Annotated in this window: 57 protein-coding genes, 3 tRNA genes, 1 other RNA gene and 2 pseudogenes (1 of these 63 running past the window's edge); 30 read left to right on the forward strand and 33 right to left on the reverse strand. The window is 68.2% G+C overall.

Annotated elements, in window-relative coordinates; all coding sequences use genetic code 11:
- Together KBY67_RS09195 and KBY67_RS09200 are read left to right on the forward strand one after the other, a co-directional pair.
- A pseudogene (locus KBY67_RS09195) lies at positions 1–302 on the forward strand (cysteine lyase); the annotation flags it as partial.
- Positions 303–382: 80 nt separating this feature from the next.
- A complete protein-coding gene (locus KBY67_RS09200) occupies positions 383–688 on the forward strand; it encodes a hypothetical protein (protein ID WP_255110735.1) in 306 nt (101 codons plus the stop codon).
- A gap of 4 nt (positions 689–692) precedes the next feature.
- Here KBY67_RS09200 and aqpZ read toward each other — a convergent pair whose 3' ends face one another.
- The 4 genes from aqpZ to yidD all read right to left on the reverse strand — a co-directional run bounded on the left by aqpZ (position 693) and on the right by yidD (position 3,706).
- A complete protein-coding gene (gene aqpZ / locus KBY67_RS09205) occupies positions 693–1,433 on the reverse strand; it encodes an aquaporin Z (RefSeq protein WP_255110736.1) in 741 nt (246 codons plus the stop codon).
- A gap of 95 nt (positions 1,434–1,528) precedes the next feature.
- Positions 1,529–3,055, reverse strand: coding sequence for a UDP-N-acetylmuramoyl-L-alanyl-D-glutamate--2,6-diaminopimelate ligase (locus KBY67_RS09210; RefSeq protein ID WP_255110737.1), 1,527 nt, complete (start codon positions 3,053–3,055; stop codon positions 1,529–1,531).
- Positions 3,056–3,107: 52 nt separating this feature from the next.
- Positions 3,108–3,431 (reverse strand): glutaredoxin family protein, encoded by a 324-nt coding sequence (locus tag KBY67_RS09215; RefSeq protein ID WP_255110738.1) that lies wholly within the window; start codon positions 3,429–3,431, stop codon positions 3,108–3,110.
- Positions 3,410–3,706 (reverse strand): membrane protein insertion efficiency factor YidD, encoded by a 297-nt coding sequence (gene yidD, locus KBY67_RS09220; RefSeq protein WP_255110739.1) that lies wholly within the window; start codon positions 3,704–3,706, stop codon positions 3,410–3,412. Before yidD ends, KBY67_RS09215 begins: the two co-directional genes overlap by 22 nt.
- 71 nt (positions 3,707–3,777) lie before the next feature.
- On the opposite strand from yidD, the gene rpsD reads away from it, so the two are divergent.
- Positions 3,778–4,386 (forward strand): 30S ribosomal protein S4, encoded by a 609-nt coding sequence (gene rpsD, locus KBY67_RS09225; RefSeq protein WP_255110740.1) that lies wholly within the window; start codon positions 3,778–3,780, stop codon positions 4,384–4,386.
- 152 nt (positions 4,387–4,538) lie between these two features.
- Here rpsD and trpC read toward each other — a convergent pair whose 3' ends face one another.
- The 5 genes from trpC to KBY67_RS09250 all read right to left on the reverse strand — a co-directional run bounded on the left by trpC (position 4,539) and on the right by KBY67_RS09250 (position 8,183).
- On the reverse strand, positions 4,539–5,423 hold the full coding sequence (gene trpC / locus KBY67_RS09230) for an indole-3-glycerol phosphate synthase TrpC (protein WP_255110741.1): 885 nt from the start codon (positions 5,421–5,423) through the stop codon (positions 4,539–4,541).
- 49 nt (positions 5,424–5,472) lie between these two features.
- Positions 5,473–6,921, reverse strand: a complete 1,449-nt coding sequence (locus KBY67_RS09235) for a dihydrolipoyl dehydrogenase (RefSeq protein ID WP_255110742.1) — start codon at positions 6,919–6,921, stop codon at positions 5,473–5,475.
- Positions 6,918–7,805, reverse strand: a complete 888-nt coding sequence (locus KBY67_RS09240) for an RNA methyltransferase (RefSeq protein ID WP_255110743.1) — start codon at positions 7,803–7,805, stop codon at positions 6,918–6,920. The genes KBY67_RS09235 and KBY67_RS09240 overlap by 4 nt, the downstream gene beginning before the upstream one ends.
- Complete coding sequence (locus tag KBY67_RS09245; RefSeq protein WP_255110744.1) at positions 7,780–8,028, reverse strand: hypothetical protein; 249 nt, start codon at positions 8,026–8,028, stop codon at positions 7,780–7,782. Before KBY67_RS09245 ends, KBY67_RS09240 begins: the two co-directional genes overlap by 26 nt.
- A gap of 71 nt (positions 8,029–8,099) precedes the next feature.
- A tRNA-Leu gene (locus KBY67_RS09250) sits at positions 8,100–8,183 on the reverse strand.
- Between the two features lie 184 nt (positions 8,184–8,367).
- Between KBY67_RS09250 and murA the strand changes: the two genes are divergently transcribed.
- From murA to KBY67_RS09275, 5 genes are all read left to right on the forward strand, one after another.
- The gene (murA, locus tag KBY67_RS09255) at positions 8,368–9,669 is read left to right on the forward strand and encodes a UDP-N-acetylglucosamine 1-carboxyvinyltransferase (protein WP_255110745.1); all 1,302 of its coding nucleotides are present in this window, start codon (positions 8,368–8,370) and stop codon (positions 9,667–9,669) included.
- Positions 9,670–9,700: 31 nt separating this feature from the next.
- Positions 9,701–9,782: transfer RNA gene (locus KBY67_RS09260), tRNA-Leu, on the forward strand.
- Between the two features lie 80 nt (positions 9,783–9,862).
- Entirely contained in the window at positions 9,863–11,050 is a 1,188-nt protein-coding gene (locus KBY67_RS09265; RefSeq protein ID WP_255110790.1) for an aspartate aminotransferase family protein, read from the forward strand.
- Positions 11,051–11,094: 44 nt separating this feature from the next.
- Positions 11,095–12,273, forward strand: a complete 1,179-nt coding sequence (locus KBY67_RS09270; protein ID WP_255110746.1) for a folylpolyglutamate synthase/dihydrofolate synthase family protein — start codon at positions 11,095–11,097, stop codon at positions 12,271–12,273.
- A 50-nt stretch (positions 12,274–12,323) separates the two neighbouring features.
- Positions 12,324–12,929: a pentapeptide repeat-containing protein gene (locus tag KBY67_RS09275; protein ID WP_255110747.1), complete on the forward strand. Its 606-nt coding sequence runs from the start codon at positions 12,324–12,326 to the stop codon at positions 12,927–12,929.
- On the opposite strand, the gene KBY67_RS09280 is transcribed toward KBY67_RS09275, so the two are convergent.
- From KBY67_RS09280 to KBY67_RS09290, 3 genes are read right to left on the reverse strand one after another with little or no spacing between them, the layout of a single operon-like run.
- Positions 12,926–14,404 (reverse strand): FAD-binding oxidoreductase, encoded by a 1,479-nt coding sequence (locus KBY67_RS09280; RefSeq protein ID WP_255110748.1) that lies wholly within the window; start codon positions 14,402–14,404, stop codon positions 12,926–12,928. The two genes, KBY67_RS09275 and KBY67_RS09280, sit on opposite strands and share 4 nt — an antisense overlap.
- A 52-nt stretch (positions 14,405–14,456) precedes the next feature.
- A complete protein-coding gene (locus tag KBY67_RS09285; protein ID WP_255110749.1) occupies positions 14,457–15,791 on the reverse strand; it encodes an amidohydrolase family protein in 1,335 nt (444 codons plus the stop codon).
- Between the two features lie 26 nt (positions 15,792–15,817).
- Positions 15,818–16,267, reverse strand: a complete 450-nt coding sequence (locus KBY67_RS09290; RefSeq protein ID WP_255110750.1) for a DUF4359 domain-containing protein — start codon at positions 16,265–16,267, stop codon at positions 15,818–15,820.
- A gap of 42 nt (positions 16,268–16,309) precedes the next feature.
- Between KBY67_RS09290 and KBY67_RS09295 the strand changes: the two genes are divergently transcribed.
- A tRNA-His gene (locus tag KBY67_RS09295) sits at positions 16,310–16,382 on the forward strand.
- Between the two features lie 92 nt (positions 16,383–16,474).
- Here the strand turns inward: KBY67_RS09295 and KBY67_RS09300 are convergent.
- Both KBY67_RS09300 and KBY67_RS09305 read right to left on the reverse strand, forming a co-directional pair.
- Positions 16,475–17,365: pseudogene (locus KBY67_RS09300) on the reverse strand (DUF1611 domain-containing protein); the annotation flags it as partial.
- Between the two features lie 71 nt (positions 17,366–17,436).
- Positions 17,437–18,573 (reverse strand): dipeptide epimerase, encoded by a 1,137-nt coding sequence (locus tag KBY67_RS09305; RefSeq protein ID WP_255110751.1) that lies wholly within the window; start codon positions 18,571–18,573, stop codon positions 17,437–17,439.
- A gap of 40 nt (positions 18,574–18,613) precedes the next feature.
- On the opposite strand from KBY67_RS09305, the gene miaB reads away from it, so the two are divergent.
- From miaB to ftsZ, 5 genes are all read left to right on the forward strand, one after another.
- Positions 18,614–19,993 carry a tRNA (N6-isopentenyl adenosine(37)-C2)-methylthiotransferase MiaB gene (gene miaB / locus KBY67_RS09310; RefSeq protein WP_255110752.1) on the forward strand — a complete coding sequence of 460 codons (1,380 nt, stop codon included), beginning with the start codon at positions 18,614–18,616 and terminating at the stop codon, positions 19,991–19,993.
- A 50-nt stretch (positions 19,994–20,043) separates the two neighbouring features.
- Entirely contained in the window at positions 20,044–21,165 is a 1,122-nt protein-coding gene (locus KBY67_RS09315; RefSeq protein WP_255110753.1) for a D-alanine--D-alanine ligase family protein, read from the forward strand.
- A complete protein-coding gene (locus tag KBY67_RS09320) occupies positions 21,162–21,572 on the forward strand; it encodes a hypothetical protein (RefSeq protein ID WP_255110754.1) in 411 nt (136 codons plus the stop codon). The genes KBY67_RS09315 and KBY67_RS09320 overlap by 4 nt, the downstream gene beginning before the upstream one ends.
- Positions 21,569–22,408, forward strand: coding sequence for an FtsQ-type POTRA domain-containing protein (locus KBY67_RS09325; RefSeq protein ID WP_255110755.1), 840 nt, complete (start codon positions 21,569–21,571; stop codon positions 22,406–22,408). Before KBY67_RS09320 ends, KBY67_RS09325 begins: the two co-directional genes overlap by 4 nt.
- Positions 22,409–22,620: 212 nt before the next feature.
- Entirely contained in the window at positions 22,621–23,727 is a 1,107-nt protein-coding gene (gene ftsZ / locus KBY67_RS09330) for a cell division protein FtsZ (protein WP_255110756.1), read from the forward strand.
- A 22-nt stretch (positions 23,728–23,749) separates the two neighbouring features.
- On the opposite strand, the gene ffs is transcribed toward ftsZ, so the two are convergent.
- An RNA gene (gene ffs / locus KBY67_RS09335) (signal recognition particle sRNA small type) lies at positions 23,750–23,846 on the reverse strand.
- Positions 23,847–23,892: 46 nt separating this feature from the next.
- On the opposite strand from ffs, the gene panB reads away from it, so the two are divergent.
- The gene (gene panB / locus KBY67_RS09340) at positions 23,893–24,735 is read left to right on the forward strand and encodes a 3-methyl-2-oxobutanoate hydroxymethyltransferase (protein WP_255110791.1); all 843 of its coding nucleotides are present in this window, start codon (positions 23,893–23,895) and stop codon (positions 24,733–24,735) included.
- On the opposite strand, the gene hemW is transcribed toward panB, so the two are convergent.
- A complete protein-coding gene (hemW, locus tag KBY67_RS09345) occupies positions 24,632–25,861 on the reverse strand; it encodes a radical SAM family heme chaperone HemW (protein ID WP_255110757.1) in 1,230 nt (409 codons plus the stop codon). The genes panB and hemW overlap by 104 nt on opposite strands.
- A 141-nt stretch (positions 25,862–26,002) precedes the next feature.
- Here hemW and KBY67_RS09350 point away from each other — a divergent pair, with 141 nt between their 5' ends.
- The 6 genes from KBY67_RS09350 to KBY67_RS09375 all read left to right on the forward strand — a co-directional run bounded on the left by KBY67_RS09350 (position 26,003) and on the right by KBY67_RS09375 (position 31,829).
- Complete coding sequence (locus KBY67_RS09350; RefSeq protein WP_255110758.1) at positions 26,003–27,115, forward strand: PIN/TRAM domain-containing protein; 1,113 nt, start codon at positions 26,003–26,005, stop codon at positions 27,113–27,115.
- 32 nt (positions 27,116–27,147) lie between these two features.
- Complete coding sequence (locus KBY67_RS09355) at positions 27,148–27,822, forward strand: ATP-dependent Clp protease proteolytic subunit (protein ID WP_255110759.1); 675 nt, start codon at positions 27,148–27,150, stop codon at positions 27,820–27,822.
- Positions 27,823–27,877: 55 nt separating this feature from the next.
- Positions 27,878–28,480 carry an ATP-dependent Clp protease proteolytic subunit gene (locus KBY67_RS09360; RefSeq protein WP_255110760.1) on the forward strand — a complete coding sequence of 201 codons (603 nt, stop codon included), beginning with the start codon at positions 27,878–27,880 and terminating at the stop codon, positions 28,478–28,480.
- Between the two features lie 72 nt (positions 28,481–28,552).
- On the forward strand, positions 28,553–29,548 hold the full coding sequence (gene ilvC / locus KBY67_RS09365) for a ketol-acid reductoisomerase (protein ID WP_255110761.1): 996 nt from the start codon (positions 28,553–28,555) through the stop codon (positions 29,546–29,548).
- Positions 29,549–29,574: 26 nt separating this feature from the next.
- Positions 29,575–30,723, forward strand: a complete 1,149-nt coding sequence (locus KBY67_RS09370; RefSeq protein WP_255110762.1) for a hypothetical protein — start codon at positions 29,575–29,577, stop codon at positions 30,721–30,723.
- A complete protein-coding gene (locus KBY67_RS09375) occupies positions 30,720–31,829 on the forward strand; it encodes a CobD/CbiB family cobalamin biosynthesis protein (protein WP_255110763.1) in 1,110 nt (369 codons plus the stop codon). The genes KBY67_RS09370 and KBY67_RS09375 overlap by 4 nt, the downstream gene beginning before the upstream one ends.
- Here the strand turns inward: KBY67_RS09375 and KBY67_RS09380 are convergent.
- Positions 31,823–32,491, reverse strand: coding sequence for a sugar transferase (locus KBY67_RS09380; protein WP_255110792.1), 669 nt, complete (start codon positions 32,489–32,491; stop codon positions 31,823–31,825). The two genes, KBY67_RS09375 and KBY67_RS09380, sit on opposite strands and share 7 nt — an antisense overlap.
- 134 nt (positions 32,492–32,625) lie before the next feature.
- Complete coding sequence (locus tag KBY67_RS09385) at positions 32,626–33,837, reverse strand: glycosyltransferase (RefSeq protein ID WP_255110764.1); 1,212 nt, start codon at positions 33,835–33,837, stop codon at positions 32,626–32,628.
- Positions 33,838–33,940: 103 nt separating this feature from the next.
- On the opposite strand from KBY67_RS09385, the gene KBY67_RS09390 reads away from it, so the two are divergent.
- The 3 genes from KBY67_RS09390 to KBY67_RS09400 all read left to right on the forward strand — a co-directional run bounded on the left by KBY67_RS09390 (position 33,941) and on the right by KBY67_RS09400 (position 34,780).
- On the forward strand, positions 33,941–34,183 hold the full coding sequence (locus KBY67_RS09390; protein ID WP_255110765.1) for a hypothetical protein: 243 nt from the start codon (positions 33,941–33,943) through the stop codon (positions 34,181–34,183).
- Positions 34,184–34,196: 13 nt separating this feature from the next.
- The gene (locus KBY67_RS09395; protein WP_255110766.1) at positions 34,197–34,448 is read left to right on the forward strand and encodes a DUF6737 family protein; all 252 of its coding nucleotides are present in this window, start codon (positions 34,197–34,199) and stop codon (positions 34,446–34,448) included.
- A 122-nt stretch (positions 34,449–34,570) separates the two neighbouring features.
- The gene (locus tag KBY67_RS09400; RefSeq protein WP_255110767.1) at positions 34,571–34,780 is read left to right on the forward strand and encodes a hypothetical protein; all 210 of its coding nucleotides are present in this window, start codon (positions 34,571–34,573) and stop codon (positions 34,778–34,780) included.
- Here the strand turns inward: KBY67_RS09400 and KBY67_RS09405 are convergent.
- Positions 34,728–35,132 carry a hypothetical protein gene (locus tag KBY67_RS09405; RefSeq protein WP_255110768.1) on the reverse strand — a complete coding sequence of 135 codons (405 nt, stop codon included), beginning with the start codon at positions 35,130–35,132 and terminating at the stop codon, positions 34,728–34,730. The genes KBY67_RS09400 and KBY67_RS09405 overlap by 53 nt on opposite strands.
- Between KBY67_RS09405 and KBY67_RS09410 the strand changes: the two genes are divergently transcribed.
- The gene (locus tag KBY67_RS09410) at positions 35,131–35,640 is read left to right on the forward strand and encodes a hypothetical protein (RefSeq protein ID WP_255110769.1); all 510 of its coding nucleotides are present in this window, start codon (positions 35,131–35,133) and stop codon (positions 35,638–35,640) included. The two genes, KBY67_RS09405 and KBY67_RS09410, sit on opposite strands and share 2 nt — an antisense overlap.
- Positions 35,641–35,832: 192 nt before the next feature.
- On the opposite strand, the gene KBY67_RS09415 is transcribed toward KBY67_RS09410, so the two are convergent.
- The 4 genes from KBY67_RS09415 to KBY67_RS09430 all read right to left on the reverse strand — a co-directional run bounded on the left by KBY67_RS09415 (position 35,833) and on the right by KBY67_RS09430 (position 39,379).
- The gene (locus KBY67_RS09415) at positions 35,833–36,159 is read right to left on the reverse strand and encodes a hypothetical protein (protein ID WP_255110770.1); all 327 of its coding nucleotides are present in this window, start codon (positions 36,157–36,159) and stop codon (positions 35,833–35,835) included.
- Positions 36,160–36,215: 56 nt separating this feature from the next.
- Positions 36,216–37,220, reverse strand: coding sequence for a polyphosphate kinase 2 (ppk2, locus tag KBY67_RS09420; protein ID WP_255110771.1), 1,005 nt, complete (start codon positions 37,218–37,220; stop codon positions 36,216–36,218).
- A gap of 65 nt (positions 37,221–37,285) precedes the next feature.
- Positions 37,286–38,650: an ATP-binding protein gene (locus KBY67_RS09425; RefSeq protein WP_255110772.1), complete on the reverse strand. Its 1,365-nt coding sequence runs from the start codon at positions 38,648–38,650 to the stop codon at positions 37,286–37,288.
- A 3-nt stretch (positions 38,651–38,653) separates the two neighbouring features.
- The gene (locus tag KBY67_RS09430; RefSeq protein ID WP_255110773.1) at positions 38,654–39,379 is read right to left on the reverse strand and encodes a response regulator; all 726 of its coding nucleotides are present in this window, start codon (positions 39,377–39,379) and stop codon (positions 38,654–38,656) included.
- Between the two features lie 182 nt (positions 39,380–39,561).
- Between KBY67_RS09430 and KBY67_RS09435 the strand changes: the two genes are divergently transcribed.
- On the forward strand, positions 39,562–40,071 hold the full coding sequence (locus tag KBY67_RS09435) for an EF-hand domain-containing protein (RefSeq protein WP_255110774.1): 510 nt from the start codon (positions 39,562–39,564) through the stop codon (positions 40,069–40,071).
- 37 nt (positions 40,072–40,108) lie between these two features.
- On the opposite strand, the gene KBY67_RS09440 is transcribed toward KBY67_RS09435, so the two are convergent.
- From KBY67_RS09440 to KBY67_RS09455, 4 genes are read right to left on the reverse strand one after another with little or no spacing between them, the layout of a single operon-like run.
- Positions 40,109–40,561 (reverse strand): hypothetical protein, encoded by a 453-nt coding sequence (locus tag KBY67_RS09440; protein WP_255110775.1) that lies wholly within the window; start codon positions 40,559–40,561, stop codon positions 40,109–40,111.
- A gap of 11 nt (positions 40,562–40,572) precedes the next feature.
- On the reverse strand, positions 40,573–40,815 hold the full coding sequence (locus tag KBY67_RS09445) for a hypothetical protein (protein WP_006170183.1): 243 nt from the start codon (positions 40,813–40,815) through the stop codon (positions 40,573–40,575).
- Between the two features lie 26 nt (positions 40,816–40,841).
- Positions 40,842–41,480, reverse strand: a complete 639-nt coding sequence (locus tag KBY67_RS09450) for a DUF4335 domain-containing protein (RefSeq protein WP_255110776.1) — start codon at positions 41,478–41,480, stop codon at positions 40,842–40,844.
- On the reverse strand, positions 41,477–42,058 hold the full coding sequence (locus KBY67_RS09455; RefSeq protein WP_255110777.1) for a DUF3038 domain-containing protein: 582 nt from the start codon (positions 42,056–42,058) through the stop codon (positions 41,477–41,479). Before KBY67_RS09455 ends, KBY67_RS09450 begins: the two co-directional genes overlap by 4 nt.
- 51 nt (positions 42,059–42,109) lie before the next feature.
- Here KBY67_RS09455 and KBY67_RS09460 point away from each other — a divergent pair, with 51 nt between their 5' ends.
- The gene (locus tag KBY67_RS09460; RefSeq protein WP_255110778.1) at positions 42,110–42,667 is read left to right on the forward strand and encodes an adenine phosphoribosyltransferase; all 558 of its coding nucleotides are present in this window, start codon (positions 42,110–42,112) and stop codon (positions 42,665–42,667) included.
- A gap of 27 nt (positions 42,668–42,694) precedes the next feature.
- On the opposite strand, the gene KBY67_RS09465 is transcribed toward KBY67_RS09460, so the two are convergent.
- From KBY67_RS09465 to dapB, 5 genes are all read right to left on the reverse strand, one after another.
- On the reverse strand, positions 42,695–42,907 hold the full coding sequence (locus KBY67_RS09465) for a DUF2949 domain-containing protein (protein ID WP_255110779.1): 213 nt from the start codon (positions 42,905–42,907) through the stop codon (positions 42,695–42,697).
- A 16-nt stretch (positions 42,908–42,923) separates the two neighbouring features.
- Positions 42,924–44,102: an FAD-dependent monooxygenase gene (locus KBY67_RS09470; protein WP_255110780.1), complete on the reverse strand. Its 1,179-nt coding sequence runs from the start codon at positions 44,100–44,102 to the stop codon at positions 42,924–42,926.
- A gap of 89 nt (positions 44,103–44,191) precedes the next feature.
- Positions 44,192–44,479 carry a high light inducible protein gene (locus KBY67_RS09475; RefSeq protein ID WP_255110781.1) on the reverse strand — a complete coding sequence of 96 codons (288 nt, stop codon included), beginning with the start codon at positions 44,477–44,479 and terminating at the stop codon, positions 44,192–44,194.
- A gap of 67 nt (positions 44,480–44,546) precedes the next feature.
- Positions 44,547–45,191, reverse strand: a complete 645-nt coding sequence (locus KBY67_RS09480) for a hypothetical protein (RefSeq protein ID WP_255110782.1) — start codon at positions 45,189–45,191, stop codon at positions 44,547–44,549.
- 4 nt (positions 45,192–45,195) lie between these two features.
- Positions 45,196–46,053 carry a 4-hydroxy-tetrahydrodipicolinate reductase gene (dapB, locus tag KBY67_RS09485; protein ID WP_255110783.1) on the reverse strand — a complete coding sequence of 286 codons (858 nt, stop codon included), beginning with the start codon at positions 46,051–46,053 and terminating at the stop codon, positions 45,196–45,198.
- 142 nt (positions 46,054–46,195) lie between these two features.
- Here dapB and KBY67_RS09490 point away from each other — a divergent pair, with 142 nt between their 5' ends.
- Positions 46,196–50,218: a magnesium chelatase subunit H gene (locus KBY67_RS09490; protein WP_255110784.1), complete on the forward strand. Its 4,023-nt coding sequence runs from the start codon at positions 46,196–46,198 to the stop codon at positions 50,216–50,218.
- Positions 50,219–50,222: 4 nt separating this feature from the next.
- On the opposite strand, the gene KBY67_RS09495 is transcribed toward KBY67_RS09490, so the two are convergent.
- A complete protein-coding gene (locus tag KBY67_RS09495) occupies positions 50,223–51,176 on the reverse strand; it encodes a glutathione S-transferase family protein (protein ID WP_255110785.1) in 954 nt (317 codons plus the stop codon).
- Positions 51,177–51,178: 2 nt separating this feature from the next.
- Here KBY67_RS09495 and KBY67_RS09500 point away from each other — a divergent pair, with 2 nt between their 5' ends.
- Together KBY67_RS09500 and katG are read left to right on the forward strand one after the other, a co-directional pair.
- Positions 51,179–51,580: an SDR family NAD(P)-dependent oxidoreductase gene (locus KBY67_RS09500; protein WP_255110793.1), complete on the forward strand. Its 402-nt coding sequence runs from the start codon at positions 51,179–51,181 to the stop codon at positions 51,578–51,580.
- Positions 51,581–51,716: 136 nt separating this feature from the next.
- On the forward strand, positions 51,717–53,924 hold the 5' portion of the coding sequence (gene katG / locus KBY67_RS09505) for a catalase/peroxidase HPI (protein ID WP_255110786.1). Its footprint extends 9 nt past the window's final position; only the first 2,208 of its 2,217 coding nucleotides appear in the window; the start codon lies at positions 51,717–51,719; the stop codon falls past the right edge of the window.

Here is a 53,924-nt window from a genome sequence, read left to right on the forward strand (position 1 = left end):
CGGCGCAGCAACGGCTGGAGCTGATCCAGGAGCGCAGCCACCAGCTCTGGCATGGGCTTACCCAGCTGCCGGGCGTGCATCCCCTTCTGGAGGTGCCGCCACCGGCAGGCCTGGTGAGCTTCGTGGTGGAGGGAGTGGCTCCAGGGGATCTGGTGCATCAGCTGGGGCAGCGGGCCATCTGGCTACGCACCCTCGACGATCCCCACTGCCTCAGGGCCTGCACCCACATCACCACCACAGGCGAAGAGGTGGAGCTGCTGCTCGATGCCCTGGCCGAACTCAGCAGCCTGGGCCGGCCCTGACCCGGAGCACCAGTTGCTCAACCTTGGCTGTCAGGCCGGAGGAAGGCGATCAGACTGATCCAGTCGTCGTGTCTCCTGCCATGCGTCCCCTTCCCCTGACGATCCACCCGGGCTTGTCACTGCTGGGTGCGGCATTCCTCGGTGCCTCCTGTCTCGTGGCATCGACCACACCGGCCTGGGGCAGTCCGGCCAGTCTCACTCCGCCCCTCGAAGGAACCCAGGCGCCAGGGAGCGAAAAGGAATCACCCTATGCCGCTCCCAAGGAGACCATCGCCTCTGCCCCCTTGGTCAACACCGGCAAGCTCTGGGCCCTGCTGGTGCCGATCACGCTGGCCACAGGCAGCTACCTGGTGCTGCGCAGCCGTGAAGACAAGGAAGAGGCCTGAGCACTCAGTCGCTGCGACCATCCAGCAGGTAACGCTGCACCCAGCCGGCCAGCAGGGCGCCGGCAATGGGCGCTAGCCAGAACAGCCACAGCTGGCCAACGGCATCGCCGCCCACCCAGAAGGCCACGCCGGTGCTGCGGGCCGGGTTCACTGAGGTGTTGGTGACCGGAATGCTGATCAGGTGAATCAGCGTCAGCGACAAACCGATCGGAACGCCGGCCAGGTCCTTGATCGCATCCCGGTGGGTGGTGCCAAGAATCACCAGCAGGAAGATGAAGGTGAGGACCACTTCGATCACCAGAGCCGGCAGCAATCCGTAGCCACCGGGTGAGTGGGCCCCGAACCCGTTGGTCGCCAGGGGGTTGCTGCCGGTCAGCGCGAAGCCGGGTCGACCACTGGCGATGCCGAAGAGCAGTCCGCCGGCGATCAGGCCCCCCAGCACCTGAGCGACGATGTAGGGAAGCAGCTGTGAGCCTGGATGGCGGCCGCTCGCCCAGAGGCCGAAGGTGACGGCGGGGTTGATGTGGCAGCCAGAGATGTGGCCGATGGTGTAAGCCATCGTGAGCAGGGTGAGGCCGAAGGCCAGCGATACCCCAAGGAAACCAAGACCCAGAGGATTGGCCTCGGCCTGGGCGTAGGGGAAGACGGCGGCCAGCACAGCACTGCCACAGCCGCCGAACACCAGCCAGAAGGTGCCGATCAGTTCAGCGAGGAACTTCCTCGACAAGGGCACGGGCGAAGCCATAGGAAGGCGGAGTGAAGATCTGGAGCCTGGTCAAGGTACGGGGCAGGACGCCTGGCGGACTACCGCATCGGCCACTTCCAGGCGCTGCCCTGCCTTCAGCCAAGCCTGGAGCGCAGTGCCTGCTCCGCCTGCTCCCGGTCGTCGAAGTGAATCTTGGTGGTGCCCAGGATCTGGTAATCCTCGTGGCCCTTGCCGGCGATCAGGAGCAGATCGCCTGGGCTTGCCGCGGCGACGGCCGCCGCGATCGCCGCGGCCCGATCTGGCTCCACCACCAAGTCGGTGCCGGCCGGAATGCCCGCCACCACATCGCTGAGGATGCGCTGGGGATCCTCGGTGCGGGGGTTGTCGGAGGTCACCACCACCCGGTCGGCCAGCCGCGCGGCGATCGCGGCCATCTGGGGGCGCTTGCCCCGGTCGCGGTCGCCGCCGCAGCCGAACACACAGATCAGCTGGCCCTGGGTGAAAGGCCGGCAGGCCGCCAGGGCATTCTCCAGGCCATCGGGGGTATGGGCGTAGTCGACCAGCACCGCCGGCAGCTCAGCGGCCTCGGGCAGCACCACCCGCTCCATCCGGCCGGGCACGCCCCGGAAGCTTGGGATCGCCTTCAGCAGCTTGTCCAGGGGCAATCCCTGCTGCTGCAGCACCCCCACAGCCTGCAGCAGATTCATCAGATTGAAGCGGCCCACCAGGGGGGAGCGGAACTCCCCACGCCCCAGGGGGGTGATCAGGGTGCCGCTCACCCCATCGGCGGCGAAGACCAGGTCGTCGAGCCGCAGCTCGGCCAGCTCATCGGGGCGCGCTTCAGCCGTCGCCGCAGCCAGGGAACTGCGCCAGAGCCTCTCCCCAAGCGTCCCCGAGAGCCGCTCGGCCAGTCGGGCGCCCCAGGGGTCGTCGATGTTCACCACCGCCGTGCCATCCAGCCGCTCGGGTGAGAACAGACGGGCCTTCGCCTCGAAGTAGGCCTCCATCGAGGGGTGGTAGTCGAGGTGGTCCTGGGTGAGGTTGGTGAACACGGCGCCTGCGAAATGGCAGCCGGCCACCCGGCGCTGGTCGAGGGCGTGGGAGCTCACCTCCATGGCCGCCAGCTGGGCTCCGGCGTCCACTGCTTGGGCTAGCTGGCCTTGCAGCACATCGGCAAAGGCCGTGGTGTGCGCCGCCGTGACGCTGTGCCCCGGCCAGCGGTTGATCAAGGTGCCGAACAGGGCTGTCGACTGGCCGCAGCCGGCACTGAGGTGCTCGATCAGATACGTGGTGGTGGTCTTACCGTTGGTGCCGGTGACACCGATCACAGCCAGGCGGCGGCTGGGGTCGTTCCAGAACGAGGCCGCCAGCCTGCCAGCCCATTCCGCCACCGGGTCCTGCAGCACCAGCACAGGATCGGCTGGCCCCGGGGGGCGCTGGGCTGCCGCCGCTGGTCCGATCAGCGCCGCCACCGCTCCCCGCTCCAGGGCGGTTGGCCAGAAGCTTCCCCCATCCACCTGCCCCCCGGGAAGACCGATGAACAGGGTGCCGGCGGCGACCCTGCGGGAATCACAGCTGAGGCCGGTGACAACGGCATCGGGCAGATGGGCAGGAATCGCCATAGCGCAGTCCTGCAGGAGGGAGTGGAGCAGCTGGGGCATCAGGAGGTCGTCCCCAGGGGCTGGGGCCGGCGCGGTTGGAGTTCGGGCTGTTTTAGGCGCTCAAAGGCGGACCAGGCAGCTCCGCCAGACACTTCCGCAGCCAACGCTGCAGGCCATCGCCCCCCAGCCGCGGCCCGACCCTCGGCAAGAACTGCGGCCGCCCCTGCCGGACCACCGCCAGCAGGGGCACCTCAAGGCCATAGCGGGCCTGAAGTTGGGGATCGTGATCCACATTGACCACCTGCAGCGGTGGAGGCGGCACCAAGGCCCGCAGCCGCTCTTCCAGGCCCTGGCACAGGCAGCAGCCATCACGGCTGTAGAGCAGCAGCTCCGGCAGGGGGGTAGCGGGCAGGTTCACTCGGGCACCGGATCGCATCCGCAGGGGGTGAAGGGGTGGCAACGCAGCAGGCGCCTCAGGGTGAGCCAGCCACCTCGCCAGGGGCCGTGACGCTGGATCGCCTCAAGGCCATAGGCGCTGCAGCTGGGGATGAAGCGGCAGCGGGGACCGAGCAGGGGCGAGAGCCAGCGGCGGTAGCCGCTGATCAGGGTGAGCAGGAGCTGCTGCAGCGCCCGGCTGAGACCTGAGAAGCCAACGGATAGGATCGACAACTGGCGTTGCACGACCGGGTGCTTGGAGGATGCCTCCAGCATGCTCCCCGGACGGCCTGGCCCACGGCCAGCCTGCGCTTCGTTCCAGAACCCCGTCCTCTGTTTCTGTCTGCATGTCTCGCTACCGCGGTCCTCGCCTGAGGGTGACGCGGCGCTTGGGAGACCTTCCCGGTCTCACCCGTAAGTCCGCCAAGCGGGCTTATCCCCCCGGTCAGCACGGCCAAGCCCGTCGCAAGCGCTCCGAATACGCCATCCGCCTCGAAGAGAAGCAGAAGCTTCGCTTCAACTACGGCATCTCCGAGCGCCAGCTCGTGCGCTACGTCAAGAAAGCGCGCGCCCAGGAGGGTTCTACCGGAACCAACCTGCTGAAGCTCCTGGAGAACCGTCTCGACAACATCTGCTTCCGCCTCGGCTTCGGCCCCACTGTTCCCGGTGCCCGCCAGCTGGTGAACCACGGCCACATCACCGTGAACGGCCGTGTCGTGGATGTGCCCAGCTACCAGTGCCGCCCCGGCGACGTGATCGTCGTGCGTGAGCGCAAGGCCAGCCGTCAGCTGGCCGAAGGCAACCTGGAATTCCCGGGTCTGGCCAACATCCCCCCCAACCTCGAACTCGACAAGAACAAGTTCACCGCCAAGGTCAACGGGCGGATCGAGCGCGAGTGGGTGGCCCTCGAGATCAACGAACTGCTGGTGGTGGAGTTCTACAGCCGCAAGGTCTGAGTTCCCAGTTCAGTTCTTGGCTGGCTCCGGCAGGAGCTGGCCCACCCAAACCCCCAGCTGGACCCTCCTACTCTGTAGAGGCTCCGGCTGGGGGTTTTCCCTTGACCTCCAGGGCCCCTGGCCGCCCGCAAGCCGCCGCCGGCCAGGGAGATTCAGGCTCCGATCAGGGTCTCCAGCGCGAGGGTCACGTCGGCTTCGCGCATCAGCGCCTCGCCCACCAGCACGGCATCGGCGCCGGCGCCCATCACCCTGTCGAGATCATCGCGGCTGGCCAGCCCCGACTCGCTCACCAGCAGGGCGCCCTTCTGGCGAAGACGCTCCCCGAAGCGGGCCATCAGCTCCTCGGTGGTAGCCAGATCGGTGTGGAAGCTGGTGAGATCACGGTTGTTGATGCCGATCATCTCCACCCCATCGAGGGCCAGCGCCCGCTCCATCTCAGCGGCATCGTGCACCTCCAGCAGCACCCCCAGGCCGAGGGCATGGGCCACCTTCAGCAGGTAGGTGAGGTCCTGGTCGGTGAGGATGGCGGCGATCAGCAGGGCGGCATCGGCCCCGGCGGCGCGGGCCTGATACAGCTGGTAGGGGGTGAGGATGAAGTCCTTGCAGAGCAGGGGCAGCTCCACCGCCTGGCGCACGTCCACCAGCACCTCGAAGCCCCCCTGGAAGAAAGCCTTGTCGGTGAGCACCGAGAGGCAACTGGCGCCCCCCGCCTGGTAGCCGCGGGCGATGGCGATGGGGTCGAAGTCTGCGCGGATGACGCCCTTGCTGGGGCTGGCCTTCTTCACCTCGGCGATCACGGCCGGCTTGCGACAGCTGGCGCGCAGGGCGGCCACGAAGTCGCGGCATGGGGGCAGGTCGGCCACCTGCTGCTTGAGCTTGTCGAGGGGAACCCGCTCCCGCGAGCTGGTGAGTTCCCGGTCCTTTTCCCAGAGGATTTCCTCAAGGATGTGGCGCGGGGCCGCCTCCTCGTGGGGAATGCCGAACTGCAGGTGGGCCACCCGCACGGGGAGATTGGGCGGGCGGCGACGGATCTCCAAGGATTGGCGGCAATGGAAGCAGTGAAGCGATCGTAGGAGCGCTGAGGCGTCAGGCCAGAGCGGCGGCCGCCTGCTTGTAGGCCACCTCCACCACTTCGCTCAGGGTGGGGTGGGTGTGCACCTCGTTGGCCAGCTCGCGCACGCTCTGGCGCCGGGCCACGGCATTGGCGATCTCCTGGATCAGGTCGGCGGCATGGAGGCCATAGATGTGGGCCCCCAGCACCTCACCGCTGGAGCGGTTGAACAGCAGTTTCATCAGGCCGTCGCTCTCCAGCTCCGCCAGGGCCTTGGAGTTGGCCTTGAAGTAGCTGCGCACCAGCCCCAGCTCGAAGCCGTCGCTGGCGGCCAGCGCTTTGGCGTCAGATTCACTCAGGCCCACGGAGCTGATCTCGGGATGGGTGAAGGTGGCTGCCGGAATCGAGCGATAATCGATCAGGCGCTGGTGACCCAGGATGTTGTCCACGGCCACGCCTCCCTGGGCAGCGGCCGTATGAGCCAGCATCATCTTGCCGGTGACATCGCCGACGGCCCAGAGATGCGCCAAAGGCTTGTCATCCACCAGCACGCGCATCGCCTCATCCACCGGAATAAAGCCGCGGTTGGTGGTCACCCCGACGCTCTCGAGGTTGAGCTCCTTGCTCACGGGCACCCGGCCGGTGGCCACCAGTACCGCATCCACCTCCAGGATTTCCACCGGCTCACGGCTGACCATCTCCACCAGCTCGATTCGCACCGGTGAACCCGGGGTCACCGTCTTGGCCAGCACGCCGGCGCGAGCGTCGATGTCGCGGCCATCGATCAGCTTGCGGGCGGCGATCTTGGCGATGTCGGGATCAAAGGTGGGCATCACCCGATCGAGCGCCTCGATCATGGTGACCTCACAGCCAAGGGCCGTGTAGACGTCGGCGAACTCCAGGCCGATGTAGCCGCTGCCGATGATCGCGATCCAGCGGGGCAGCCACTCCAGGCTGATGGCCTCGTCGCTGGTGAAGACGGTGCGGCCGTCGGTTTCGATCCCGGGGGGAACAAAGGGGTCGGAGCCGGTGGCGATGATCACGTCGCGGGCGGAGTACACCCGCTCGATGCCGCTGGCTTCACGCACAGCCACCCGCTGGGGCCCCTCCAGCCGGCCCTTGCCGCGCAGGATCGTGGCGCCGGCGCGCTCCAGGCTCCTGGTGAGGTTGGTGCGGATCGTGGCCACCAGCTGGTTGGCGTGGTCAGCGATCTTCTGGCGCTCGAAGCGCACCGGAGCCGCATGGATGCCGAAGCCGCGCAGGTGCTCCGCATCGGCCAGCTCCCGCACCCGGCCACTGGCAGCCAGAAGGGCCTTGGAGGGCACGCAGCCCCGGTTCACGCAGGTGCCACCCATATCACGGGATTCGACGATCGCCGTGCGCAGGCCATGGTCGGCAGCGTGCTTGGCGGCGTCGAAGCCACCGTAGCCGGCACCGATCACGATCAGATCGAAGTCAAAGCTGGCTGCACTGGCGTCGCTCACCTGAACTGCTGCGGTTGTTGCCCCGCATTCTCCCCCGTCAGCTGACGCCAGCGCTCCAACAGCAAGGGCGCGGCGGCCACCGCCACATTCAGCGATTCCACAGCCCCGCTGTGGGGAATGGTGACCAGGTGGCTGCTGGCCGCCAGCAGCTCCGGCGCCAGCCCGGCTCCCTCGTTACCGAGCAGCAACACGGTGGGGCGGGTCCAGTCGAGCTGCCAGTAGGGCCTCCCGCCGGCCACCACCGAGGCCACCACCTGGGCTCCGCCGGCGCGGGCGCTCTCGAGGCGGGGCAGCAGCTGCTCCAGCCGGCGGCAGGGCAGGGCCAGAGCCGCACCCGCCGAAGCACGCAGCACCTTGGGCTGGAAGGGGTCGGCCCCCTCCCCCAGCCAGAGCTCCTGCACTCCTGCCGCCAGGGCCGTGCGCATCAAGGTGCCGAGATTTCCGGGGTCCTGGAGGCGATCGAGCGCCAGCACGAACTCGAGGCACTCGCCCCCAAGTCCCTGGTCAGCCGGCGGCTGGGGCCACGGCAGTGTCAGCACCACCCCATCGGGGTGGGCGGTGGTGGCCACCGCCTCCAGCACCGGCTCAGCGACCGGCTGCAGCACGGCGGCCATCCGCGGATGGGCCGCCAGCAACGCGTGGTGGCGCTCGATCCAGCCGGGGCTGGCTAGCACCTGATCAAGCGACAGACCCAGGCGCAGGGCCTCCACCAGCAGATGGGTGCCCTCCACCAGCAGCAGGCCCTGCTCCCGGCGGCCGCGGGGCTGGTGCAGGGCGCGGAGCCGACCCACGAGGGGATTGCGGCGGCTGCTGATCAGCTCAGGGGCGCGGGAATGCCCAGCGGAGCCCTCACTGGCCTCAGAAGGTCTGACGGCGGCGCACATGCGTGGAGTCCTTGATCAGGATCCCGGACTCTTCCAGATCGAGGCCACGGATCGAGGCCACCTCACCTTCGATGCCCTCGCTGCTGAGGTTTTCCACCAGGCGGCTCACGACGATGTCTTCGATGGTGGCTTCATCCATGCCTTCGGGAGTGAGGCTTTCCAGGAACTTACCGATCTTCTTGGCGACCACCTCAGAAGAGTTCGTGATCTTGATGACAATCATGGGTGGGGCGGCACCACGGCCGGAAACACTGGTCCCCGCAGGGGAGAGAAGAGGGCGTGGGCTGGAGAAAGTGCGGATGGGGAGACTTGAACTCCCACGACATTGCTGCCACTAGTACCTGAAACTAGCGCGTCTACCAATTCCGCCACATCCGCTGGCGTGCCACCGAAGCGACTGAGAAACCTTAAATCACGGCGGGCCGCCCCGACCAGCGCCAGACCACCTGCCAGAGGCGATCAGGCAAACTTGCGACTATCCATGACAGTTTCATGGGCGGACGCCTAGACGGTCGCTGGCTTGGTTGTCAAGATTCCGGAACCAAAAGTCGGCCCGATTGCCATGACTCTGACCGTCGCACCGACGCCCACCTCACTGCTTGTGCCCCAGCTCGAGATCACCGGTGGACGACGGCTCGCCGGTGAGGTCCGGGTCAGTGGTGCCAAGAATTCCGCCCTGGTGCTGATGGCGGCCTGCCTGCTCAGCCGCGACACCCTGCGCCTGAGCAACGTGCCGCCCCTCACGGACATCGCCGGCATGAGCGAAATCCTCACCGCCCTCGGGGTGCGCGTGAGACGGGGGGGCGACTGGGTGGAGCTCGATGCCAGCCACCTCAGCCAGTCGACCCCTCCCTATGAGCTGGTGAACAGCCTGCGGGCGAGCTTCTTCTGCATCGGCCCCCTGCTGGCCCGCCTGGGCATGGCCAAGGTGCCCCTGCCCGGTGGCTGCAAGATCGGATCCAGGCCGGTGATCGAGCATGTCAAGGGCCTCAAGACCCTCGGCGCCCAGGTGAGCATCGAGCACGGGGTGGTGTCAGCCGCCGTGCCGGGCCGCAGCCAGCGTCTCAGCAGCGGCCGCATTCACATGGAATGCCCCAGCGTCGGCGCCACCGAAACCCTGATGATGGCCGCCACCCTGGCGGATGGCGAAACGGTGATCGAGAACGCCGCCCTTGAGCCTGAGGTGGTGGATCTGGCCGGTCTGCTCAACGCCATGGGCGGCCGCGTCAGCGGCGCCGGCACTCCCACGATCGTCATCGATGGCGTCGAGCGCCTCCACGGCGCCGACTACGCGGTCATCCCCGACCGCATCGAAGCCGGCACCTTCCTTCTGGCCGCTGCCATCACCCGCTCCACCCTCCACGTCACCCCGGTGGTCCCCGACCACCTCGGCGCCGTGTTCAACAAGCTGGTGGAGGCGGGCTGCGAGCTGACTGCCGATGGCGAGGGCATGACCCTGCGGGCTGAGCAGATCAAGGCCGTTGACCTGCGCACCCAGCCATTTCCCGGCTTTCCCACCGACCTGCAAGCCCCCTTCATGAGCGTGCTGGCCACAGCCCAGGGCACCAGCATGGTGGTGGAGAACATTTTCGAGAACCGCCTTCAGCACGTGGCTGAGCTGCAGCGCATGGGTGCCGATATCCGCATGCAGGGCAACACCGCCCTGGTGGAGGGGGTGGCTCGGCTCAGTGGCGCTCCTGTGCAGGGCACCGACCTGCGCGCCTCGGCCGCGATGGTGCTGGCCGGTCTGGCCGCCGATGGCGTCACCACCGTTGGCGGCCTGGAGTTCCTGGATCGGGGCTACGCCGATTTCGAAGGCAAGCTCAACGCCGTCGGCGCCTCAATCCGGCGCCTGGAGCCCTAAGCCAGCAGCTGCCACGTAAAGTGGCACTCGCGGGAGCGTGCCGGAATTGGTAGACGGACTCGACTCAAAATCGAGCGCCTTCGGGCATGTGGGTTCAAGTCCCACCGCTCCCATCACCATGGCTCGGACCAGCCAGCCCCCCCCCCAGCCGCAGGCACCCACGGAGGTGGTTCATAGGCCGGCCTCGGCGGTAATGGACACCTATGCCCGCCTGCCACTGGAGCTGGTCAAAGGGCGTGGGGTCTGGGTGCGCGACCAGCAGGGACGCCGCTATCTGGATTGCGTGGCCGGGATCGCCACCTGCACGCTGGGCCACAGCGATCGGGTGATGCGCCGGGCCCTGGGTCAACAGCTGGGCAAGCTGCAGCACGTCTCCAACCTCTACAGGATTCCCGAGCAGGAGGAGCTGGCCCGCTGGATCGTGGGGCGCAGCTGCGCTGATCGGGTCTTCTTCTGTAATTCCGGCGCCGAAGCCAATGAGGCCGCCATCAAGCTGGCCCGCAAGCACGGCCATCAGGTACGTGGGATCGAGCGGCCGCTGATCCTCACGGCCCAGGCCAGCTTCCATGGCCGCACCCTGGCCACGGTGAGCGCCACAGGCCAGCCTAAATACCACCAGGGCTTCGAGCCGATGGTGGAGGGTTTCCACTTCTTCCCCTACAACGACACAGCAGCCTTCGAAGCACTGCTGAGCCGCTGTGAAGCCGATGGTCCGCGCGTGGCGGCTGTGATGCTGGAGCCCCTGCAGGGCGAGGGAGGCGTCAACCCCGGCGATCCGGCCTTCTTCCAGCGGGTACGCCAGCTCTGCGATCAGCACAGCATCCTTCTCATCTTCGACGAGGTGCAGATCGGCATGGGCCGCAGCGGCTGCCTCTGGGGCTACGAAAAGCTGGGTGTCGAACCCGATGCCTTCACCACAGCCAAGGGGCTGGGCGGTGGCTTCCCCATCGGCGCCCTGGCGGTGAAGCAGGCCTTCGATCACTTCCGCCCCGGCGACCACGCCAGCACCTTCGGCGGCAACCCGCTGGCCTGCCGCGCCGCCCTGACGGTGGCCCAGGAACTGGAGCGGCGCCTGCTGGTGCCCCATGTGCAGCAGATGGGCGAGTTGCTGCAGCAGGTGCTGGCTGAGCTGGTGGGCCGCCACCCCCAGTGGCTGGAGGGGGTGCGCGGCTGGGGTCTGCTCCAGGGCCTGGTGCTCAGGCCGGAGGCCCCCACCGCCCCCCAGATCGTCCAGGCCGCCATTGAGAAGGGCCTGCTGGTGGTGCCCGCCGGGCCACGGGTGGTGCGCCTGGTGCCGCCCCTGGTGATTCAGCCCCGCCAGCTGCGCCTGGCGGTGGCGCTGCTGGAGCAGGCCCTGTTATCGATTCCTTCGCCGACCTGATCGAGCCGTTCAACCGCCGCGGGGTTGATCTGGGCCTGGAGCGGATGGGCAGCGCCCTGGCGGAGCTGGGCCATCCCGAGCGCCGCTACGCGGCGGTGCAGGTGGCGGGCACCAACGGCAAGGGATCGATCTGCACCCTGGTGCACGCCGCGCTACTGGCCAGTGGCCTCCGCGCCGGGCTCTACACCTCCCCCCACCTGGTGAGCTGGTGTGAGCGCATCCGGCTGGGGGAACAGCCCATCGCCGAGCCGCAGTTGCGCCAGTTGCTGGGCGACCTGCAGCCCCTGGCCCGGCGCCACGACCTCACCCCCTTCGAGCTGGTGACCCTGGCGGCGTTCCAGGCCTTCGCCGACGCCGGCCTCGAGATCGTGGTGCTGGAGGTGGGCCTGGGGGGACGACTGGATGCCACCACCGTCCACCCAGACCGCCAGGTGCTGGGATTCGCCTCCATCGGCATGGACCATGCCGAGGTGCTCGGCGCCACGATCGCGGCCATTGCTGCGGAAAAGGCAGGCATCTTCTGCCCCGGCAGCCTGGCGGTGAGCGGCCCCCAGCAACCTGAGGCCGCGGCGGTGCTGCGTCAGCGCGCCATCGAGAGCGGCAGCCCCTTGCTCTGGGTCGACCCGCTGGCCAGCGACGGCGAGCATCTGCTGGCCGGCCAGCTGCGCTGGCGCAGCGGCCTGCCCGGCCTGGTGCAGCGCCACAACGCCGCCGTGGCCCTCGGCCTGGTGAGGGCCCTGCGCCAACGGGGCTGGACGATCCCCAATCAGGCCATCGTTGAGGGCTTTGAGGGGGCCCGCTGGCCGGCGCGGCTGCAGCCGGTGCTCTGGCGGGGGCACCCGCTGCTGCTGGATGGGGCCCACAACCTGCCGGCCGCCGAAGCCCTGCGCCAGGAGCTGGATCAGGCCGGGGCCAGCGAAGGCGGCCGCTGCTGGCTGCTGGGGGTACTGGCCAACAAGCCGGCACCAGCGATGCTGCGCACCCTGCTGGCCCCATCCGATCGGGCCTGGCTGGTGCCGGTGCCGGAGCACGCCTGCTGGAGCCTGGAGGACCTGCTGGCAGAGGCGCCCGAGCTGGCCGGACGCCTGCTGGCAAGCCCCACGCTGGCTGAAGCCCTCGGCGCCGCCACGGCCAGGGCTGGCGGCCAGGCGCTGGTGGTGGCGGGATCGCTCTACCTGATCGGCGGACTAATCGCTTCAGGGGCCCTCCAGGACTCGTGGTGATCCATCGGGGTGATCCAGGAGAGAGTGGAGACCACTTCCCGCAGCAGCCCATGACCCCTGCCACGCATCCGCTCCAGCCCCAGGGCCACCAAGGGCAACAGCAGCCCCGCCGCGGCAGACCCGCCACCCTGGGCGCCCTGCTGCTGGCGCTGCTGGTGGCCGCGCTGCTGAGCGGCCCCTGGAGCGCCCCCGCCTTCGCCCTCGACACCAGCACAGGGGTGGGCCTGCAGGATCGTGCCCTGTTTCAAGACCGGGTCGATTACACCCTCACCAACCAGGACGGCAAGGACTTCAGCGGCCAGCAACTGGCCAACACCTCCTTCGCCGGCGTAATGGCCCGGGATGCCGATTTCAGTGGCGCGGATCTGCGCGGAGCGATCCTCACCCAGTCGGCGTTTCTGCGTTCCGACTTCAGCGGCGCCGACCTCTCCGATGCCCTGATGGACCGGGCCGATTTCAGCGGCACCGACCTGAGCGGTGCCCTGCTGCGGGGTGTGATCGCCGCCGGCAGCAGCTTCAGCGGCGCCCTGATCGATGACGCCGACTTCAGCGATGCCCTGCTGGATCGCTCCGATCAACGCTCCCTCTGTCTTCGGGCCCAGGGCACCAACCCCACCACCGGAGTGAGCACCCGCCTCAGCCTCGACTGCCCCTAAGCCACGCTGCCAGGCCAAGGAGCGCTCGCCCCAGGTCGCTCAGTCCAGCCCCGCAACTTGCCGGGGTTGAGCAGCCCGGCCGGGTCGTAGGCCTGTTTGGCCGCCACCTGATCGGTGTCGATCACCCCCAGGCCGCCGTCTTCCACCGTGAGCACGTGGGGGTTGAACAGGAAGGCCCCCAGCTGCCGGGCCTGCTCCATCAGCTCCAACAGCGCCGCCCGACCCCGCCAGCGCACCAGGGGCAAGGCAGCCAGCCGCTGGCTGCCTTGCTGACGCACGGCCTCCAGGTGCCAGAGCAGATCATCCCCCCAGCGCTGCTTGAGGGCGTCGAGCGCCGGGGCCTCCGGTTGAGGCAGAAGCATCTGCAGGTAGGTCCAGCCGGGGTCGTGGGCGCGCATGTGCAGGGTGGTGTGGTTCCAGCAGAGCTCCCGCAGGGGCACGCCACGGCTGCCCTGCTCCGGCGCCTGCCAGACCAGCCGCCCGCCCAGGGCCGCCAGCAGCGGCTCCAGGACCGGCAGGGCATCGGCGGCGGCTAGCAGCAGCAGGCGATGTCCATCGGCCGCGGGACAGGTGTCCGGGCCATGCCCCCCCGGACAGGGCAGCTGCCGGGCCACCGCTGCTTCCAGCAGACAGAGGCCATTGAGCAGCAGGGCGGTAGCGGGCAGGCTGCGGATCGCCGCCAGGGCGGCCGTCCAGCTGCTGAAATCGACCACCAGCTGCTGCCAGGGCACTGCCGCGGCCGTGGCCACCGTCACGGCGGTGAGGATGCCGTTGCTGCCGTAGGCGTGGTTGAGCGGGGCGCTGGCGCTGGCATCGAGCTGAAGCAGGCGCGGCTCCGGCTCCACCGTCACCACCTCCAGGGCCAACAGGTGGCCGGGATCGCGCAGGAAGCCCCAGCGCACTGAACCGATGCCGCCGGAGCCGCCGGCGATGAACCCCCCCAGGCTGGCGCTGCGGCGGGTGCTCGGGGTGAGGCGCAGCTCCCGGCCATAGGGCGCCAGCTGCTGCTCCAGGTCGGACAGCAGGCAGCCTGCCTCGGCGGTCAGTACGCCGCTGAGGGAATCCAGCTGGCGCACCTGGTTGAGGCCACTGAGGTCGAGCACCACACCCCCCGCCAGGGGAACGCACTGGCCGTAGTTGCCGGTGCCGCTGCCGCGCAGGGTGATGGGCACCCCATGGCGGGCACAGGCTCCCGCCACCAGCCGCACCTGCTCCGAACAGCTGGCTTTGACCACCAGCTGGGCCAGCCTGTCTTGCAGCAGGGGCGTCAGCACCGGCGAATAGGAGAAGAAATCGCGGGAGAGCCGCTCCAGCTCCGGCCCGCTGCGGATCAGCACCAGACCCGCCGCGGCGCCTGAACTCAGCTCGGCCACCAGTGCCTCCATCTGGGCGTCGCTGGCGGGCGCCGGCAGGTCGCTCGGCAGCTGGCTAGCAACGGCCAGCTCAGCGGGACGGAGGGCTGGATCGAGGGGCACAACAGCGGGGCGGCAAACAGCAGGCGGAAACTCACGCCTGCTTCCGGTCTAGTCAGCCGAGCTGGACCAACCCAGAGCCATGGCCATGGCTCGCCGCCATCCCCTCCAGCTGCGCCGCCAGCTCCGGTCGGGCCGGGGCCGGTTCCGGCAGCCACTGGCCAGCACGCAGCACCCGCCGCTGGGGAGGCCGGCAGAGCAGTTCACTCCAGCTGCCGGCGGCCAGCACCACCAGATCGGCTGGGGCCCCGCAACGCAGCACCCCGTCCCACTCCAGGCCCATCAGGCGGGAGGCGGCGGTGGTGAAGGGGGCCAGCCCCTGCCGTTGCCAGGGGGCCAGGTGGGCCGCCGGCAGGCAGAAGCGCAGCAGCTCCAGGGGATCGAAATCCCCACCCGGATGCCAGGGGTCCTGCACGTTGTCGCCCCCCACCGCCACCGTGACCCCGGCGCGCTGCAACTGACGGATCGGGGCCAGGGGGCGGCTGGCCGGGGTGTTGCCCGCAGCGTGGCCCAGCAGCCAGAGGTTGGTGGGGGGCAGGGCCACCACCGCCAGGGAGGCGTCGGCCATGGCATCAGCGAGCCGACTCAGGCGGGCTGCCCCCAACTGAGACATCGAGCAGCTGTGGCTGCAGGTGACCGGCACACCGATGCGGTGGCGCCGCACCAGCCTGGCCACCATCGCCACCCCCGCACCCCCCCCATCGCCGCTCTCATCGACGTGCAGATCCACCGGAGCCCCCAGGCTGTCGGCCAGCTGCAGCAGGGCCAGCAGCCCCTCAGCATCGGCACGGCTGGGGGCCATGGGCGCGCCCAGTACACCCCCCAGCAGCACCGCTCCCTGGGACCCACGGCTCACCAGCTGGCGGGCCAGGGCCGCGCCAGCCGCCGTGGCCCAGTGCCGCACCGGCACCAGGGCCACCAGCTGCAGGCACAGCCGCGGAGCCCAGCGCTGTTGGAGCTCCAGCAGTCCCTGCCATCCCGGCTCGGCACCGGAGCCGAGGCTGTCAATATGACTGCGCACGGCCCTGAGGCCATAGCGCCAGCCCCGCTCCAGGGCCCGTTCGCCCCGCTCCAGCACCTGCTGGAGGCTGCGGCCCTGGTGCTCCGCCAGGTTGGCCGCCAGGGCACCCTGCATCGTGCCCTCCGGGTTGGGGTGGCCCTCCCAGCTGAAGGCCTTGTCGAGGTGGGCATGGGGCTCCACCAGGGGGGTGAGCGCCAGGGGCAGCAACTCCCCATCGCGGCGGGGGTGGGCCTCGATCGCCGTGATCACGCCGTGCTGATGGCTCAGGCGCACCGCCACCAGTCCGCCCTCATCAGCCGGGGGCAAGTTGTTGAGCTGGGGATCGATCAGGGCACGCGGCAGCAGCAGCGGTGGCAACAGCTGAGGCATCACAGGAGGAAGCGATTCAGTCGCGCTCACCAAAGCGCACGATCGGCGGAGGCCCTCTCCTGGTCGTTGTCGCTGGAGGTGGTCAGGATCCTGAAATGCCCGGCGGCCGCCACGGTCAGCACGCGGTACACGGGGAGCTCGAGAAACGGCAGTACCGAGGGGCCACCGATCCGGGTGCGGTAGAGGCTGAACAGTCCGAAATTCTGCCTCCGGGTGTTGCGGCGGGCCAGGTCGCCGAGCACCTTGTGCTGGCTGCGGATCAGCTCAGGACAGTTCTGGATCGCCAGCTGCAGAGGCATCGGCAGGCGCTTGGCACAGACCTCTTCCACCGCCAGTTCAGCCAGCTGGTCGCCGGCGAAGCCCTCGAATTCCTCCATCCCTGGATTGGTGAAGGCCAGGGCAGCGCCGGTGACCCCTCCGCCCAGGGCCAGGACGGTGCCCCAGCGGGCGAGGCGAAGCGAAGAGGCGGGCCGCAAAGGGAGGGTGCAAGGCTGCTTGATACATTGGCAAAGACCACGGCGGGCGTCGCCAAGTGGTTAAGGCAGCGGCTTGTGGTGCCGCCATCCGGGGGTTCGAATCCCCTCGCTCGCCCTGAATGAAACCAGCAGTCGATCGGCTGCTGGTTCATCCCTCACCGGATCTGCGCAGGGAATCCCTAGCGCCTCACTGAGGGCGGCACAGGCCTCATCAGCACGGTCCTGGGCCAGGCCGGCGGTGTTCAAGGCCACCGCCTTCACCCGGGGCGATGTCGTGCCCATGGGCCGGCCCAGGGCCGCCAGACCCTCCAGCACGCTGATCAGCTCAGAGAGCGGTGGCAGCGCCACCTGGGGATGCCTGTTCACATGGCTCTGGCCAGCGCGGTGCACCAGCAGCAGGGCGGTGGGCTGGCTGCCGCGGATGAGGGGCAGGGTGGCGGACGAACCAGGGTGGCAGAGGGAGCCCTGGCCCTCCACAAACAGCAGGCTCTGCTGGCTGCAGGCCGGCTCTGAGGCCACCTCCAGTAAGGCCCGCTCCACCGCCCCGGCGGCGTAGTCGACGCGGACGGCATCCAGGGGCACGCCCGTGCCGCTGATCAGGATGCCGGCCTGGCCTGTGCCGACGAAACGGGCATCCGCTCCAGCCCGCCGGGCGGCGGCGCTGAGCTCCAAGCAGGCACTCATCTTGCCCACCGCCATGTCGGTGCCCACTGCTAGCACCCGCTCACCCGGCAGGGCTGCCGCCCGGGCCGCGGCCACCTCCAGGCCGGGGGGCTCCTGGCGCAGATCCCAGATCCACTGTCCAGGCCCCCGCAGGGCGGCCAGCTGAGGATCAGAGGCCAGGAGGGTGTGCAGCCCGCTGGCCAGGTGCAGGCCGGCCCGAAGGGCCGCCGCCAGATCGGCTTTCAGCTCGGGCGGCAGCTGCCCGCCCGATGGGGCTAGCCCCACCACCGCCACCGCCGGCTGATAGGCCAGGGCGGCATTGAGGTCGGCCACGATCGGCACCCGCCGCCGAATGCCGGTGATGGCCTCCAGCTCGGCGCCGGCATGGGCCGGATCCACCACCGCCACCACCGGGCCCTGCCGGTAGCGCAACATCGCCAGGCCCGTCTTGCCCGAGAGGTTGTCGAGGCCGCCGTGCAGCAGCAGCACCACCGGCGCATCGACGCTCAGCACGGCGCACCAGCGGCAGCGGCTCCTGGTGCCTCGATCACCCCCAGCCCGGGGCGAGCGGAGGGCAGGGGGTGATCGGCCTGAAGATCTGGGCCCTGGAAGGGATCGTCGATCAAGTTCAAGTGGCTATCGAGGTCGGGCCAGCGCACCAGCGGCAGCAGCTGGGAGGCGGCGCCATTGAGCAGGGCGCTGTCGGAGTAGCAGCCCAGCATCAGATCCAGCCCAAGGCTGCGGGCGGTCTGGGCCATCAGCAGGGCCTCACTGATGCCTCCGCTCTTGAGCAGCTTGATGTTCACCCCATCCACGTGGGGGGCCAGGCGCAGCAGATCGGCCAGGTTCCAACAGCTCTCATCGGCCACCAGGGGAATCGGGCAGCACAGATCAAGGGCCTCGAAGCTGGCGGCATCGGCATCGGGGTCGAGCTGAGCGGGCAGCGGCTGTTCCACCAGCACCACCCCCTGCTCCGCCAGTGAGGGGATCAGCTGCTGGGCTGTGGCCAGATCCCACCCGCCATTGGCATCCACCTGCAGCTCACTGACTGCCGCGGCCCCATGGCGCTGGGCCTGCTCCTGCAGCCGCCGGGTCACCGCCCGCACCAGGGCGCGGTCGTGGTCTGGGCCATCAGGGCTGCCCAGCTTCAGTTTCACCCGCTGGGGCCAGCAGCCCAGACGCTCCTGCCAGAGATCGAGCCGGGCCAGCACCTGCTCCACCTCAGCCAGACCGAGGGTGACGCTGGTGGGACTGCAGGCGGCCCTCTCCAGGCCCCAGAGACGCCAGAGGGGCTGACCCAACCGCTGGCCCCACCAGTCGTGCAGGGCCAGATCGATGGCGCAGCGGGCCGGCGGGGACAGCGGGGACAACCAGGGCTCCAGGGCCTGGAAGGCCGGCAATTGCGCCGCAAGAGCCCGCCCTTCGTCGGAGGCGAAGCGGGGTAGCAGGGCCTCCAGCTCCGCCGCCACCGCCTCGGTGCTGTAGCTGCGATGGCCGGTCTCGAACCCGCCGGTTTCGCCGCGCCCCACGAGCCCGTCGTGGTCCAGCTCCACCACCAGCCGCCGCACCGACGCCGTGGTGCCCCGGCTGATCGCCAGGGGCACCGCCTTGGTGAGCGTGATCCAGCGAAGGCGTGCCTGCATCCCACAAGTTTCGGCCATGGTCGAAACTTGTGGGATGACGGTGACCACCCCAACGCGCGGCAGCTACTGGATCACCACCTTCGGCTGCCAGATGAACAAGGCCGATTCCGAGCGCATGGCCGGAATCCTTGAAGGCATGGGCTATAAACCCGGAAGTGGTGAGCACAGCGCCGATCTGGTGCTCTACAACACCTGCACGATCCGCGATAACGCCGAGCAGAAGGTCTACAGCTACCTAGGCCGCCAGGCCCAACGCAAACGCACCAACCCCCACCTCACCCTGGTGGTGGCCGGCTGCGTGGCTCAGCAGGAAGGGGAAAGCCTGCTGCGGCGGGTGCCTGAACTCGACCTGGTGATGGGTCCCCAACACGCCAACCGCCTGGAAACCCTGCTGGAGCAGGTGGCCAGCGGCCAGCAAGTGGTGGCCACCGGCGAGCACCACATCCTCGAGGACATCACCACCGCCCGCCGCGAGTCGACGGTGTGCGCCTGGGTGAATGTGATCTATGGCTGCAACGAGCGCTGCACCTACTGCGTGGTGCCCTCGGTGCGCGGCAAGGAACAGAGCCGCAGCCCCGCAGCCATCCGCCTGGAGATGGAGGAGCTGGCGCAGCGGGGCTTCAAGGAGATCACCCTGCTGGGGCAGAACATCGACGCCTACGGCCGCGACCTGCCCGGCATCACCCCGGAGGGCCGCCGTCAGCACACCCTCACCGACCTGCTCCACCAAGTCCACGACGTGGCCGGGATCGAGCGGATCCGCTTCGCCACCAGCCACCCCCGTTACTTCACCGAGCGGCTGATCGAGGCCTGCGCCCAGCTGCCCAAGCTCTGCGAGCACTTCCACATCCCCTTCCAGAGCGGCGACGACGACGTGCTCAAGGCGATGGCGCGCGGCTACACCGTGGAGCGCTATCGGCGCATCCTCGAGCGCATCCGTGAGCGCATGCCCGATGCGGCGATCAGCGCCGATGTGATCGTGGCCTTCCCCGGTGAAAGCGACGGCCAGTACCGCCGCACCCTGGCCTTGATCGAGGAGATCGGCTTCGACCAGGTGAACACCGCCGCCTATTCGCCCAGGCCGGGCACCCCAGCTGCCGACTGGCCCGATCAGCTCAGCGAGGCCGTGAAGGTGGAGCGTCTGCAGGAGATCAATGCCCTGGTGGAGCGCACGGCGCGCCGGCGCAGCGAGCGCTACCGGGGACGGACCGAACAGGTGCTGGTGGAGGGCGGCAACCCCCGCGATCCCAGCCAGCGCATGGGCCGCACCCGCACCAACCGGCTCACCTTCTTCCCCGATCCGGCCCCATCCCCCAGCCCAGGGGAGCTGGCCAGCGGCGGCATCCAGCCGGGGGATCTGGTGAACGTGCGCATCGAAGAGGTGCGTGCCTTCTCGCTTACCGGCGTGGTGGTGAGATGAAACAGGGCGGGGCTGATACGTTTGGCGCCGACTCGGATCCAGCCGCCCCCATGCCCAGCTCCCCCCGCTGCGTCGGCCTGGTGTTCGGGGGGGCCTCCGATGAGCATGAGGTCTCGATCCGCTCGGCCATCACTGTGCTGGGAGGTCTCAGGGAGGGCGAGAACCTCCTGCGTTACCGGGTCCTGCCCTTCTACATCGATCGTCGCGGCCGCTGGTGGGGGCCTGAGCTGGCCGAGGCCGTGCTCTCCAGCGCCGCACCAGCCACCGACGAGCAGCTGCGCCGGTCCGCCACGGATCAGCCCCTGGGGAGCACCGGCTTCCGCGCCCTTCCCAGCCAGTCGGAAGGCGTTGATGTCTGGTTTCCGGTGCTGCACGGTCCCAACGGCGAGGACGGCACCATCCAGGGTCTGTTCACCCTGATGCAGGTGCCATTCGTGGGCTCTGGCGTGCTGGGCTCGGCCCTGGGCATGGACAAACAGGCCATGAAGGCCGCCTTCGCCGCCGCGGGCCTGCCCCAGGTGCCCTACGCCTCCGTGCAGGCGGCAGACCTGCTCCAGGACGCCGAGGGGCTGCTGGAGCGGCTGGAGCGCGATCTGGGGTTCCCCTGCTTCGTCAAGCCGGCCAACATGGGGTCCTCGGTGGGCATCAGCAAGGCCAGCGATCGCAGCTCCCTGCTGCAGGGCCTGAAGCTGGCCTCAGGCCTGGATCCGCGCCTGGTGGTGGAGCAAGGGGTCACGGCCAGAGAGCTGGAGTGCGCCGTGCTTGGTCAGGGGGCGGGGGGCCAGGGCGGCCTGCAGGCTTCGGTGGTGGGGGAGATCCGTTTCGCCGCCGACTGGTACGACTACGAGACGAAGTACACGGCGGGGCTCAGCTCCACTGTGATTCCGGCCCAGCTGCCCGAAGCCGTGAGCGAGAGCCTGCGCGCCATGGCGCTTCAGGCCTGTGCCGCGGTGGCCGCCGAAGGGCTGGCCCGGGTGGATTTCTTCTACGACGACGCGGCGCAGCGGCTCTGGCTCAACGAGATCAACACCCTGCCGGGCTTCACCAGCCAGAGCATGTATCCGATGCTCTGGGCTGCCAGCGGCGTGCCGCTGGCAGATCTCGTGCACCAACTGGTGGAGAGCGCGGGAGAATGGGACGGTGGACCATCACACGAGGACCCGGCGGAATGAGTCACGGCTTGCTCTGGCTGCCCCTGCTGGTGGTCTTCGTACTGCTCACGGCCTTGGGGTGGCTGGAGCGGCGGCGTCAACGGCTCTTCCGCGACTGGGCGGCAGGCTCGGAACTCTCCAAACTCGATGGCTGCGGCGCGGCGCGGCTCAGTGAGGGGGTCGTGACCTGGAGCACCTTCGAAGCCGGGGTGCTCAAACCCCAGGGATCCTTCGTGATCAGCAAGCTGGAACTACTGGAGCTGATGTCCCTGGGATCGGGGGATGCTCCCCTCACCGAGGAAAGCCAGGGCAGCTGCCGGGTGCGGCTGGTGGGCGATGGCCAACAGGAAGATCTGCCCTTCTCCGATGCCGAGCGGGCACGCCGCTGGATGGATGAATTGATGGCCCGCTCCCGTTGTGAGCTGTGAGCTCAGGTCCCCAGGCACCAGGAGTGGAGCGACGACGGCAGTTGCGGCTGCAGCGCCGGCAGGAGCGGCTGCGTAACGTCTGGCGGATCGTGGTCTTCTCAGCCGCCGCCGCTGGCCTCGGCTACGGCCTGCTGCGCCAGGGCTGGACCCTGAGCGGCCCCTCGCAGGTGGAGGTGAGCGGCAGTGAGCGCATCAGCCGAGAGCAGGCGATCGCCGCCGCCGAGCTGCGCTTTCCCATGCCGCTGCTGACCCTCGATCCTCGCCTGCTGCGCTCCGAACTCCTCGAGGCCCTGCCGGTGGAGCAGGTGACCGTGGAGCGGCTGATCCTGCCGCCCCGACTGCGCATTGAACTGGTGGACCGCCAGGTGGTGGCACGGGCGGAGCGGCGCACAGCCAGGGGCAGCGAGCAGGGCTATGTCGATCGGCTTGGCAACTGGATCAGCAGCAGTCAGCAGGGCATGGGATCCAGCGGCAGCCAGCCCGAAACAGCGATCCGGGTACAGGGATGGCAGGGCCGCTTCAGACCCACCATCGTCCAGCTCATCGACCGCCGCAACGACCTGGGAAGCCCCCTCAGGACCATCCGCTTCGAGCCCGACGGCACCCTCTGGCTGACCACCGGCACCCTGGGGGAGGTGAAACTCGGTGGCCCGGACGGCGACCTCGCCCATCGCCTGGATGTGTTGCGCTACTTGTCAGGGGAACTGCCGAAGCGAATGCAGGGGCAGGGGGTGCGTTCCATCGATCTCAGCGACCCGGACCAGCCCGAACTGGGGCTGCCCGCTCCGGCAGCCGCTGCCACCAAGCCGAAACGGCCTGGGCAAGGTGTGGACTGAATCCGCTGGAGCACGCGGTCAGCAACGGCCTGCAAACCCGCACCGACCCATTGCGAGAAAATCGAATTCACGCAAAAGTGCCGCATCGCACAGGATTTTTCAACCCCGTCGCCGACATAATGCTGCCCGAGATGAGTGTCAACGGTTCCCCGGGCAGCCAGCCCACGGCAGCACCACGCCCCATCCCACCTGACGACTTACTCGGACCCCCATTGACCTCCTCGCCCTCCAGTAACGGCATCGTTCCCAGCCAGAGCGCCAGGATCGAGGTCATCGGTGTTGGCGGTGGAGGCAGCAACGCGGTCAACCGGATGATCGCCTCGGATCTCGAAGGGGTGGGCTACAGGGTGCTGAACACCGACGCCCAGGCCCTGCTGCAATCAGCGGCCCAGCGGCGGGTGCAGCTCGGTCAGAAGCTCACCCGGGGGCTCGGCGCCGGCGGCAATCCAATGATCGGCCAAAAGGCGGCCGAAGAATCCCGCAACGAACTTCAGGAAGCCCTCGAAGGGGCCGATCTGGTGTTCATCGCAGCCGGCATGGGGGGTGGCACCGGCACCGGTGCAGCCCCCATCCTCGCCGAGGTGGCCCGGGAATGCGGCGCCCTCACCGTGGGCATCGTCACCAAGCCCTTCGGCTTCGAGGGTCGCAAGCGCATGAAGCAGGCCGAGGAGGGCATTGCCCGGCTGGCGGAGTACGTCGACACGCTGATCGTGATCCCCAACGACCGCCTGCGTGATGCCATTGCAGGAGCACCTCTGCAGGAGGCCTTCCGCGCCGCCGACGACGTGCTGCGTCAGGGCGTCAAGGGCATCAGCGACATCATCACCAAGCCTGGCCTGGTCAATGTCGACTTCGCCGATGTGCGCTCGGTGATGACCCTGGCCGGCACGGCCCTCCTGGGCATCGGTGTGGGCTCCGGCCGCTCCAGGGCAGTGGAAGCCGCCCAGGCCGCCATCAGCAGCCCATTGCTGGAAGCCGCCCGCATTGATGGGGCCAAGGGCTGCGTCATCAACATCAGCGGAGGCAAGGACATGACCCTTGAGGACATGACCACGGCCTCGGAGGTGATCTACGACGTGGTCGATCCCGACGCCAACATCATCGTGGGAGCGGTGGTCGACGAGAAGCTTGAAGGCGAGATCCATGTGACCGTGATCGCCACCGGCTTCGAGGCGGGCAGCACATACCGCAGCGAACGCCCCCGCGCCACCTTCGCCCCCAGCCCCGAACTCACCCACACCGAGACAGAGGCTGAGCAGCGCGGCGCCAAGATCCCACCGTTCCTGCTCAACCGCCAGAGCCGGAGCAGCGACAGCTGAAGAGCGACCACTGATTCAAGGGGGTGACCCGGAGTCCACGCCTGCCTGGAGCATCCCGTGTGGCTGCTCCCTTCCGGTCCTGACCAGATTTGGGCGTCCGGGCCGCGTGGGTCCGAGTCGTGATGATGGTAGCAACGCAAGCCCGAGAGGTTCCTGCCCGTGCCCCTGAGACCCGGTGATCTGGTGGCCCGCAAGCAGGCGGGGCAGCCGATCCTGATGCTCACCGCCTGGGACGCGCTCTCGGCGTCGCTGGTGGAGGAGGCCGGTGGCGATGTGCTGCTGGTGGGCGACTCGCTGGCGATGGTGGTGCTCGGCCACGCCACCACCCTGCCGGTGACCCTGGCGGAGATGATCGGCCACACCCAGGCCGTGGCCAGGGGCCTGCGCCGGCCCCTGGCCCAGCAGCCGCTGCTGATCTGCGATCTGCCCTTCCTGAGCTATCAGTGCGGCAGTGATCAGGCGGTGGCCGCCGCCGGCCGGGTGCTCAAGGAGAGTGCGGCCGCCGCCGTGAAGCTGGAGGGGGGTGAGCCGGAAACCGTGGCCGTGGTCGACCGGCTGGTGCGCAGCGGCATCCCGGTGATGGGCCACCTGGGCCTGACCCCCCAGTCGGTGCACCGGCTGGGCTACCGGCGCCAGGCCAGGGATCCCATCAGCCAGGAACGCCTGCGTCGCCAGGCCCTGGACCTGGAGGCCGCCGGCTGCTGCGCCCTGGTGCTGGAGCACGTGCCGGCGGATCTGGCCGGCAGCCTGCGGCGGCAGCTGGCCATTCCCGTGATCGGCATCGGCGCTGGCGACGACTGCGACGGCCAGGTACGGGTCACGGCCGACCTGCTGGGCCTGACCCCCAGCCAACCGCCCTTCAGCCCACCGCTGCTGGCGGGGCGCCAGCTCTGCGTGGAGGCCCTCAGGAGCTGGCTGCACTCCGCCGCTCCGCCCCAAGAAGGGGACCCTCTGCAGGCTGATGGGTCTCCCACCAGGCCAGCAGCTCCCTCAGCACCGCATTGCTGAGGGCCAGCCCCTGCGGATCCGCCAGCCGCCAACGCCGGCCCTCCACCAGCAGCAGCCCCCGCTGACGCCAGGGGGCCATCAAGGCCTGCAGCGAGCCGCAATCAGCCGCGCTCAGGCCCGCGGCCCCGGCGAGCTGCTCCAGGTTCACCCCTTCCCGCCGGCGCAGACCCACCATCAGCCACTCATCAAAGGGTGGGCGCCCGGGCGGCGCACTGGCCGTGCCAGGGGTCTGCAGCCAGGCGGCATAGGCCTCCCGGGTGCGCGGCCTGGCCAGGCGCTGGCCATAGGGAGCCGAGGTGGCCCCGAGGCCGAACCCCCACCAGCCGGCCCCACTCCAATAGACGCGGTTGTGGCGCGAGGCGTGCCCGGGCAGGGCGTAGTTGGAGATCTCGTAGCGGCCGTAGCCGGCGCCGCGCAGCAGCTCCCCAGTGAGGTCCATCAGGTCGGCCCCCAGATCCGGATCCGGCAGGGGCAGCTGCCCGCGCTGCTGAAGCCGCTCAAAGACGGTGCCGGGCTCGACAATCAGGTCGTAGACGGAGAGGTGGGGCGGCTCCAGCTCCAGGGCCTGCTGCAGCTGCTGCCGCCAGTGGGGCAGATCCTGCTCGGGCAGCCCCTGGATCAGATCCAGGCTCCAACTGGCCAGCGCACCGGCGGCGCGGGCCTGGCGCAGCCAGCCGGCGGCCTGGAGCAGGTGCTGGCGGCGGTGGCGGCGGCCCAGGCGCTCCAGCACGGCGTCGTCGAAGCTCTGGCCGCCCAGGCTCACCCGGTTGATGCCCAGAGCCAGCATCCCCTCCAGGCGCGGGCGATCGAAGCTGGCCGGATCCATCTCCAGCGTGATCTCTGCGCCGGGGGCGAAACCGAAGTGCAGGCATAGGCCTTCCAGCAGCTGGCCCATCTGCTCAGGGGTCAGCAGCGAGGGGGTGCCGCCACCGATGTAGAGAGTGGAGAGCGGAGCCGGGTTCGGCGAGGCGGCGATCTCCGCCTGCAGCAGGGGCAGATAGGCGGCGATCGAGCCGGAATGGGCGCCATCGGCATGGTCCCCGAGCGGAACCACAGCGAAGTCGCAGTAGAAGCAACGCCGGTGGCAGAAGGGGATGTGGAGATAGGCGGCGCGGGGTGCGGTCACGGCCTGGGGAGAGGTTGGGCGTGGTCGGCTTCAGGATTAGCCACATGTCCGTAGGCAAATGTACGGATACCTTTCCCGGTCAAACGGGACTGGATCAGCCATGCTGCGGATTCCCGGCTCAGGGCAGCCCACAACCCAGCCATGGTGGACCCGCTCATCCTGCTGCTGTTCCTGATCTCCGGCGCAGCCACCGGCTGGCTCGGGGTGGATCTGCTGCCGGAGAACCTGCTGCTGCAGGTGACCAACCTCGAGGGCCTGCGCTGGGTGCTGGGCGGCTTCGGAGCCTTCTTCGGGCTGCTGGCCGGCTTCTTCTTTCAGCTGCTGCGACGCCGCCTGATGCGCCAGGTGCGCTCGATGCCCACCGACCTGCTGGTCAGCCGCGCCGTGGGGCTGATCCTGGGGCTGCTGGTGGCCAACCTGCTGCTGGCACCGATCCTGCTGCTGCCGCTGCCCTGGGAAGTGATCTTCGTCAAGCCGCTGGCAGCGGTGCTCAGCAACGTGTTCTTCGGGGTGCTGGGCTACAACCTCGCCGAGGTGCACGGGCGCACGCTGCTGCGGCTGTTCAACCCCTCCAGCACCGAGGCGCTGCTGGTGGCCGATGGGGTGCTGCAACCGGCCACCGCCAAGATCCTCGACACCAGCGTGATCATCGACGGACGCATCCGCGGGCTGTTGGAATCGGGCCTGCTGGAGGGCCAGGTGATCGTGGCCCAGGCCGTGATCGATGAGCTGCAGCAGCTGGCCGATTCGGGCAACGCCGAGAAGCGGGGCAAGGGCCGACGCGGCCTGAACCTGCTGGCTGCACTGCGCGAGACCTACGGCCGCCGCCTGGTGGTGAACAGCACGCGCTACGAGGGCAACGGCGCCGACGACAAGCTGCTCAAGCTCACCGCCGACACCGGCGGCACCCTGCTCACCGCCGATTACAACCTGGCCAAGGTGGCCGAGGTGCAGGATCTCAAGGTGATGAACCTGAGCGCCCTGGTGATCGCCCTGCGGCCCGAGGTGCAGCCCGGCGATGCCCTGCAGCTCAAGATCGTGCGCGAGGGCAAGGAGGCCAACCAGGGGGTGGGTTACCTGGAGGACGGCACCATGGTGGTGGTGGAATCCGCCAGGGCGCGCATCGGCCAGCGCCTGCCCGTGACCGTGACCGGAGCCCTGCAGACCCCTGCGGGGAGAATGGTCTTCGCCCGCTGCGATCAGGAGGGGCCGAAACAGCCCGCTGCCATCCAGCAGCCGACGGGCCCCCGCTAGGCTCCCCTTCAGGCCCTGTAGAGCGTTTTCAGATGTCGGTGTCGGCCCCTTACTACGGCGATTCCGCCGTGATGCGCACACCGCCGCCCGATCTGCCGTCGCTGATGTTGAAGGAGCGGATCGTCTACCTCGGCCTGCCCCTCTTCTCCGACGACGACGCCAAGCGTCAGATGGGGATCGATGTGACCCAGCTGATCATTGCCCAGCTTCTCTACCTCGAGTTCGACAATCCCGAAAAGCCGATCTTCTTCTACATCAATTCCACCGGCACCAGCTGGTACTCCGGCGACGCCATCGGCTTTGAAACCGAGGCCTTCGCCATCTGCGACACCATCCGCTACGTGAAGCCACCGGTGCACACCATCTGCATCGGCCAGGCCATGGGCACCGCCGCAATGATCCTCTCGGCGGGTGCCAAGGGCCACCGGGCGGCCCTGCCCCACGCTTCGATCGTGCTGCACCAGCCCCGCTCCGGCGCCCGCGGCCAGGCCAGCGACATCCAGATCCGCGCCCAGGAAGTGCTGCACAACAAGCGCGTGATGCTGCAGATGCTCTCCGACAACACCGGCCGCAGCGTGGAGCAGCTCTCGAAGGATTCCGATCGCATGACCTATCTCACCCCGGGGGAAGCCCTGCAGTACGGCCTGATCGACCGGATCCTCACCAGCCAGAAGCAGCTACCGGTGCCCCTGGTGGGCTCGGCCTGAGCCCCCCACCCGTTCGTCTTTCACTCCGTCACCACCCCGTTCCGCACCCACCGCCATGCCCATCGGCACTCCTAGCGTTCCCTATCGCCTGCCCGGCAGCCAGTACGAGCGCTGGGTCGACATCTACACCCGCCTTGGTGTGGAGCGCATCCTCTTTCTCGGCTCGGAGGTGAACGACAGCATCGCCAACAGCCTCGTCGCTCAGATGCTTTATCTCGATTCCGACGACAGCAGCAAGCCGATCTACCTCTACATCAACTCGCCTGGGGGATCGGTCACGGCCGGGCTGGCGATCTACGACACGATCCAGTACGTCAAGTCGGATGTGATCACCATCTGTGTGGGCCTGGCGGCCAGCATGGGCGCCTTTCTGTTGGCGGCGGGCACCAAGGGCAAGCGCCTGGCCCTGCCGCACGCGCGGATCATGATCCACCAGCCTCTGGGTGGCACCAGCCAGCGCCAGGCCAGCGATATCGAGATCGAGGCCCGCGAGATCCTGCGCATGAAGGACATGCTCAACCAGAGCCTGGCGGACATGTGTGGTCAGAGCCTCGAGAAGGTGACCAAGGACACCGACCGCGATTACTTCCTGAGCGCCGCTGAGGCCAAGGACTACGGCCTGATCGACCGGGTCATCTCCCACCCCGGCGAGGCCTGAGCCCGGATCGCTCAGCCCCAGCTCCGACCGGCGCTTACGTAGGCTCATTGTTTGCCCTGAGCGATTCGCCGGATGGCCCAGCTCTTCTACGACTCCGACGCCGATCTCAGCCTGCTGGACGGCAAGACGGTGGCCATCATCGGCTACGGCTCCCAGGGCCACGCCCACGCCCTCAACCTCAAAGACAGCGGCGTCAGTGTGGTGGTGGGCCTCTACGACGGCAGCCCCTCGGCGGAGAAGGCCAGGGCCGATGGCCTTGAGGTGCTTAGCGTGGCTGAGGCGGCCGAGCGCGCCGACTGGATCATGGTGCTGCTGCCCGATGAAACCCAGAAGGCCGTCTACGACGCCGAGATCGCGCCCCACCTCAAGCCCGGCAAGGTGCTGAGCTTTGCCCATGGCTTCAACATCCGCTTCGAGCTGATCAAGCCGCCCGCGGATGTGGATGTGGTGATGATCGCGCCCAAGGGCCCGGGCCACACCGTGCGCTGGGAATACCAGAACGGCCAGGGAGTGCCGGCCCTGTTCGCCATCCACCAGGACGCCAGCGGCCATGCCCGCGCCCTGGCGATGGCCTACGCCAAGGCGATCGGCGGCACCCGCGCCGGCATCCTCGAGACCAACTTCAAGGAAGAGACCGAAACCGACCTCTTCGGTGAGCAAGCCGTGCTCTGCGGTGGCCTCAGCGAACTGGTGAAGGCCGGCTTCGAAACCCTGGTGGATGCGGGCTACCAGCCCGAGCTGGCCTACTTCGAGTGCCTGCACGAAGTGAAGCTGATCGTCGATCTGATGGTGAAGGGCGGCCTCACCGCCATGCGTGATTCCATCTCCAACACCGCCGAGTACGGCGATTACGTCAGCGGGCCGCGCCTGATCACCGCCGACACCAAAGCCGAGATGAAGCGCATCCTCGGCGACATCCAGGACGGCACCTTCGCCCGCAACTTCGTGGCCGAATGCGAGGCCGGCAAGCCCGAGATGACCAAGGCCCGCCACCGCGATGCGGCCCATCCGGTGGAGCAGGTGGGCGTGGGCCTGCGCTCCATGTTCAGCTGGCTGAAGGCCTCCTGAGGCGACACCGCCCCGGAGGCTCAGCAATGGGCTCGAAGGTGGGTTCAACACTGGGCTCAAGGCTGAATCTGCCCGTGCTGGCCTGGGGCAGTGCCCAGGCCAGCACCAGCCTCACCTTGGCGGCCGCCGCCTGGATGGTGAGCGGCTTCAACCCTTCACCGCTGCTGAACAGCCTGCTGCCGGCCCTGGTCACCCTGCCGGCGCTGCTTCCCCTGATCCGTCGTCCCCTGGCCGGGGTGATGCTGCAACTGCTGGCGGTGTTGGTGTTGATGGGTCTGGGGCTGAGAACCAGCGCGGCCGTTGGCTCCCCGACGCCAGCCAGCTCGGCTGTCGTGCTGCTGGCGATGGTCTCGGTGCTGGCGGTGGCGATGGGCACCCAGATGACGGCCCTGCCCCTGCAGCGGACCCTGCTGGGGGTGCACCAACTGCCGATGGCTCAGCTGCGGCGGGCCGGAGAATTCGGTGCCCTGCTCGGCCATACCCTCACGGCGCTGCTGTTCCCGATCGGCCGCGCCCTGCTCCAGTTCAGCCAGGCCCTGGTGCTGCTCTTGCCGCTGCTGCCCCTGGCCCGTCAGGCCCGGGGTGAAAGGCGCAGCCAGACTCCAGGCCCAGAGTCCCCGCCTGCACCGGTTGCGTTCAGCTGGCGCTGTGCCCTGCAGGGGGCGCTCTTCGGCGGGCTCTTCGGATTGCTGCCCCTGTGGGTGCGTCAGGTGGAAGCCGGCACCTGCCTAGATTTCGGCCTTGTGCTGGCCGCCTACGGGCTGGGGCGCAGCCTGGGCGGAAACTGGGGCCTGGCTTGGTGGCCGGCGGCCCGGGGCCAGGGGGGAGCGCGCCGGGAGGGAGCCTTCCGCTATCTCGCCATGGCCCTGCTGCTGGGCACGACCCGCTGGCTGCCGGGCTGGTGGGTGCTGCTGCTGTTCCTGCCGATGGGTGGCCTGGCCCAGGCCAGCGACCTTGGCCAGGTGCGGGGCCTCGTTCACCTGGATGATGAGGCCCTGGGCTGGCAGACCCTGGCGCGCTCCGGGGCCATCGGCGGCCTGCTGGGCAGCCTGGCCATGGGGTTGATGGCCCAGCTGCTCGGCCTGCCCGTGGCCTTGCCCCTTCAGATCGGCCTGTTCGTTGTGGCCGCCCTGGTGCTGCCCCCGGCCCTGGCACGCGCCCCACGGCCGGAGTGATTGCGCTGGAGGAGCCGCTCCCGCTCTGGCTGCTGGTGCTGCTGGCCTGTGCCCTGGATCGCCTGGTGGGCGATCCGATCGGCTGGCCCCACCCCGTTCAGGCGATGGGCTGGCTGATCCAACAACTACGGGCTCCCGGCGAGCGTTGGGCTGGGGATCAGCCCAACCGGCTGCGCCTGGTGGGCCTGGGCCTCACCGCCCTGGTGGTGGGGGCCAGTGGCCTGACGGGATGGAGTGTGGAGCAACTGGCGCTGGCTTCGGCTTCAGCGCTGAGCCTGCCCGCCCCGCTGGGCTGGCTCGGGCTGCCGCTGCTGCTGGTGTGCCTGGCCAGTGCCCTGGCCGGCGGCAGCCTGGATAGGGCCGTGAGGGGGGTGCTGGCCCCGATCGATGGCTTGGGGAGCTCGGCCGCCGCATCCCTTCAACACCCTGACGACCCCGAACAGCTGGAGGGCCTGGAAGAGGCCCGCCGCCGGCTGGCCTGGATCGTCGGCCGGGATGTGCATGGGCTCAGCCGGGCAGAGATGCTGCGCGCCGCGGCCGAGACCGCCGCCGAGAATGCCGTGGATGGGCTCTTCGGCCCCCTGTTCTGGATCCTGGCCGGTGTCGGGATCTGGGTGATCTTTGGGGCGGCTGGCGGGGCCCCGGGCCCCCTGAGTCTGGTCTGGATGTACAAGGCCGCCAGCACCCTCGATTCGATGCTCGGCTACCGGCGCGGGCGGCTGCGCTGGCTGGGCACCGCCGGCGCCCGCCTCGATGACCTGCTGACCTGGCTGCCCGCCCGGCTGGTGGCCTTCACGTTGCCGGCCGCTGCCGGCCGGCCTGGGCAGGGCCCTGGGCTCGGGCGTGAGGCCCTGCGCCAGGGCTCTGCCGATCCCTCCCCCAACGCCGGGGTGTCGATGGCGGCCTATGCCCTGGCGGCCCTGGTTCAACTGGGGGGCGTGAACCACTACGGCGGCGTGGCTCGAGCCAAACCGATCCTGGGCAGAGGCTTCCCGGCGGCCGATCCCACCGCCGTGGGCCTGATCCTGACGCTGAGCAGCCGCCTTGAAGCCCTCTGGCTGGCCGTGAGTCTGCCGCTGCTGCTGGCCCTGGGACAGCTTCAGTAGGCGCCGCGATCCCGTGGGTAGAGGATCACCCCCACCGTGCGCAGGATGATCGCCAGATCCAGCAGCACCGTGCGGCGCCGTGCATAGCTGACATCAAGCTTGACCCGGGCGTCGTAGCTGAGGTTGTTGCGCCCCGACACCTGCCAGAGGCCCGTGAGACCCGGACGCACCGCCAGCACCTCATCCATCTGGCGGCCGTAGCGCTCCAGTTCATCCCAGACGATCGGACGCGGGCCGACCACGCTCATCTGGCCTTTGAGCACGTTGATGAACTGGGGCAGTTCATCAAGGCTGGAGCGGCGCAGGAAGCCTCCGATCGAGGTGATGCGCGGGTCGGCCTTGAGCTTGAAGTCTTTCTTGAACTCAGCCTTGAGTTCGGGCGACTGCTCCAGCAGTGTCTTGAGGACGCGGTCAGCGTCACGGCGCATGGTGCGGAACTTGATGCAACCAAAGCCCTTGTAGCCGCGGCCGATGCGGCGCTGCACATAGAACACCGGACCAGGGGAGCTCACCTTCACCAGCACCGCCAGCAGCAGCAGCAGGGGACTGCCCAGGGTCAGCACCGCCAGGGAGAAGACGATGTCGCCGCTGCGCTTGAGCACGCGCGCGCGCTTCGACTGCGCCCGGATCAGCTGCTCGGCCGTGGGCACCGCAGTGGTCATCGAATCAGCGACCACGAGCGGGCGAACCAGCTGCAGAGGCCGGACAACAGGGCCGGCGGCTTCGTAGGCGCTGAGCGAGGTGCCGGACATCAACGCCCCCGAGGTGAGGGAACTTTAAAAATCGAATCGTCAACTCACCAGCTCTCGCGGTCACTCAGCCCAGAGGCACAGCGCCGCAGGCGCCGTTGATGCTGCTGCCAGCGCTGCTCCAGAACCGCCTGCAGCCGCTGGCGGAAGCGCTCCGGCGAGAAGCGCTCGGCCCACTGGCGTTGGCGCTCCGCCGGCAGGCGGTGCCACAACTGTCCCTGCTCGAAATGCTCCAGCGCCTGAACCAGTGAGGCGGCGCTCTGCTGCTGGAAGAGCAGGCCGGTGGGATGGGGAGCCTCGGCGCTCAGGCAGCGGACCGTGTCCAGCAGCCCCCCCTGACCGAGGCCGATCACCGGGGCGCCGGCGGCCATGGCCTCCACCGGAGCGATGCCGAAATCCTCCAGGCCGGCGTAGATGTAGGCCCGGCAGCGGCCCATCAGATCGTTCACCCGCTCCGCAGAGCAGCCCCCCAGCAGGGTCACGCTCGGACCGGAGAGGGCCTGAAGGCGGGCCCTCTCCGGTCCATCGCCCACCACCAACAGGGGCAGGCCCAGGCGATTGCAGGCCTCAATGACCAGGTCCACCCGCTTGTAGGACACCAGGCGGCAGAGGCAGAGGTAAAAGTCGTCGCGGGGCAGATCCCAGCGAAAACGCTCGACCGCCACCGGCGGATGCAGCACCTGGCTGGAACGGCGCCAGCAGCGCCAGATCCGCCGCGCCGTGAAGCGCGAGTTGGCCAGCAGATGGTCGACCCGGGCGCTGCTGCTCACATCCCACTGACGCAGCTGATGCAGCTGAAAACGCACCCAAGGGCCCAGGGGTCCGCGGGCGATGGCGGAGCCGCCCAGGTAGGCGTGCATCTGATCCCAGGCATAGCGAACCGGCGTGTGCACGTAACTGATGTGGAGCTGGTCGGGGCCCGTGAGCACTCCTTTCGCCACCAGGTGGTTGCTGCTGAGCACCAGGGGAAAGCCGGTCAGATCCAGCTGCTCGATCGCCAGGGGCAGCAACGGCAGGTACTGCTGCACGTGGCTCACCCCCCAGGGAAGGCGTTGGATGAAGCTGGTCTGGATCTGCCGGCCCTGCAGCCAGCTGCCTGGCCGGCCGCTTTCGCCATCCACCAGGGCGAAAAGGCTGGCGGCGGGGCGGCCCTCGCCCAGCAGACGATCGATCTGCTGCACCACCAGTTCGGACCCTCCCACCGAGCGGGGGGTGAACCACTCATGCACGAGGGCGATCCGGCTTGGAAGTCCTGACATGGCGGCACCGTAGGGCCCGCGCCTGGCCAATCACATCACGAAAACTCTCAGCTCATTGCGTGGCCAGGCCTGGATCTGGATGCTGAACGGAGCCCAGCCAGCCATGCCAATCCGCGACCTGCTTGAAGATGCCCTCGAGGAACCCTCGATCGGGCTCACCCCCTGTTTCAGCTGGCATGCCACCCCCGTGGGAATCGCCGCCCTCTGGCGTGCTGGTGCGGCTCCTTCCACCCCCCCCTACGAAGCCGCCCTCAAGGAAGGTCTCGACGTGGGGCTGGACCTCAGCCGCGAGGAGCGGGAGTTCCACCAGTTGCGCATGGGCCTGGTGCTTCTATTCCATTCCTGATGACCCTGGACCGATGAGCGAGCCCCCCGGCGACACCTCCCCAGTGGTGGGAGCGGTGTCGGTATGGCAGCTCAAACCCTGGTGGTGCCAGCCCTGGTCGATCCTGCTCACCGGGGTGCTGCTGATCGCCGGCAGCTGGATCTGGCTAGGGATCTGGTGGCTTACGGTTCCCCTTACAGCAGGCGTGCTGCTGTGGTGGTGGCTGTTCCTGGTGCTGATGCCCCGTCAGCTGGCCGGCCTGTCAGGACCAGAGGACATCGGCTGAGGGGTGATCGGTTGAAATGCAACCGATCCAACAGCGTCAGCGCCAACCTTTCCGTTGGATGGTGACGACAGCACGATGCCGAGGGCGTAAGCCATCCCGTTCCTTTCCACCCACGAGTCGCCATGAGTTACGAACCCGGTACCAGTGAATGCCGGTTGCTTATCGACAGCAAAGACCAGATCGAAGCAGTCCTCGCCAACCTCGCCAAGCTGGAGAACACTGATCACATCCGCCAGCAGCTGCTGGCGGTCTACAACCAGCTGGAGGGCCTCCACGACCTCAGGCGGAGTAAACCAGCCGCTGTGTTCCCCAGCACGGATGGAAGCGCCTGAGGAATCCATCCAGCTCGATCGGTCCACAGCGGCGCCGCCAGCCCTGCTGAGCGATGGGGTGCCGCCAGGCGGTGATCCGCAGCGCCCAGCGCCCCTGGGGCCGATACACAATCAGATAGCGGTAGCGGCAATCCCGGCGAAACTCCGGCGACCCCAGGGGTTCAGCCTGGCGATGGCAGCGCAGGAAGCCCGCCACCAGACCACCGGGTCCCTGACCATCGGCCTGGCAGGTTTCCAGGGCGGCACCCAGCCTCAGGGCCGCCCCGGCTGGATCCCCCTGACGGGGGAGGTAGAGATGAACAGGTGCCCATCCGGGAAAACCCAGAAAGGAATACACCGCGGGGATGTCCATGGCAACGGCTCGAGAAGGTCCGCTTCCCCAATGCCCCCGCTGTCCCATCGAGCGCTGGGGCGGCCGCTCCCTCGGGGGCATGCTGCTGCTGGCCCTGCTGGGCGGTGCCGGCTTGGCCCTGGCGCAGCAGCGCAGCGGCCATGACCTCGGCCTGGCCTCGCTGCTTCGGGTCGGTGAAGCGATGCTTGCGGGCGACCAGCGCCTGCGAAAGCTGGGCTGGTCGCCCGCTGGGGTCGCCCGCGCCGATGGCCTCGACCGGGAGCGCTCCGGCAGTCGCCTTGACAGCCTCAGTGGCTGCTCCGGCACGGGGCTGGGCTACTGCCGCTTCGATTACCGCCGCGGCCAGGCCAGGCTGGCGGTGATCACGGTGCCGGCAGCGACCGGGCGTGGTGGTGGACCTCAGGTGCTGCGCTGGGTGGAGGAAGCCAGCGGCCAGCGCTGGGGACTGTGCCAGAGCGAGTCCAGCGGGGAGCTGCTCCCCTGTGCTCCCGAGAAGCCCGGAAACTAGACCACTGGCCCTGGGCATCCGGGCCGATAGGTTTGGAGAACTGGCGCCACCGCAGGCCGATGGGTTTGGAGAACAAGCAACGTCCCCCCTGGCTGAACTGGCTGTTCCTGCTGGTCTTTCTCTGGAGCAGCTGGCAGCTGGCGGGCTTCTGGTTTGATCGCCTCAACTGATCCCTGCTCTGCCGAGCCTGCCCTACTCATCGTCGAGGGCCTGGCTGAGGCGAGAGAGCAGGGTGCGACGAGCCACCTCAGGGCTCAGACCCTGATCACTGGCCTCTTCCACCCAGTCCTTGGCGGCCTGGATCAGGGCCTCCAGGCGCGGGGCTCCGGAACGCAGGGCCTGGAAGGAGGCCATCAGATCCTGATCCAGGGCCTGGGAGGGATCCCCGCAGACGATGTACTGCCGGCCGTCGCTGCCCGTGTAGAGCAGGCTGCCCTCTGGGCCCCTCAGGGGAGCCGTGGCGGGAACGGTCAAGGAGGAGTCCGGTGGCAGGGCCGGGTCATCGTCGGAGCAGGTCATGGCCGGGGACAGGCGATGGAGCAGGCGTAAGCGCTGGAGCAGCCGCGATCAGTGGATCAGGGATAGGCGTTGGGCACGAAGAACTGTTCGTTCATCGGTGGCCGCTGGTAATCCCCTCCAGTCTTGCGCGGAGGCAGTTCAATCGGTGCGGGCGTCATGTCCTCATAGGGGATCTTCGAGAGCAGATGACGGATGCAGTTGAGACGGGCCCGGCGCTTGTCGTCGGCACCAACGGTGAACCAGGGCGCCTCTGGGATGTTGGTGTGGGCGAACATCTGGTCCTTGGCCTTGGAGAATTCCACCCAGCGATCACGCGACTCCAGATCCATCGGTGACAGCTTCCAGCGGCGGGCAGGATCATCCAGCCGGGAGCGGAAACGCACTTCCTGTTCCTCGTCGCTGACCGAGAACCAGTACTTGAGCAAAACGATGCCGGAGCGCACCAGCATGCGCTCGAACTGGGGCGCCGATTGCATGAATTCATCCACCTGCCCGTCGGAGCAGAAGCCCATCACCCGCTCCACGCCGGCACGGTTGTACCAACTGCGGTCGAACATCACGATCTCACCGGCGGCTGGGAAGTGCTCCACATAGCGCTGGAAGTACCACTGGGTGCGCTGCTGATCAGAAGGCGTGCCCAGGGCCACCACATTGCAACCCCGAGGGTTGAGCGGTTCGGTGATGCGCTTGATCGCTCCACCCTTACCGGCAGCATCCCGGCCTTCGAAGAGAATAACCAGGCGGAAGCCCACATGCTTCACCCAGTACTGCATCTTCACCAGCTCGACCTGGAGTTTTTCCAGTTCTTTCTCGTAGAACTTCTTGCTGAGCTTCTGAACTTTGTCTTCGGGGGAAGCGCCCAATTCGTCTTCGTGCTCCCCCACCAGATAGGAGGGGTGATAACGATCCTGCTGACTGCTCTGGAGGAAGGCAACATCCAGGCCGGACTCAGGGTGGCTTGCGGCCTTGATCTTGGTCTTGGCTTTGGTCTTGGCTTTGGTCTTGGCGCTGCCGTGCTTGCCGGAGCTGGACTTTTTGGCCTCACCCTTGGCTTTGCCCATCCAGCTCAACCCCAAGCCTTAACAATCTCCACTGTCTAGGGGCAATCGTGTGAATCGGGAACGGGTCAAAGGCCAATTGTTGAGGCCCTGACACGGCCATCGGCCAGGGAATAGCCGCTCAGGCTCACGCAGAACCTCCCCGGAGCCTCCTGGGTCGAGGAGGCCACCAGGGGCTCAGCCCCCAGCCGCAGTTCGCCGCCATGGGTGCGGGCCACCCGCTGGGCAATGGCCAGACCCAATCCGCAATGGCCGTTGCCGCTACGGGCCTCATCCAGGCGCTGGAAGGGCATCAGTGCCTGGGAGCGCTGATCCTCGGCGATGCCCTCCCCCTGGTCCCACACCTGCAGCTCGAAGCCGTCCTGGTGCCGGGCCCGCAGCACCAGACGCACCGGCGGCTGCCCATAGCTGAGGGCATTGTCGATCAGGTTGGCCACGGCACGGCCCAGGGCAATCGGCTGAACCCTGGCGGTGACCGGAGCCAGATCCAGCTCCACCGGCTGGCCGTCGTATCGGGCCGCCAGCTCCGCCAGCAGCTCCGCCAGAGGCACACTCACGGCCTCCTCCGCTCCGCCGCCGCCGGCGAAGAGCAGGAACTGGCCGGTGATCCGCTCGAGGTCGTCGAGATCGGCTCCGGCTTTGGCGCTAGCGGAGGCATCCCCCAGCAGCGACAGGCGCAACCGCAACCGCGTCAGCGGGGTCTTGAGGTCGTGGGCGATGCCGGCCAGCATCGTTGTCCGCTCCCGCTCGCTGTCCTGCAGGCGCTGGAGCATGGCGTTGAAGCGCTGGGCCAGGCGCCGCACCTCGGGAGCACCCCGCTGGGGCATCGGCTCTGGCTGAGCTTCGAGGCCCACCCGCGCCAGGGCCCGCTCCAGCTGCTGCAGCGGTCGCTGCACCTCCAGCAGCAGAAACAGGGCCCCCGCCATCACGCTGCCGCTCGCCAGGGAGAGGGTGACCAGCAACGGGTCGGGCGGCCAGCCGAAGCGCGGCCGAATCGGGGCATAGAGCCAGACGGGCTCCAGGGGTGAGGCCAGCTCGATCCAGACGCCGCGGGCCGTGCCGTGGTTGGGCACCACCTCGGGGCAGCGGGGCAGTCGGCGGCAGAGCTCCAGCTGCAGCTGATCGGCCTGCCGCTCCAGGCGCACGTCATCCCCGTGGCCCAGCAGTCCCCAGCGGCGGGGCTGCCGCGGCGGCTGTCCCACCCCCAGCTGCAGGCCGCTGAGCTGGGAGACCGTGGCCGGCGGGAAACGCTCCAGCGCCAACTCGGAAAGCCTCAGATTCAGCGCCACCTGGGGGCCCATCTGGGCAATCTGCGCCTGGCCCATCCGGCTGCCAAGCAGCGCCTGGAGCAGCACCAGACTGAGGGCCCATCCTCCCAGGAAGAACACCCCGAGGCGCAACGACAGGGCAGCGGAGCGCAGCGAGGGGGCCATGGCTCAGCGGTTGCGGGGCTGACCGTCGGGCACGAAGACGTAGCCGTAGCCCCAGACCGTCTGGATGTAGCGCGGCCGGCTGGGATCGGGCTCCACCAGCCGCCTCACCCGTGACACCTGCACATCCATGCTGCGGGTGTCGGTGTCGCTGGCGGGACCCCGGGCCAGCTCGATCAGCCGCTCCCGCGACAGGGGGCGGTGGGGGTGCTGCACGAAGGCGGCCAGCAGGCTGAATTCACCGCTGGTGATCGTCACCGCCTGATTCTCCCGCTCCAGAGTGCGGGCCGAGAGATCCAGCACGTTGTTGCCGAAGGTCACCACCTCACCATCGGCAAGTGGGGTGCCGGCCGGCAGGCTGCCGCGGCGGCGCAGTACCGCTTCGATCCTGGCCATCAGCTCCCGGGGCAGGAACGGCTTGGCCAGGTAGTCGTCGGCGCCCTGCTCCAGGCCGATGATCCGGTCCACCGCTTCGCCGCGGGCGGTGAGCATCACCACAGGCAAGTCATCGCTGGCATCGCGCAGGCGCCGCAGCAGGGTGAGGCCGTCGTCGCCGGGCAGCATCAGATCGAGCACCACCAGATCAGGGCGCTGGAACTCCAGGCGGGCCATCAGCTGGCGGCCATCGGTGAGGCAGCGCACCTCGTAGCCCTGATCCGTGAGGTAGGTGCCCAGCAACTGGCGCAATTCGGGGTCGTCATCGACCACCCAGATGGTGTGGGTTCGGCTCAAGGCGGTGGCCGCAGCTGGCCCGACTGTATGGAGCGGAACCCCAAGCGCCCAGGGGCGCCCAGACAGCGCGCCTTGCCAAAGGTGACTGCGACGCCCTGCAGACAACTCCGGTCATGGCTTGGCCGCAGCGGCGGCGGCCCCAGGGGCTGACCAGGCCTGCCTCTCTCCATAAGGTGAACTCCATGGCGCCCCCCACCAGCCCCACAACCAACTTCAACCCGGCGGCCGGCCGTGGCCGGCTGGGGATTGGCCTGGGGCTGGCGGTGGCTTCGTTGGTGCTGTGCCAGGCGCTGCCAGGTCACGCCGAGGAAACCCGATCGCTGCAGCTGTATCACCAGCGGATGCAGATCTGGTTTGAGCGGCTGGACCGCAATCGCGACGGCAGGCTGACTCCCCAGGAAAGCCGAGGTCAGCCCTATCTGGAAACCAATTTTCAGCGGCTGGATCAGCAGGGCCGGGGCTACCTGCTGCCCAGCGACCTCGCCCCCCGCCAGAAGGCCTTCCTGGGGGTGCGGTTGCGCACGGTGTTCGCCCAGGCCGACCGCAACGGCGACGGCCAGCTCAGCCGCCAGGAGGCCCGGTCGTTCCCCTGGCTGAACCGACGATTCCTGGAGATCGACCTCAATCGCGATGGCGCTGTCACCCTTGAGGAGCTCTGGGACTCTCGGCGCTCACTGGCTCCTAGGCCCTGATCTGATCTGATCTGATCGCAGCAAGGCTCAGCGGAGCTCAGCGCTCGGGACGATCCGGGGGCCGGATGCGCACCACCGACCACACCAATCTCGCCAGACCCGCCGGCAGCGCCAGCAGCCCACCCAGCCCAGGCATCGCCAGGCGCAGCAGGCGATACACCCCATTGACCAGCAACAGCAGCGCCCCGACCGTCAGACCGAGCAGCAGCAGCAACGCGAGGGCCTGCAGCACCCCCAGCAGCAGCGTGATCAGCCCTTGGCCGATCTGGCTCAGCCCGCTGATCAGGGCGCTGATCACCTTGCTGAGCACCAGCAGCGAATCCAATCGACTGGGGAGCTGCAGCAGCAGCACCAGCACCCCGAGTCCGGCCGCCCCGTTGAGCAGAGAGATCCCCCCCTCGCGCCAGGGGGCTCCACCCCGCCGCTGGCGCGAGAACACCTGGCGGGGCATCCGGCTCTTGCGGCCGGGATCCGGCAGGTGGGGTTTCATGCCGGCGCCTCTCAATCGAGCGTGTAGCCAGCCCCGCGCATCCAGCGCTCGAATTCCAGCAGCACCAGTTCATTGGGACAATCCACCAGGCTGAGGCCCGCCACGGTGCAGTCTCCCTGGCCGCCGTGGTGGAGCGAGAGGTGAAAGTCCTTGCCGCTGAGGCCACAGACCTCAGGATCGCTGCGCACCACCACATCGAGGGAGGCCCCCAGCCGATTCACCCGGCGGCGCAGTTCTGACCAGCTGGTCGTCATGGCTTGGTGGTCATGGGTTGGCTCCCTTAGCGAGGTGGGGTGAGAGGGGAGGTGGGGCTGGCCGGGGGACTGGCGGCCGGGCTGGCCGTGCGCCGCGGCAGGGGCACCATCAGACCGATGGCGGCGGTGATCGCCAGGGCCACCAGACCGGCAGCAGGGGCGGTCAGGCGCTGGCGCTTGGGCACACGCTCCAGGATCTCGCGGCGCAGCAGGGGGCGATCGGGCGGAAGGGTCAGCCCCAGCTGAACACGGGGATCGAGGCGCAGCTGATCCAAGCAGCGCACCAGGTCCGCCAGCTCGGCGTCGTCGAAGCTGAGTTCCAGGGGCTGGGTGTCGGGCTGGCTGCTGTGCAGGCGCAGACGGTGGGACGGGCGGTTGCTCAGGCCAGCCCGAGGGGCGGCGATCGGCTCCATCTGCACCGGATCCGTCGCCGCCCCCACCGGACGGGGCACCGAGCTCACCAGGTGGCGCGCGTAGGGCAGCACCGCGGCCAGTAGGGCCTGGAGGTGATCGCGCTTGCCCTCCAGGGTGGGATGACCGGCCAGATCCATCTCCCAACCAGACAGGATACCGATCACCTCGGGGCCGTGGCCCGCGGAGAGATCCGGCAGCCCGTCAATGCGCAGGCGGCAGCTGGTCTGCTCAAAGCGGTAACTGAGTTTCATGCCGCAGCATCCATCAAGCTGGCCTTGAGACGATCGAAGCCGCCTCGGCCGGTGCCGAAGGCCAGCCCCTTTACCAGCTGACGCTGCAGCCGGGGCCCGTCCTGGGGATCCAGCAACTTCTGCACTCCGCCGCGACGGGGGTTGAGGCGCTCCCTCACTAGCTCATCAAGGCGGGTGCGGAACAGCTGCCAGCGCTGCTGGGTGGCCGCTTCGGGTTCCGAGGCCGAGAGCAGCTGCCGCAACATCGGGTAGAGGCGCTCCGCCATGGCGCAGAGCAGGCTGATCAGGGCGTCGGTTTCAGCTTCGCTGAGTTCGCCTCGGCGGCAGGCCAGCCGCAGGGGGTTGTAGCAGCGACGCTTCCACAGCTCCACCCGGTTGGGGAACAACGAGCCGAAGCCCAGCTGGCTGGCCATCCAGACCATGGCTTCGCCGCCGTTGAGATCGAGAGCCTCAACGCTGAGCAGCATCAGGTCGAGGCGCTCCAGACCCCGGCGCGAGAGCCGGGCGGAAGGCCGTGGCGGTGGAAGCTGCTCCACAGCGGCTGCCGCGGTGGGAGCGGTGATCGTGACGTCGGCCATGCCTGCGATGATGCCAGCGCCGACGCCGATCCGTCACCCGATCGCTCTTTGATGTCCCTGAGCACCGCATCCCCCGAGCTGGGCGAGTCCATTGATCTGCGAGGACTGGTCAGGGATGTCCCCGATTTCCCCAAGCCCGGCATCCTCTTCCGCGACCTCACGCCGCTGATGCGTGATCCCCGCGGCTGGAAGCAGGTGATGCACCTGCTGGCCAGGCTTTGCGAGCAGCTGCGCCCGGATCTGATCGTGGGCATCGAATCCAGGGGCTTCATCGTGGGCACAGCCCTGGCCACGGCCGTGGAGATCGGCTTTGTGCCAGTGCGCAAGCCCGGCAAGCTGCCCGGCCAGGTGCATGCCGTGGAGTACGCCCTGGAATACGGCCACGACCGGCTCGAGATCCAGCACGACGCCCTCGCGGGCGGCCCGCGGGTGTTGATCATCGACGACCTGCTGGCCACCGGCGGCACCGCCGCGGCCTGCGCCCAGCTGGTGAACGAAGCCGGTGGCGACCTCTGTGGCTACGGCTTCGTGGCCGAGCTGGCGGGCCTGGGCGGGCGGGCGCGCCTGCCGGGTGAGCATCCGGTGGAATCCCTGATCATTTACGACTGACATCTGCGACTGAGCAAGGGCGCCTGCTCAGGTCTGCTGGTCCTGCCAGGCCAGCACCTGATCGAACTGATCCAGGCTGATCAGCCCGAAGCGCCAGAGGATCACCGGCAGCGGGGCCTGCTCCTGGTCGGCCTGGCGGATGCCCAGTGCCAGGGCGCTCTCGCTCAGACCCTGCTCATAGCGCAGGTAGCGCACCAGGGCGGAGGAGGGAATCGGCTGGGGGGAGGTGCTGATCACCATCGGATCACCCGAGAACTCACTCTGACCAGCGGGCCGCCAGACGGCAAGGGCCCAGGGTCATGGCCTTGAGGCTGAGGTGCCGCAAGGATCCGGAGCGACGCATCAGATCGAGCGCCAGGCGGCGGCCCTTCAGCAGCAGCGGCTGCCGGTTGGAGAAGACGCGCACCAGCACATCGGTGAACAGCAGGGTGAGCAGCACATCAGCCCAGCGGCGGCGGCCGTAGGCGCCGGCCACCGCGGCAGGGGACAGCTCGCCAGAGGCCGCCCGCAGGGCCTGCCGCTGCAGTTCCTCCACATCCCGCCAGCACAGATTCATCCCCTGCCCGCCCACCGGATGGCAACGGTGAGCCGCCTCGCCCACCAGGGCCAGGGAGCCGCGGTGGAAGCGGCGGGCGAGCTCGAGGGCCACCGGAAAGACCCGGGGCCGCTCCAGCAGCGAGTCGGGTTGCAGGCTGTCTGGCAGGGCGGCGGCCAGGGCATCGAGGAAGGCCACGGGATCAAGGGCCTCCAGCCGGCGCAGGCGCTCGGCCGGGGCACTCCAGACCAGCTGGGCGGTGCCGTCGCCCAGAGGAAGCACAGCGAAGGGGCCTTCACGGCGAAAAAGCTCCCAGGCCTGATCGGGAGCCGAGCCGCGCAGGCGCACCTGGGCGGTGAGACAGCCCTGGCCATAGGGCAGGCGCCAGCGCCGGATTCCAGCCGTCTGCCGGGTGGGCGAGGCGCTGCCATCGGCGGCCACCACCAGATCCGCTGGACCAGAGCTGCGATCCGCCTCAGCCCCCAGGCTCAGGCGGATGGTGTCGTGGGCCTCGAGCTGCTCCAGCAGCCCTTGCATCAGCGGACCGTGCTGAAGGATCCAGCCCACTGCCGCAGCCCCATCGGCGCGGGAAGCGCCGGACCCCACCTCGGCCAAACCGAAGCCAATGACTCGCCCCGCCTCCAGATCACAGAGCCGCAGTGAGCGAAAGGGTACCGCCGTCGCCTGCAACCGCTCCCACAGGCCTAGGCGCTGAAGAAACAGTCGACTGGAGTGGCTGAGGGCATAGGCGCGGCGGCGAGCCTGCAACTGAGGGCCACTGAGGGGATCGATCAGCTGCACCCGCCAGCCCGCCTGCGCCAGGGCCAGGGCCGCCAGGGCACCGGTGGGGCCGCCGCCGAGCACACGGGCCCGGAGCAAGGGCAGGCGATCAGCGCTCATGGACACGTCGGGTGCGGCCAGCACAAAGCCGCAACAGAAAGTCTGCTGCGGCCAGTGGTGGAGTGCGGTGGAGGATGGGCCGCCAGGGCTCAGCCGATGCCGAGCAGACCGCGGGTGAAGGCTTCGCCGCCCAAGGCGAATTCGGTGGCCAGGAGGGCAATGAAGCCGAGCATGGCCATGCGGCCGTTGAGCTTCTCGGCGCGCTCGTGGAATCCCCAGCCGCTCTCGGGGCTCACCACTTCCATGCGCGGCTCAGTGGCGAAGGCATTCAGACGGCCCCCGTCTTCGGTCGTGACGGTGGCGCCGCGAATGGTGGCGCGCTCGCTGGCTCTGGTGGGGGCAGTGCTGGTGGGAGCGGTGGCGGTGGCTTGGGCCATGGGGTCTCCGTGTCAATGAAGTTATTGTAACACATTGTTGCGGAACGTAAACGGATTCCCCTGGTTTTCAGCGCAGCCGCCTCAGGCACAGCTCCTCAAAGGCCGGCCTCAGCAGGTAGGGGTACTCGCCCACCCAGGCCTTCAGCTGCGGGATCCAGGCGTCGCTCATGGCATCGATGCGAGAGAAATCGGGACGCTCGCTCAGCACCAGGCCGCGCACGACCATGCCGCGGCGGATCGTCTTGTGCTTCTTCTCCATCGGGAAACGCACCGAACCCAGGTAGCCGTCGTCGTCTTCCAGCTCCAGCGAAAGCCAGGTCCGCCGGTTCTCCACCAGCTCCAGCCGGCCGCGCTGATCCGCCTGCTCATTGCGCTGCTCCACCAGCTCCTTGGTGAACAGGTCCCCCACCCGCGCCTCGTAGAGCGCCGCCTTGGGGTAGCGGCGCAGGGTGGCGTTCTTGCGGCCCGCCTCCAGGATCGGGCCCCAGAGCACGTAAAGCAGCAGTACAAAGCCCGCCACCAGCCAGATCGAGCCGAAGCGATAGGAGAACTGGCTCTGGGCGATCAGCAGCGAGATCACCCCGCCGATCACGGAAATCAGCACCCGCTGCAGAATTTTCTGGGGGTTGCCGCTGCAGAAACTGAACTGGGGTCCGCTGGCCACTGCCGGAATCAGCCGCTGCAGTTCACCGGGCTTCAGAGGGATGATCATGGCGTCAGAGCAGGCGCTCCAGCCCGTAGACAAGGCCCTGCAGCTGACGCACCCGGCGCACGGTCAGCAGCACACCAGGCATGTAAGCGGAACGCTCGATCGTGTCATGGCGCAGGGTGTAGGTCTCGCCGGGGGCACCGAACATCACCTCCTGGTGGGCCACCAGCCCCGGCAACCGCAGGGAGTGCAGACGGAGGCCGCTCTCCCGCTGGCCACCTCGGCAGCCCGCCAGTGTCTCGTGCTCCTCCACCTGGGGCGCATTGAAGGATTTGCCCAGCTCCTCGATCAGCTCGGCGGTCTTGAGGCAGGTGCCGCTGGGGGCATCGGCCTTGCGGTTGTGGTGGAGCTCGGTGAGCTCGGCGAAGTCGTAGAAGCGGGCGGCGGCGGCGGCTGCTTGCTGCAGCAGCACCATGCCCACAGAGAAGTTGGGGATCACGGCACCGCCGATGCCGGCCTTCTCGGCGAACACCGCCAGCTCCCCCAGTTGCCTGGGGCTCAGTCCCGTGGTGCCGATCACCGGATGCACGCCGTAGGCAATGGCGGCGCGGGTGTGCTCATGGACCACCGAGGGGTGGGTGAAATCCACCAGCACCGCGCCGGCCCCGGGGCCATCGCCCCGCACCGCCTGGCTGGCCTGGCAGAGACAGCCCTCGAAATCAGCGGTGATCGCCACCTCCAGTTCCCCCAGGCCCAGCTCCAGACCCACGTCGGCCCCCTCCTTATCGGGGGTGGTGTCGATGGCGCCGAGCAGGTGGCAATCCGCCGCCGCCAGCACCGCCTGAACCACCTCGGCCCCCATGCGACCGAGGGCGCCGGCCACCACCACCGGGATCGAGCCAGGAGACGCGTCGCTGGGGGTCATGGGCCGGGCATGGCTGCTGCGTGGGGGGAGCCTATGGCCTCGATTCCGGCGCCGGCGGCGCTCCTGTAACGCCTTGGGGGGCAAAGTCGCGCGGCTGGAGCAGCTTTCGTAGGCTCCTTCACATTGCTCAACTCCAGCGCCGATGTTCACGCAGGTCCGCTCCGCCAACCGCCGGGTCAGTCCCGGCAACGGCGAGGCCCCAGCCGGTAGTGAGGGGAGGGCGGTGATGCGGGCGGTTTACGTGGTGCTCGAGCCCCAGTACCAGAACGCCCTCACCCAAGCGGCCACCAGCCTCAACGCCACCAACCCGGCCCTGGCGGTGGACCTGAGCGGCTACCTGATCGAGGAGTTGCGCGATCCGGAGAACTACGCCGCCTTCTGTGCCGATGTGGCCGAAGCGGATGTGTTCATCGCCTCGCTGATCTTCATCGAAGACCTGGCCCAGAAGGTGGTGGAGGCGGTGGCGCCCCACCGCGATCGGCTCAAGGCTGCGGTTGTCTTCCCCTCCATGCCGGAGGTGATGCGGCTCAACAAGCTGGGCACCTTCTCGATGGCCCAGCTAGGCCAGAGCAAGAGCGCCATCGCCAGCTTCATGAAGAAGCGCAAGGAGGCCAACGGCGCCGGCTTCCAGGACGCGATGTTGAAACTGCTCAACACCCTGCCGACGGTCCTCAAGTATCTGCCGGTGGAGAAGGCGCAGGACGCCCGCTCCTTCATGCTCAGCTTCCAGTACTGGCTGGGGGGAACGCCGGACAACCTGCGCAACCTGCTGTTGATGCTGGCCGATAAATACGTGTTCCCCCGGGGTGACAGCGGGCGCCCCGCCCTGGAGGTGGCTGAGCCGGTGGTGTTCCCGGATCTGGGCCTCTGGCACCCCCTGGCGCCGGGGATGTTCGAAGACCTCAAGGAATACCTGAACTGGAACGCCAGCCGCGCCGACCTGAGCGAGAAGGCCAAGGGCGGTCCGGTGATCGGCCTGGTGCTGCAGCGCAGCCACATCGTCACCGGTGATGAGGCCCATTACGTGGCCGTGATCCAGGAACTGGAATACCGCGGCGCCACGGTGATTCCCGTGTTCTGCGGCGGGCTCGATTTCTCCAAGCCCGTGAAGGCCTTCTTCTACGACCCGCTTGATCCCGACCAGCCGATCGTGGACGGGGTGGTAAGCCTCACCGGCTTTGCCTTGATCGGCGGCCCGGCCCGCCAGGACCACCCCCGAGCCATCGAGGCGCTCTCGAAGCTGAACCGCCCCTACATGGTGGCCCTGCCGCTGGTGTTCCAGACCACCCAGGAGTGGGAGGAGAGCGATCTGGGTCTGCACCCCGTACAGGTGGCTCTGCAGATCGCCATCCCCGAACTTGATGGCGCCATCGAGCCGATCGTGCTCAGTGGCCGCGACGACGCCACCGGCAAGGCCCACACCCTGCAGGACCGGGTGGAGGCCATCGCCGAGCGGGTGATCCGCTGGGCCTCCCTGCGCACCAAGCCCCGCCTCGACAAGAAGCTGGCGATCACGGTGTTCAGCTTCCCGCCCGACAAGGGCAACGTGGGCACCGCCGCCTACCTCGATGTGTTCGGCTCCATCCACAGAGTGCTGGAGGAGATGAAGCGCAAGGGCTACGACGTGCAGAACCTGCCGCCGGATTCCAAAGCGCTGATGGAAGCGGTGATCAACGATCCCGAGGCCCTTCAGGGTGCACCGGAGCTGGCGATCGCCCACCGCATGAGCGTCGAGGAGTATGAGCGGCTCACCCCCTATTCCGAGCGGCTCGAAGAGAACTGGGGCAAGCCCCCCGGCAACCTCAACAGCGATGGCACCAACCTGCTGATCTACGGCCGCCACTTCGGCAATGTGTTTGTGGGCGTGCAGCCCACCTTCGGTTATGAGGGCGATCCGATGCGGCTGCTCTATTCCCGCAGCGCCAGCCCCCACCACGGTTTCGCCGCCTATTACACCTACCTCGAGAAGGTCTGGGGCGCCGACGCGGTGCTGCATTTCGGCACCCACGGCTCGCTGGAATTCATGCCCGGCAAACAGATGGGCATGAGCGAAACCTGCTACCCGGATTCGCTGATCGGCGCCCTGCCGAATCTCTATTACTACGCGGCCAACAACCCCTCGGAGGCCACGATCGCCAAGCGGCGGGGCTATGCCGCCACCATCAGCTACCTCACCCCGCCGGCCGAGAATGCCGGGCTCTACCGGGGCCTGAAGGAACTGGGTGAGCTGGTGGGCTCCTACCAGCAGCTGCGTGAGAGCAGCCGCGGCGTCCAGATCGTCAACGCGATTGTGGAAACGGCCCGCCAGTGCAACCTCGACAAGGACGTGGTCCTGCCGGAGGTGGATGCCAGCGAGCTCGACCTCGACGGCCGCGACGGCGTGGTGGGGGCGCTTTACAGCCAGCTGATGGAGATCGAGAGCCGGCTGCTGCCCTGCGGCCTGCACACGATCGGCAAGCCTCCCACCGCCGAGGAGGCGATCGCCACCCTGGTGAACATCGCCGCCCTGGAGCGGGAGGAGGAGGGCTACCGCAGCCTGCCGGCTCTGCTGGCCGAGAGCATCGGCCGCACGATCGATGCGGTGTACCGCGGCAACGACGCCGGCGTGCTGGTGGATGTGGAGCTCAACCAACGGATCACCGAGGCCTGCCGCGCCGCAGTGTCGTCGATGGTGCGGGCGGTCACCGGCAGCGATGGCCGGGTGGATCTCAAGGGCCGCTTCGGCTGGTTCTTCGCCCTGCTGGAGCGCTTCGGCTATGAGCGCCCCAGCCCCTGGCTGAGCTCCTGCCGCAGCTCCGGCTTTGCCGCCGTGGATCCGGCCGAGCTCGACAAGCTGTTCGGCTACCTGCGCTTCTGCCTGGAGCAGATCTGCGCCGACATGGAGATGGAGAGCCTGCTGCGGGCCCTTGATGGCGAATACGTGATCCCCGGCCCCGGCGGTGATCCGATCCGCAACCCGGGCGTGCTGCCCAGCGGCAAGAACATCCACGCCCTCGATCCCCAGGCGATTCCCACCCGCGCCGCCATTGCGGCGGCCAAGGTGGTGGTCGACCGGTTGATCGAGCGCCAGAAGGCCGAGCAGGGCACCTGGCCCGAAACGATCGCCTGCGTGCTCTGGGGCACCGACAACATCAAAACCTACGGCGAATCCCTCGCCCAGATCCTCTGGTTCATCGGTGTGCGTCCCGTGCCCGATTCGCTTGGTCGGGTCAACAAGCTGGAGCTTCTTTCCCTGGAGGAGCTGGGGCGCCCCCGCATCGACGTGGTGGTGAACTGCAGCGGTGTGTTCCGCGATCTGTTCATCAACCAGATGGGTCTGATCGATCAGGGAGTGAAGATGGCCGCTGAGGCCGATGAGCCCCTGGAGCTGAACTTCGTGCGCAAGCACTCCCAGGAGCAGGCGGCGGCGCAGGGCATCAGCCTGCGTGAGGCGGCCACCCGGGTGTTCTCCAATGCCAGCGGAAGCTATTCCTCAAATGTGAACCTGGCAGTGGAGAACAGCACCTGGGAGGAGGAAGGAGAACTGCAGGAGATGTACCTCTCGCGCAAAACCTTCGCCTTCAACGCCGACAACCCCGGTGAGATGAACCAGAACCGCGAGGTGTTCGAATCGGCGATGAAAACCGCCGATGTCACCTTCCAGAACCTGGATTCCGCTGAGATCTCGCTCACCGATGTGAGCCACTACTTCGACTCCGACCCCACCAAGCTGATTGCCGGCCTGCGCGATGACGGCAAAGCCCCCACCAGCTACATCGCCGACACCACCACCGCCAACGCCCAGGTGCGGAGCCTGAGCGAAACGATTCGGCTGGATTCACGCACCAAGCTGCTCAATCCCAAGTGGTACGAGGGCATGCTCGATTCCGGCTATGAGGGCGTTCGTGAGGTGGCCAAACGTCTCAACTTCACCCTGGGCTGGAGCGCCACCAGCGGCGCCGTCGATAACTTCGTGTACGAGGAGGCCAACGACACCTTCATCAACGATGAGGAGATGCGCAAGCGGCTGATGGAGCTCAACCCCCACAGCTTCCGCCGCATCGTCGGCACCCTGCTGGAAGTGAATGGCCGCGGCTACTGGGACACCAGCGAGGAAAACATCGCCCAGCTCCAGGAGATCTACCAGGAGATCGAAGACCGGATCGAGGGCGTCACCGCCCCCTGAGGGGCTACATCCAGTCGATCAGGGGCCCCGCCGGCACCACGCCGGAGGGGTTGATGCTGGGGTGGCTCTGGTAGTAGTGCCCCTTGATGTGCTGCATGTTCACGGTCTCGGCCACCCCCGGGACGCCGTAGAGCTCCCGCACATAGCGGCTGAGGTTGGGATAATCGGCGATGCGGCGCAGGTTGCACTTGAAGTGGCCCACATAGACCGGATCAAAGCGCAACAGGGTGGTGAACAGCCGCCAGTCGGCTTCGGTGAGCCGGTTGCCCAGCAGGTAAGGTTGATCCGCCAGCCGCAGCTCCAGCACATCAAGGCTGGTGAACAGCGGTTGGATGGCCTCGTCGTAGGCCTCCTGGCTAGTGGCGAAACCGCAGCGGTAAACGCCGTTGTTCACCGTGTCGTAGATGCGCTGGTTGATCCGATCAATCTCCTCCCAGAGGTCCTTGGGGTAGTAGTCGCCGGGAGCGGCGCCAAGGCCATCAAAGGCACTGTTGAACATGCGGATAATCTCCGAGGATTCGTTGTTCACGATCTGCCCAGTCGCCCTGTCCCACAGCACCGGCACCGTCACCCGGCCGCTGTAGTGCGGATCGGTGCCCGTATAGACCTCGTGCAGCACCTGAGCGTGGTGAATCGGGTCGGTGATCACGCCATCGCCCGGCTGGAAGGTCCAGCCCTGCTCGCCCATGTACCAGTGCACCACGGAGAGCGACACCATCCGGGCCAGCCCCTTGATGCTGCGGAAGATGGCGGTGCGATGGGCCCAGGGGCAGGCATGGGAAATGTAGAGGTGATAGCGATCCGCTTCGGCGGCAAATCCGCCGTCGCCGCTGGGGCCGGGCCGGCCATCCGGTGTGATCCAGTGGCGGAACTGCGAGCTGGAGCGGATGAAGCGGCCGCCGTTGCTGCTGGTGTCGTACCACTGGTCGTGCCAGACCCCATCAATCAGCAATCCCACGCCTGCACTCCAACGGCGCCCACCGTAACCAGAGAGGGCATGGGAAGGTGATCAACATCTCGTCGATCGGGGCCTTCATTGGCAGCCCAGGACTGGGCGTCTATGCCGCCTCCAAAGCAGCCCTCAGCCAACTCACCAGAACCATGTCCGTTGAATGGGGGCCCTCCAATATTCAGGTGAATGCTCTCTGCCCCACGGTGACTCTGACCCAGATTGGCCATGACACCTGGGATGATCCTGCGATGGCAGAGGCCAGAAAAAACAAGGAAAAAAGAATTCCACTGCAGCGCTTTGGGGAGCCCAGAGAAGTGGCCAATGTGGCCCTGTTTCTGGCCAGTGCAGCCTCCTATTTCATCCAGGACGTTTCGCTCTCTTTGGATGGCGGCATGATCATTGCACCCTAATCAACACAGCAGTTTGCCTCCAATCCTGGAGCGGGTCTGCCGCTACGGATTGTGTTGGGAATCGGTTCACGGCGGCGCTGCTGCATACGGTCGAGATGGGTGACTCCAGCCCCCGTCGCTTGCCCGGAGACCATCGATGACCGCCATCAGCCAGTGCCCGTTCGCGAGCCGCTCCGGTTCGCCCACCAGCGCCGGGGATCAGTCGAACCGCCACTGGTGGCCCCACCAGCTCAACCTGGCCATCCTTCACCAGCACGCGCCGTCCGCCAATCCGCTCGGGGCCAGTTTCAACTACGCCGAGGCCTTCAACAAGCTGGATTTCGCCGCCGTGAAGCGGGATCTCCATGCCCTGATGACCGACTCCCAGGACTGGTGGCCGGCCGACTGGGGCCACTACGGCGGTCTGTTCATCCGCATGGCCTGGCACAGCGCCGGCACCTACCGCACCGGTGATGGCCGTGGCGGCGGTGGCACCGGCAACCAGCGCTTTGCGCCGATCAACAGCTGGCCCGACAACGGCAACCTCGACAAGGCGCGGCGGCTGCTCTGGCCGATCAAGCAGACCTACGGCAACCGCCTCTCCTGGGCCGATCTGATCATCCTGGCTGGCAACTGCGCCCTCGAATCGATGGGCTTCCCCACCTTCGGCTTCGGCGGCGGCCGCGTCGACATCTGGCAACCGGAGGAGGACATCTACTGGGGCCAGGAGACCACCTGGCTCGGCGATGAGCGCTACAGCGGCGAGCGCGAGCTGGAGAGTCCCCTCGCAGCGGTGCAGATGGGGCTGATCTACGTGAACCCCGAAGGCCCCAATGGCGTTCCCGACCCGGTGGCCTCCGGCCGCGATGTGCGCGAAACCTTCGCGCGCATGGCCATGAACGACGAGGAGACGGTGGCCCTGGTGGCCGGCGGTCACACCTTCGGCAAGGCCCATGGGGCCGGCAGTCCGGAGCTGGTCGGGCCCGCTCCGGAGGGCGCCTCGCTGGAAGAACAGGGACTGGGCTGGGGCAACCGCTTCGGCAGCGGCAAGGGCGGCGATGCCACCACCAGCGGCATCGAGGGCGCCTGGAAGCCCAACCCCACCACCTGGGACCGGGGCTACTTCGAGATGCTCTTCGGCTACGAGTGGGAGCTGGAGAAAAGCCCCGCCGGAGCCTGGCAGTGGCGAGCCAAGGATGTGCGCGAGGAGCACCTGATACCCGACGCCCACGACCCCAGCCAGCGCCATCGGCCAATGATGACCACCGCCGATCTGTCGTTGCGCTTCGATCCGATCTACGAGCCGATCGCCCGCCGCTTCCACCAGGATCAGCCGGCCTTCGCCGACGCCTTCGCCCGCGCCTGGTTCAAGCTCACCCACCGCGACATGGGCCCGAAGGCGCTCTATCTCGGCCCCGAAGTGCCCGCCGAAGACCTCATCTGGCAGGACCCGATTCCTCCGGTGGATCATCCCCTGATCGGCGCCGCCGCCATCGCCGAGCTCAAGGAGCGGGTGCTGGCCTCCGGGCTCACGGTGCCTGAGCTGGTGGCCACCGCCTGGGCCTCAGCCTCCACCTATCGCGGCTCCGACAAGCGCGGCGGGGCCAATGGTGCCCGCCTGCGCCTGGCGCCCCAGAATGGCTGGGAGGTGAACGGGCCCGAGCAGCTGGCGCGGGTGCTGGCGGTGCTGGAGGAGATCCAGCGGGGCTTCAACGCCGTCCAGACCGATGGCACCCGGGTGTCGCTGGCGGATCTGATCGTGCTGGCGGGCGGGGCAGCGGTGGAAGCCGCGGCCGCCGCCGGCGGCCATCGGCTGGAGGTGCCGTTCAGAGCGGGCCGCAGCGATGCCTCCCAGGAGCAGACCGATGGGGAGTCGTTTGCGGTGCTGGAGCCCCAGGCCGATGGCTTCCGCAACTACCAGAAGCGGGCCTTCAAAGTGCGGGCGGAGGAACTGCTGCTCGACCGGGCCCAGCTGCTCGGCCTGAGCGCACCGGAGATGACGGTGCTGGTGGGGGGGCTGCGGGTGCTCGGTGCCAATGCGGCCGGCTCAGGCGATGGGGTGTTCACCCACCGCGTGGGCACCCTCAGCACCGACTTCTTCGTGAATCTTCTGGACATGGGAACGGTGTGGACCCCCGGCGCCCAGAACGCCGAGAGCTTTGAGGGGCGCGACCGCCACAGCGGCGCCCTGCGCTGGCGTGGCAGCCGCGTGGACCTGGTGTTCGGCTCCAACTCCCAGCTGCGGGCCCTGGCGGAGGTGTACGCCCAGAACGACGGCCCGGCCAAGTTCGTGGTCGATTTCGCGGCGGCCTGGAGCAAGGTGATGGCCCTCGATCTCGTCCCTGACGCCTCCCACGGCTCCAGC

It is taken from the genome of Synechococcus sp. RedBA-s (genome assembly GCF_024345495.1).
In the GTDB taxonomy this organism is placed as follows: Bacteria; Cyanobacteriota; Cyanobacteriia; order PCC-6307; family Cyanobiaceae; genus Regnicoccus_A.

Bases quoted from the DNA above. Each gene is read 5' to 3' on its own strand.
- KBY67_RS09320 (WP_255110754.1), top strand. From the start codon at position 21,162: ATGAGTCACGGCTTGCTCTGGCTGCCCCTGCTGGTGGTCTTCGTACTG.
- KBY67_RS09355 (WP_255110759.1), top strand. From the start codon at position 27,148: ATGTCGGTGTCGGCCCCTTACTACGGCGATTCCGCCGTGATGCGCACA.
- KBY67_RS09360 (WP_255110760.1), top strand. From the start codon at position 27,878: ATGCCCATCGGCACTCCTAGCGTTCCCTATCGCCTGCCCGGCAGCCAG.
- KBY67_RS09305 (WP_255110751.1), bottom strand. From the start codon at position 18,573: ATGCAGGCACGCCTTCGCTGGATCACGCTCACCAAGGCGGTGCCCCTG.
- yidD (WP_255110739.1), bottom strand. From the start codon at position 3,706: ATGCTGGAGGCATCCTCCAAGCACCCGGTCGTGCAACGCCAGTTGTCG.
- aqpZ (WP_255110736.1), bottom strand. From the start codon at position 1,433: ATGGCTTCGCCCGTGCCCTTGTCGAGGAAGTTCCTCGCTGAACTGATC.
- rpsD (WP_255110740.1), top strand. From the start codon at position 3,778: ATGTCTCGCTACCGCGGTCCTCGCCTGAGGGTGACGCGGCGCTTGGGA.
- KBY67_RS09285 (WP_255110749.1), bottom strand. From the start codon at position 15,791: ATGCCTCAGCTGTTGCCACCGCTGCTGCTGCCGCGTGCCCTGATCGAT.
- KBY67_RS09460 (WP_255110778.1), top strand. From the start codon at position 42,110: ATGTCCCTGAGCACCGCATCCCCCGAGCTGGGCGAGTCCATTGATCTG.
- KBY67_RS09425 (WP_255110772.1), bottom strand. From the start codon at position 38,650: ATGGCCCCCTCGCTGCGCTCCGCTGCCCTGTCGTTGCGCCTCGGGGTG.
- KBY67_RS09475 (WP_255110781.1), bottom strand. From the start codon at position 44,479: ATGGCCCAAGCCACCGCCACCGCTCCCACCAGCACTGCCCCCACCAGA.
- KBY67_RS09390 (WP_255110765.1), top strand. From the start codon at position 33,941: ATGCCAATCCGCGACCTGCTTGAAGATGCCCTCGAGGAACCCTCGATC.
- KBY67_RS09265 (WP_255110790.1), top strand. From the start codon at position 9,863: ATGGACACCTATGCCCGCCTGCCACTGGAGCTGGTCAAAGGGCGTGGG.
- KBY67_RS09410 (WP_255110769.1), top strand. From the start codon at position 35,131: ATGGCAACGGCTCGAGAAGGTCCGCTTCCCCAATGCCCCCGCTGTCCC.
- KBY67_RS09455 (WP_255110777.1), bottom strand. From the start codon at position 42,058: ATGGCCGACGTCACGATCACCGCTCCCACCGCGGCAGCCGCTGTGGAG.
- KBY67_RS09395 (WP_255110766.1), top strand. From the start codon at position 34,197: ATGAGCGAGCCCCCCGGCGACACCTCCCCAGTGGTGGGAGCGGTGTCG.
- KBY67_RS09415 (WP_255110770.1), bottom strand. From the start codon at position 36,159: ATGACCTGCTCCGACGATGACCCGGCCCTGCCACCGGACTCCTCCTTG.
- KBY67_RS09270 (WP_255110746.1), top strand. From the start codon at position 11,095: ATGGGCAGCGCCCTGGCGGAGCTGGGCCATCCCGAGCGCCGCTACGCG.
- KBY67_RS09445 (WP_006170183.1), bottom strand. From the start codon at position 40,815: ATGACGACCAGCTGGTCAGAACTGCGCCGCCGGGTGAATCGGCTGGGG.
- KBY67_RS09440 (WP_255110775.1), bottom strand. From the start codon at position 40,561: ATGAAACCCCACCTGCCGGATCCCGGCCGCAAGAGCCGGATGCCCCGC.
- KBY67_RS09405 (WP_255110768.1), bottom strand. From the start codon at position 35,132: ATGGACATCCCCGCGGTGTATTCCTTTCTGGGTTTTCCCGGATGGGCA.
- KBY67_RS09465 (WP_255110779.1), bottom strand. From the start codon at position 42,907: ATGGTGATCAGCACCTCCCCCCAGCCGATTCCCTCCTCCGCCCTGGTG.
- KBY67_RS09350 (WP_255110758.1), top strand. From the start codon at position 26,003: ATGGTGGACCCGCTCATCCTGCTGCTGTTCCTGATCTCCGGCGCAGCC.
- KBY67_RS09470 (WP_255110780.1), bottom strand. From the start codon at position 44,102: ATGAGCGCTGATCGCCTGCCCTTGCTCCGGGCCCGTGTGCTCGGCGGC.
- KBY67_RS09370 (WP_255110762.1), top strand. From the start codon at position 29,575: ATGGGCTCGAAGGTGGGTTCAACACTGGGCTCAAGGCTGAATCTGCCC.
- dapB (WP_255110783.1), bottom strand. From the start codon at position 46,053: ATGACCCCCAGCGACGCGTCTCCTGGCTCGATCCCGGTGGTGGTGGCC.
- KBY67_RS09215 (WP_255110738.1), bottom strand. From the start codon at position 3,431: ATGCGATCCGGTGCCCGAGTGAACCTGCCCGCTACCCCCCTGCCGGAG.
- KBY67_RS09245 (WP_255110744.1), bottom strand. From the start codon at position 8,028: ATGATTGTCATCAAGATCACGAACTCTTCTGAGGTGGTCGCCAAGAAG.
- KBY67_RS09450 (WP_255110776.1), bottom strand. From the start codon at position 41,480: ATGAAACTCAGTTACCGCTTTGAGCAGACCAGCTGCCGCCTGCGCATT.
- KBY67_RS09200 (WP_255110735.1), top strand. From the start codon at position 383: ATGCGTCCCCTTCCCCTGACGATCCACCCGGGCTTGTCACTGCTGGGT.
- KBY67_RS09380 (WP_255110792.1), bottom strand. From the start codon at position 32,491: ATGACCACTGCGGTGCCCACGGCCGAGCAGCTGATCCGGGCGCAGTCG.
- KBY67_RS09315 (WP_255110753.1), top strand. From the start codon at position 20,044: ATGCCCAGCTCCCCCCGCTGCGTCGGCCTGGTGTTCGGGGGGGCCTCC.
- murA (WP_255110745.1), top strand. From the start codon at position 8,368: ATGACTCTGACCGTCGCACCGACGCCCACCTCACTGCTTGTGCCCCAG.
- KBY67_RS09480 (WP_255110782.1), bottom strand. From the start codon at position 45,191: ATGATCATCCCTCTGAAGCCCGGTGAACTGCAGCGGCTGATTCCGGCA.
- KBY67_RS09490 (WP_255110784.1), top strand. From the start codon at position 46,196: ATGTTCACGCAGGTCCGCTCCGCCAACCGCCGGGTCAGTCCCGGCAAC.
- KBY67_RS09210 (WP_255110737.1), bottom strand. From the start codon at position 3,055: ATGCCCCAGCTGCTCCACTCCCTCCTGCAGGACTGCGCTATGGCGATT.
- KBY67_RS09400 (WP_255110767.1), top strand. From the start codon at position 34,571: ATGAGTTACGAACCCGGTACCAGTGAATGCCGGTTGCTTATCGACAGC.
- ppk2 (WP_255110771.1), bottom strand. From the start codon at position 37,220: ATGGGCAAAGCCAAGGGTGAGGCCAAAAAGTCCAGCTCCGGCAAGCAC.
- KBY67_RS09275 (WP_255110747.1), top strand. From the start codon at position 12,324: ATGACCCCTGCCACGCATCCGCTCCAGCCCCAGGGCCACCAAGGGCAA.
- KBY67_RS09385 (WP_255110764.1), bottom strand. From the start codon at position 33,837: ATGTCAGGACTTCCAAGCCGGATCGCCCTCGTGCATGAGTGGTTCACC.
- KBY67_RS09240 (WP_255110743.1), bottom strand. From the start codon at position 7,805: ATGTGCGCCGCCGTCAGACCTTCTGAGGCCAGTGAGGGCTCCGCTGGG.
- KBY67_RS09435 (WP_255110774.1), top strand. From the start codon at position 39,562: ATGGCGCCCCCCACCAGCCCCACAACCAACTTCAACCCGGCGGCCGGC.
- ilvC (WP_255110761.1), top strand. From the start codon at position 28,553: ATGGCCCAGCTCTTCTACGACTCCGACGCCGATCTCAGCCTGCTGGAC.